Consider the following 57,671-nt stretch of genomic DNA (forward strand, 5'->3'; position numbering starts at 1 on the left):
ACAGTTATTCTTCAGAATGAAACAAATCAGGTTAAAACCTATCTTCTTAAAAATCTTCGTGGAAATATTGGGTCATCTCAGAGAGTGAGAGTGTGTATTGGAGATCAGTGCTATGATCCCAAAAAAGATCTAGCGAAGATTAAATTTACATTGGAACCTGGAGAAGTTCTTACTGATTTATATCTGGATTTTGATATGGGTATTGCTGAAACGCGAGGTTCTTTTGATTTATCATTTGTTAATGAGAGCAATTTAAGAGACCTTTTTGTCGTTGAAGCTAGTTACGAAGTGGATGATCCAATCAAAGTTGACGAATTTGACTATAAGGATCTCGTGCTTAGTGATGTTTATCCAAACCCAAGTGTCCGAATGGCTCAATTTGATTATAATTTTAAAAATAAAGCTGTAAAAGCTAAAATTACAATTAATAGCTTCATTGGAAATCCTATTGCGGACTATGAATTAGATCCTGAAAGAAGTACGTTGGCAATCAACGTGTCTGACTTTAACCCTGGGATATATTTCTACACTCTTTTCTTGGACAATAAGAATATTGTGACCAAGAAGCTCGTTGTCAAGAAGTAAGACTTTACTTTCGACTTAATCATCCATTTGAATCCGAATAATTATCCCGTATATTTGCGGTCTTGAAAATGAAAATGCGCCTACAATCCATTCTATTTCTGATTATTATAGTTGTTGCAAGTTCCTGTGGACAATTTAACAAGCTTGAAAAAAGCACGAATTGGGAGGAATTATACGCAGGGGCAAACAAATACTATCAGGAAGGTGAATACAACAAGGCTATCATTCTTTACGATAAAGTTCTGCCTGTAATCAGAGGAAGTGAGAAGGCCGAATTGGCTGATTATAATTATGCCAATTGTCACTTTAAGACTAAAAGGTATATAGAAGCTGCTGGATATTTCAGCAACTTTTATAGGACCTATAATAGGTCTCCCTTGGCAGAGGAAGCTTTATTTATGAATGCATATGCATTGTATCTAGATGCCCCTGATGCTAACCTAGACCAGCAGAGTTCTCAGGAAGCAGTCGCTGCTATTCAGCAATTTGTCACGAAATTCCCATCATCAGCAAGTTACGAGCGGGCTATGGATATGCTGGTTGACTTGCAGGGTAGATTTGAAGAGAAAGCATACATGGAATCATCTATGTATTATAGACTTAGAGACGGATTATATCCAGGTGATTACTATCGTGCCTGCATTATTAACTTTCAGAACTTTGCAAAAGATTATCCGGAAAGTAAGCATAATGAAGAACTTGCCTATAAACTAGTTGAGGTAAGCACAGGTTATGCAGAGAATAGCACCTTTTCCAAGAAAGAAGATAGATTAAAGGATGCTCTGGGATTTGCAAGTACATTTTATCGTAGGTATCCAAGCAGTCCGTTCACAGGAAAGGTGAAAGAATTTGAAGAAGAAGCAAAAGCAGAACTGGAGGCACATTCAGTTTTGAAAAAAGAATACGCAGATCGCTTGGCTGAGCAAAAAGCAAAAGCTTTAGAGAACAAGCCGCTGGAAAAAGTAGAAAATAATTAGAACTTTAATCAAATAAGAATATGGCAGTTAATCCATCCATCATTACAAGAGATCTTGATAAAATCGCTGACAAAACCGGTAATATCTATGAGTCTCTTCATGTAGTAGGGCAGAGAGCAAAACAAATCTCCAATACGTTGAAGGAAGAGTTGAATAATAAGCTTTCCGAGTTTGCTTCTACTGTAGACAACTTGGAAGAGGTATTTGAGAACAAAGAGCAAATTGAGATCTCTAAGTTTTATGAAAGAATGCCTAAGCCAAGCACCCTTGCTATGGAGGAATTCATTGAAGGTAAAGTTTACCATAGACTACCAGAAGAACCTACAGGCGAATAATCTTATGGGCCTTAAGGGTAAGAAAATCATTCTTGGAGTGACTGGTAGCATAGCTGCTTACAAATCTGCCTTTCTTACTCGTTTACTAATCAAAGCTGGAGCAGAAGTGCAAATCATCATGAGCGCTTCTGCTTTTGATTTTATTACTCCGCTCACCTTAGCTACGCTTTCCAAAAGACCTGTACTTAGTCAATTTCAAAATGATAATACAGGAGTCTGGACCAATCACGTAGAGCTTGGGCTTTGGGCCGATTTATTTTTAGTCGCACCGATAAGTGCGAATACCTTGTCCAAATTTGCCAATGGCATCTGCGACAATCTACTTTCAGCCACCTACCTTTCTGCTAGATGTCCTGTGATGATAGCTCCGGCGATGGACTTGGATATGTATCAACATCCCTCAGTTCAGTCAAATATTCAAAAATTGAAATCCTTTGGTAATATTCTGCTAGATGCAGAATCTGGCGAACTAGCCAGTGGCCTATCAGGCCAGGGAAGAATGATGGAGCCAGAGAATATTTTATCCAAGGTCGAAGACTTTTTCTCCAGCAGAGAGGATTTCTCTGGAAAGAAAGTTTTGATTACTATGGGGCCTACCCAGGAAGCACTTGATCCTGTAAGGTATATTAGTAATCATTCCAGCGGAAAGATGGGCTTAGCTCTAGCCAATGCCTTTCTTGCAAGAGGAGCAGAAGTATTTGTGGTTTCAGGACCAATTTACTTGACCGTCAATAAAGCAGGGGTTCATTGGAATGATGTGACATCAGCTAAAGAAATGTATGAAGCTGCATCAGAGATCCATAGCCAAGTAGATATTTGTGTTTTTGCTGCGGCAGTAGCTGATTATGCACCTTCTGAAGTCGCTCCTGAGAAAATAAAGAAAGACAATACTTCGCTTTCTATTTCTTTGGTGAAAAATGTTGACATCGCAGCAGAATTAGGTGCTAGAAAAAAGCAAGGTCAAATACATGTAGGTTTTGCATTAGAAACGGAAAATGAGGCTGAAAATGCGAAGATTAAGCTTTCAAAAAAGAACCTTGACTTAGTTGTTCTCAATTCTATGAAAGAGTCAGGAGCTGGTTTTCAAGTTGATACTAATAAAGTACATATTTTCCATTCATCTGGACTGTCCGTACAATCTGAGGTGGCGCCAAAAAATCAAATCGCAGATTTAATTCTTGATCAAATCAAAAATATCCCAGTTTGGGTTTAAGCTTCGTTATTTACTTAATTTTAAGTCAATGAAATTGAGTGTTTTTCCGTTAACTTATTATTAGGCTAAAATTTATCCGGTGATATTCTTCCAATTCGTTATCTGGATGTGCTTCTGAAGATTAATATAAGACATGAAAAAAGGAATAATCCTTCTTATTCTTTTTAGTTACTCACTAATTGGTTTTACGCAAGAGCTGAATTTTACTGTAATAATCAATAGTGACCGAGCTAGAATCCAAAATACTGATGTGTTTAATCAGATGAAAACCAGTTTTGAGCAGTTTCTCAATGGTAGATCCTGGACAACAGATGAGTTTCGTCCCGAAGAAAGAATAAAAGGGAATTTACTAATCACAATAAATGATGTTCCTCAGGTAGGGACGTATAATGCAACGGTTCAGATTCAGACAGTAAGACCTGTTTATGGTACTAATTACGAAAGTTTGGTTTTCAATTTTGCAGATAGAAACTGGAGTTTTGATTACATAGAATCTCAGCCGCTTGAATTCAATCGCTTTACCTACCTGAACAACATCAGTTCCCTACTGGCATTCTATGCACAGATCGCGTTGGGAATGGATTATGATTCTTTTGAAAGTAGGGGCGGAAGTGAATTTTTCGCTGCTGCTAATGATATCGTGAATAATGCACAACAATCAGGAAGGCCTGGTTGGACTCAGAGTACTTCTGATCGTAGAAATCGATATGCATTGAACAATGATATTTATACTTCATCAGTCTTTTCCGTAATCCGTGATGCTTATTATTTGTACCATCGTCAAGGAATGGATATTCTGCAGGTTCGGCCTGAAGAGGCTTATGAAAATATGCTTGAGGCAATGCGTATTGTAGCGAAAGCCAACAAGACTCAGCCGAATGGAATCTTTGTAATTTCATTCATGGATGCCAAAAGTGATGAGATCACTTCGATTATGAAAAATGCATCTCTTGAGATCCGGACAGAAATTGTCGAGTTACTTTTGGAAGTTGATCCTAATAATGCCAGAAAGTACAATGAGTTGCTGAAAAGCTAACTTCGATTTTTTAGTTTTGCCCAAACGTAAACTTAACTATGCTCAAATCTCTTAGCATTTCTAATTATGCTCTGATAGACCAGCTGCACATGCAGCCTAGTCCTGGACTTAGTATGATTACCGGTGAAACTGGCGCAGGTAAATCCATCATGCTGGGCGCCGTGGGACTTCTTTTGGGAAATAGATCTGATACAAAAGTTTTGCTACACGCTGATAAAAAATGCGTTATCGAAGGTGTTTTTGATGTGGGTAGTTACGGCTTAAAGGAGTTCTTCGACCAAGCAGAACTTGACTATGAGTCTACTTGCATCATTCGTAGAGAGATTAGCCCAGCGGGCAAATCACGGTCATTTGTAAATGATACACCTGTGCTGTTGGATGCACTGAAGACATTGGGAAGCTTTCTTATGGACGTCCATTCCCAGCATGATACTTTGCAGTTAGGAGAAGGTAGTTACCAATTAAAGTTGATTGATGCTTTTGCTCAGACTCAGGAAGAGATAAAGCAGTACAAATCTGATTATAGAGCTTTTCAAAAATCCCTGAAAGAATTTAACGAGTTAAGTAAAAAAGCCTTAGAACTTCAAAAGGAAGCTGATTTCAATCAGTTTCAATTGGAAGAGTTAAGCGTTTTAGGATTGAAACAAAACGAGCAGTCCGACCTGGAATCTACTCAGGAAATCCTTGAAAATGCAGAGGAGATTAAGCTGAAGATCAATGAAATGCTGAATCTTTTTCAAGATGAGCAATTTGGGATCAGCCAAGCTATGTCTCAGATCCAACATGGTATGCAATCTTTGGAAAGATTGGCACATGTATTTTCTTCTCTGAAGGAGCGTTTCCATGCGGTAAACATTGAATTAAAGGATATTGAAGAAACACTTGGCAGCGAGGAAAGTAAGGTGGAAGTTGATTTTGAGAGGCTGGATGAAATCAGGGAGAGGCTAAGTAAAATTTATCAGCTACAGAAAAAACATGGAGTTGATACCATAGAAGAATTGATAGAGCTGGAAAAAGAATTAGCTGATAAAGTATTTCAGGTCCAAAATCTGGACGAAAATCTCAACAAAGCTAAATTGGAAGTAGAGGAAAATAGAGAGAAGGCTTATAACTCTGGAAAGGCTCTCAGTAAAAAGAGACAGGATAGTTTTGCAAGTTTTCAGAGTTCACTGGAAAGTTTATTGGCTGGGTTAGGCATGGAGAATTCTAGGATTGTAATGGAGCATAAATCCATCGAGCCGATAGCGAATGGCATGGATGAAATTGACCTGCTTTTTTCTGCTAATAAAGGTTCATCACCACAACCATTGAAGAAAGTGGCTTCCGGTGGTGAATTTTCAAGATTGCTTTTTGCAATCAAATATTTGATGGCTGATAAAATGGCCATGCCTACTTTAATTTTTGACGAGATCGATACAGGGATATCCGGGGAAGTTGCCCTGAAGATGGTTGGGATGATGCAGGATATTTCAAAGAAGCACCAAGTGATTTGCATCACCCATTTGCCTCAGGTGGCTGGACAAGGAGATTTACATTATTACGTTTACAAGGACAATTCTTCTGAAAAAACAGTGAGTAAGATAAAGTTACTAGATCAGGAAGATCGCGTGTTGGAGCTTGCCAAAATGATTTCCGGAGCTTCTCCTTCAGCTTCTGCTATAGAAAGTGCCAAAGAGTTGTTGCGGCGTTGATGTGGGCAATCCATCAATGGCGGAGCTTGAATGATTATTTTTTCCTATTTTTGGGCAATATTTTTGAAAATAACCCCCTAGCTATATGCCAGAAAATTTGCTAAAAGGAAAACTGGGAATCATCACCGGTGCTCTTGACGAGAACTCAATTGCATGGAAAACAGCGCTTAAAGCGAAAGAGCAAGGCGCAAAATTCGTTTTGACTAATGCACCTATCGCCATGCGTATGGGTGCTATCAATGACCTTGCAAAAGAATGTGATACCATTGTGATCCCAGCAGACGCTACCAGTACTGAAGATATCGAGAAATTGTACACTGAGGCAAAAGAATACCTTGGAGGAAACTTTGATTTCCTACTACATTCAATCGGAATGTCACCAAACATCAGAAAAGGAAGATCCTATGGTGATTTGAACTACGATTGGGCTATGAAGTCTTACGATGTTTCTGCCATCTCATTTCATAAGATGATGCAGGTTGCTGAAAAGCAGGATGTGATGAATGAGTGGGGATCGATCGTCGGGCTTTCTTATATCGCAGCGCAGAAAGTTTTTCCTTTCTACACAGATATGGCTGATGCCAAAGCATTGCTTGAAAGTATCGCTCGTGGATACGGCTACAGATTCGGCAAGTTGAAGAAAGTTCGGGTGAATACTATTTCTCAGTCTCCTACCAAGACAACTGCAGGTACTGGAATCGGTGGATTTGATTCATTTTACAATTTTGCGGAAGCGCTTTCTCCACTTGGAAATGCTTCCGCTGAAGCTTGTGCAGAATACATTGTTACCATGTTTTCAGACTACACTAGATTAGTTACCATGCAAAACCTATTTCATGATGGTGGTTATTCCTTTACTGGGATTTCCGAAGATATCATGGAGAAGTTTAAGGATTTGTAATATTCATGCATTATTGCCTACAGAAAGCCCTTTGATTTACCCAGAGGGCTTTTTTTAACCTGCAGCTCGTAATTTTTTCATTTTATGTTGTGGCTTTTTGGTTTATCTTATGAGATTAAACCACCACTATATGAAAAAAAGATTTTTACTCCTAGCCATAGTTGGCTTCTTACTATCCCATTCTTCTTTCTCACAAATAGATCCAGCGCCAAACCGAAGTGAAGGGGATGGTCAATATGGTCGTTTGATTTTGAGAGGGGTAATCTTGATTGATGGCACTGGGGCACCGCCCGTAGGTCCAGTAGATATAGTGGTAGAGAAAAATAAAATCGCCCAAATACAAGTTGTTGGTTATCCTGGTTTGCCTATCAATGACAGTAGGAGACCAAAGGCTGGTCCTGACGACAAAGTTTATGAATTGGAAGGACATTATCTATTGCCAGGATTTGTGGATTCTCATGCTCACATAGGAGGTAGAGGTCAGGGTACTCCAGCGGAATATGTGTTTAAGCTGTGGCTGGCTCATGGTGTCACGACCGTTCGGGATCCTTCAGCAGGGAATGGACTAGACTGGGTATTGGATCAGAAAAAAAGATCATTAGCCAATGAAATTACCGCTCCCAGAATTTACGCTTACACTGCTTTTGGCCAAGGTGCTGAAACTGCAATAACAACTGATGAGCAGGCGAGAGCTTGGGTAAATGATAATGCAAAGAAAGGTGCCGACGGAATCAAGTTTTTCGGAGCAAATCCAGAAGTAATGGAAGCGGCAATTTCGGAAAACAAGAAAATAGGATTGCGATCGGCTATGCACCATCAGCAATTAGATGTTGCCCGTTGGAATGTGCTGAATTCTGCCAGAGCTGGACTGACTTCTATGGAACATTGGTATGGATTGCCTGAGGCACTATTTGAAGATAGAACAATTCAGGATTTCCGCTTGGACTACAACTACCAAAATGAACAACATCGTTTTGCTGAAGCAGGGAAACTTTGGAAGCAAGCTGCTAAACCCGGATCTGAACACTGGAATAAAGTTATGGATGAATTGCTTGAATTGGATTTTACACTTGATCCTACTTTTAATATTTATGAGGCAAATCGAGATCTGATGCGTGCTAGAACAGCTGAGTGGCACCAAGCATATACTTTACCATCTCTTTGGAGGTTTTATGCGCCGAGCCGTCAGTCACACGGCTCTTATTGGTTTGACTGGACTACCGAAGAAGAGGTACAATGGAAAGAAAATTATCGGCTTTGGATGACTTTTATTAATGAATATAAAAACCGAGGCGGTAGAGTAACGGCAGGATCAGATTCGGGTTTTATATATCAACTTTATGGATTTGCATATATCCGTGAGCTCGAACTGCTACGAGAAGCTGGATTCCACCCTTTGGAAGTTTTACGTTCTGCCACACTTGCTGGCGCAGAACTACTCGGTGCTGAGAAGGAGATAGGATCAGTAGAGGTAGGGAAATTGGCTGACTTTGTTATTTTGGAAGAAAATCCTCTACAAAACCTAAAGGTACTTTATGGTACAGGATCGATAAGAATCGATGAAAATAATAAACCAATACGGGTAGGGGGCGTAAAGTATACGGTGAAAGATGGAATTGTATACGATGCTAAGAAACTTTTGGAAGATGTAAAAGCTATAGTGGACAAGCAAAAGGAAGAAGAAGGTGTAAACATCACTCAGCCCGGATTAAATTGGTAAAAAGGAATCGAATTTTTAGCCAAGAAAGTTTGGATAGTACAATCAAAATAAACAGTTAAAATGTCCAAGATTAATGTTAACGGAGTTGATATTTTCTATACGGATCAAGGAAATGGAGAGGAGACAGTTGTCTTTTCGCATGGATTACTCTGGAGTCATAAAATGTTTGCTGATCAAATTGGATTTCTTCAATCACGTTTCCGGGTGATTGCCTATGATCATCGAGGACAGGGGCAAAGTGAAGTAACTGGACCTTTTGATATGGACACACTTGCAGAGGATGCAAAGGAATTTATCAAGAAATTATGTAATGGGCCAGTGCACTTTGCAGGTTTATCTATGGGAGGTTTTGTAGGAATGAGACTTGCCTCCAGATTTCCAGAGTTGATCAAAAGCTTAGTACTTATGGAAACTTCTGCAAACTCCGAACCTGTAGAGAACTTGCCTAAATACAAAACCTTAAATGGAATAGTGAAATGGTTAGGTATAATCCCACCAGTTTCCAGCAAGGTCATGAAAATTATGTTTGCTGAAAGTTGGCTTAGGGATCCAATGAATTCAGAGAAAATTGATTTTTGGAAGTCAGAATTAAAATCAAATAACCGAACTATTAGTGGAGCCGTAGAAGGGGTGATATATAGAAAGGGAATTGAAAATGAGCTTGGAGGAATCACGTGTCCCACTATGATAATTGTGGGTGATGAAGATGTCGCGACGACTCCTGTCAAGGCAAAGTTTATTCAGATGAGTATTCCTAAGTCCAAATTGCATACAATTCCTGGCGCCGGGCATTGCAGCAGCATTGAAAAGCCAAAGGAGATTAATCGGTTAATTGGCGATTGGCTGATTGAGAGGAGTTAAATCTTATTTGTATCTGTTGCTCTATTTATTCAAAAGACCTCATTTGAGGTCTTTTTTCGTTTTTTCTAAAAAAAGTTTTAATCAATTGAAACCTTTTTCTACATTTACATGTATATACATTAAATACAAAAACAAATGATATGGGAAGTCTTGAAGAAGCAATCAAACAAAAGGAGTTTAAGGACCCATACAATAAGTTAGTGGTTAATTTACTCTATACTCAAAGCTATTTGGTATCCGCTCAGAATGGGATTCTAAAGCCATTTGACCTTTCTCCTGAACAATATAATGTCTTAAGAATTCTAAGAGGTCAAAACGGTGTTCCTACTACAGTCTCTTCTATTCAGGATAGAATGCTAAATAAAATGTCTAATGCAAGCAGACTGGTGGATAAACTTAAATCCAAGCATTTAGTGGAAAGAAGAGAATGTCCAAGTGACAGACGCCAGGTCGATATTTTAATAACTGAAAAGGGACTGAAGATGCTGGATGATCTTCAAAAAAGTATGGAGGGTTTTAACAGTCAGGTGGTCAATCTTACGAAGGATGAGGCAATTTTGATGAATAACCTCCTCGATAAATTAAGAGGGTAAAAAATTTTACAAAAATACGTGTCTATACATTTAATATTAATACAAACAAATTTTAACTAAATAACAAAAATCATGAGTACTACAAAATGGATTATCGACCCTACACACTCTGAAGTTTCATTCAAAGTAAAACACTTGGTTATTTCTACAGTGACAGGTTATTTCAAAGATTTCGAAGGAACTGCGGAAAGCGATTCTGATGATTTCGACGGAGCAGCAGTATCATTTTCTGCTTCAATTGATAGCATCAATACAAACCAGTCGGATAGAGATAACCACTTGAAATCAGCTGATTTCTTTGATGCTGAAAATCACCCTAAATTGACTTTCGAAGGTAAGATTGTCAATGAAGGCGGAGATTACAAATTAGTTGGAGATCTGACTGTAAGAGGTAACACTAAACCACTTACGCTGGATGTAGAATTTGGCGGCATAGCTGGTGATCCTTATGGACAAACTAAAGCTGGATTTGAGATCGAAGGTAAAATCAGCCGTAAAGAATATGGTTTGACTTGGTCACCAGTTACTGAAGCTGGTAGCGTAGTTGTAAGTGATCAAGTTCGCTTGATCCTAAGTGTGCAGCTTGTAAAGCAGGCTTAAAGTATTAACTCTTCGAGTTTAACAAAGCTCGAAGAGTTTACTAATTAAATAAGCTAACAGAGTTAGAACTCTGAATAAACCTTTCTATTTAAACATTTTCCCTAACACCCATGAAACCATTAATCACTGGAATCCACCATATCACTGCGATAGCTGGAAACCCTCAAGCAAATATTGATTTCTACACTGGAATTCTTGGATTGAGACTGGTGAAAAAGACTATCAATTTCGATGCTCCTGGTGTCTATCATTTCTATTTTGGAGATGAGTTAGGAAGACCAGGAACTGTATTTACCACATTCCCTTTTACTGGAGCCCGAAAAGGAGCCAAAGGAGCTGGTGAAGTCACATACACCGCGTTTTCAGTAGCTGCAGACTCTTTGGAATATTGGATTGAGCGGCTTAAAAAATATGGAATTCCCGTCTCTGATGTGTTGACTCGATTTGGAGATCAGTTAATTCGATTTGAAGATCATGACAGTATGGGCATTGAATTGGTGGCGAATGATGAGGATGATAGAACAGGCTGGTCTTATGGGCAGGTGCCAATTGAGAATTCGATAAAAGGATTTTATGGAGCGACGTTAAATCTAAAGTCAAAGGACTTGACTGAAAAGTTGCTGACTGAGCACATGGATTACCACTTTATTGGAGAGGAAAACGGCAGATTCCGATATGGTACAGCTGGGAAGCCAGGAGATATTGTGGATATAGTGATTGATAAATCTGGAAGTCGTGGCATGCAAAGTGCCGGAACAGTTCATCACATTGCTTTCCGCACAGAAAATGCTGCTTCGCAACTTCAAGTTCAAGAGTTGCTGATGAGAAATGGCTATCAGGTGACAGAGGTGAAAGACAGAAATTACTTTACATCCATCTACTTCCGCGAACCAGGAGGAGTTTTATTCGAAGTTGCTACTGACGAACCAGGATTTGCAATTGATGAGGATGAAGCGCACTTGGGCGAGTTGATCAAACTGCCTGAATGGGCTGAACCAAATCGCAAAAAACTTGAAGAGAGTTTGATTCCAGTAAAATTAAATGTTGAGTCTTATGCCTAAGATAAAAACGGCCGGTATTCCCTTGGATCAAGCAAAAAAAGCTGCCATTCTAATTCACGGTAGAGGAGCAAATGCAGAGAGTATCCTTTCGCTTTCCAAATATTTGAATCTGAATGAATATGCGCTTTTGGTACCTGATGCGAAAGGGGGGACTTGGTATCCTTACAGTTTCATGGCTCCGGATGAGGCAAATGAGAAAGCGTTAAAAGAATCATTAGCCACTATTAAAGATGGTTGGGATCAAATTGCTGCTGCTGGTATTCCTTCGGAAAACGTCGTATTTATTGGCTTTTCCCAGGGAGCTTGTCTCAGCCTTGAGTTTGCTGCGCATAATGGCCAGAAGCTTGGGGGAGTCATTGCTTTCACGGGAGGTTTGATAGGTGAAAGTATTCAGGAGCAGAAATATTCAGGTAATTTTGATGGGACTCCCATCTTTATTGGAAGTAGTGAGCGAGACTTTCATGTGCCGCTTTCTCGCATAAATGAATCAGAAACCCTACTGAGCAGGATGGGGGCAAAAGTAAAATTGCTAATATTCAAGGACTCAGATCATACCATCCGTCAGGAGGAAATTGATTGGGTAAACAGAAATATATTGTAAATAGGTTTTCTTAATTCAAAAAAAACTCTGGCACATTGTCAGAGGTTTTTTTTGTGTCAAAAAGAATAACTCACTTGGGAGCCAAGCTCAGGATCGAGTTCTACGCTTGCAAAAACACCGATTTCCTGTTGTAGATCTTCCACGTGACTGATGATTCCTACGATCCTGTTTTCGTGGCGAAGTGATTTAAGGGTTTCAAAGACCACCCGAAGGGCATTTTTATCCAAGGCACCAAAACCCTCATCCATAAAGAAGAAACTCTGGTCAGCTTGGTTAAGGGCTTTTACTTTTTCTGCCAAAGCCAAAGCCAGGCAGAGCGAAGCTTGGAAAGTCTGACCTCCAGAGAGCGTTTTGAGTAGGCGTTTCTTGCCTCCATTCAAATAGTCAATTACCCAGAAAGTATTGTTATCGTCAATTTCCAGGCTAAGTCGATTTTTGCAGAGTTTCATAAAGCGCACATTCGCCGTATTGCAAAGCTCCTTCAGGTAAATAGAACTTACGAATTTTACGAAACCACTGCCTCGAAATAGATTGTCCAATTCTTTGAGATAGCTTTCTCTGATCTCAAGTTTGGCGAAGTCAGCCTGCAAACTTTTCTTTTCAGCTAATTTTAAGCTGGCTTCCTGGATTTCCTTATCAAGTAATAAGACTTGATTTTGGAAAGATTCAGCGTTGGTTTTAAAATTTTCGAAGGAAGTAGAAAGCTCCTGAAATGCTTGTTCCTGAAAATCGGCAACACCTTTTTCAGCTTCGAGTTCCTGAAGTCTATTTTCGGCGATGTCATGCTTACGATCAAAGTCCGCGATATCCCGAGCTACCTTCTCTGCATCCAGTGAACGCTGGAATAAGCTGATCAATCGCTCCTCTTCTTGGAATCCATGCTTGATTTTCAAACCTTCAAAATCTGCTGTTAGCTTTTCGAGCTTTGTCGAACTCTGATCGCGAAGCTGAATGAAATTTGATAAGTCGGCTAAGTTTTTATCCGCTACACTACGTTTTTCTCGCAAATGCTTTTGCTTTCCTTCCAGTGATTGCATTGCATCTTCTATGTCTTTTTCCACTTTATCTATCGCAAATCGGATTTGCTCAGATTCTTTGGTGAAAAACTGCTTACAGAAAGCCATATCTCGGATTTCTTCTTTTTTCGAGGAAATATTGGAAAGTACGGATTGCAGTTTCAGCTGTGCCTGCTGCAATTCCTTTTCAGATTGATCAATCGAAATGCGCTCTGCATCCCAGTTTTTGCGAAGGGATTTTACTTCTTGGATCAGCTTTTCCCGACTTTGAGAGCTGCTTTCTATTGCCTGAATTTTCGAAAGTAGCGCTTCGTGAGATTCTATTCCCTCTTTAGCTAAAGTAGCTTTTAAAGTGCTGAGGTTTTGATTCGTTTCTTGTAATTCCGCGATTTTTAAGGTACTATTTTTTTGATTGTTTTCTAAATGAAATGTCAACTCTCCGAAACTGGATTTAGAAGTTTGAATCTGATCTAAAAACACCTTTGCTTCCTGAATTTCACGATCTTTTTGGGCTAAGGTATTTTCATCATCGCCTTGAAGTGGACTTGGATGATCCAAAGATCCACAAAGTGGACAAGGCTCTCCGTTATGAAGCAAATGAACATGCGCAGCAAGTCCTTGCTTTTGCATCAGGATATCACGCTGTTTCTCCAGTTTTTGAATAGTTGATTTCTGGGTTGTTAACCAATCTTCGAAAGAGTCTTCTTTAGCAGGAATAGTGCTTTTCAGAGCTTCCAATTTTTCTTCGATTCGCCTTACTTCTTTTGCTAATTCATTCTCCTCGGATTGCAGTCTGCTCAATTGAACTTCGAGGGTTTTCCAGTCTTTGGCCGAGCTAATAAGGTTTGCCAATTGTGAGCTGTCTGTTGAACTTATCTTTTCCGCCTCAGTTTCTAGCTCAGCAATTTTTGTTTCTAATGCCTTTTGAGCCTCTTTTTTAGTCTTTATTGAGGGTTGCAAATTGAGCAGCGTGGCATTCGCAGCTTCTCGCTGAGTTTCTATGGATTGGATTTCTATGACTTTTTTCAAATCACGGATTTTTGCTTCCCTTATTGGTCGCTCCTGATTCTTTTTTTTGAGCTCTTCCTCCTCTTTTTCCAGATCTGCTACTTCTTTTGCAAACTCTATCTTAAAGCGCTCACAGTCAATCACGCTTACTTTATACTTTTCCAGGTCAGCTTTGGTGTCACGAATCAGATCCCAAACAGGGCGAAGATGGGTCTTGGCTTTGATGAATTCAGAATGTAGCTGTCGCTGTTTTTCAATTTCGGGACGTTGAAGATTCAAACTCTCTCTCTCAGTTCTGAACTTCAGCAATTGCTGGTTTTTAGCTCGCAGGTTTTCTTGAAGCCGAATTTCAGTTTCAGCACTTTTTAGCTTTTGCGAAGCTTCAGTTGCCTGGGTTTTTAGCACAGAAAAATGACCTTGCTTTTCTATAAGCACTTCTTCTGAATATTCTTCCAAGCCCTGCAATTGAGTTTCCAAACGGATTTTCTGCTCTTTAACTGCTTTTACAAGAATTCTTGTTTTTTCCTGAAGATCAAAACGCTCCAGACCAAAAAGCTCCTTCATCATCTTAGCCTGATCCAAAGGTTTTTGATCGATGAAATCTCGGAATTTGCCTTGCGGAATAATAACTGTCTGCTTGAAATGATTTTGTTTCATTCCAATGATATCCTCTGCGCTGGTATTGATAGGTACCCAATTGTTGTTTGATTTTATATAAAATGTGTGCCCATCAAATTTTACATCATCGTAGTTTTTCTTATTTCTTTTGAGTGAATATCTAGATAAATAGGTGTTTACATTATTTTTCCCTGCACTAAATTCGAAAGAGATAAGGAGTTGATCACTTTGGAGATTGACCATGCTATTCTTTTCCCCGCGATCTGAAAGGCGTTCTGTACTCCCATAAAGAGCTAAAAGAATCGCTTCCAGGATGGATGATTTTCCACTTCCCACTGCTCCGAAAATTCCAAATAATCCTGCCGTAGTCAGCTTATCAAATTCTATAATCTGCTTCTCTTTGTAGGAATACAATCCCTTAATTTCAAGTTTAATAGGGATCATGCTTCGTCGTTTTGGCTGATGACTTCCTTGAAAATTGTGAGCAACTCTTCATTTGGCTCCTGGCCTTTATCACTTTCGTAGAAAAGTTTGAAAAGGCTTTCCATATCTTTTCCTAGGTCTTCGACCTGAAGACTGGAGTTTTCCCGACCCAAAGGATTTTTGATCTGCGGAATCAAATTCACAATACCATCGTGGGCTTTCATGATCGCTTTTCGGGTAGCGGCTTCAATAGAGCTTTCGGTGATGTAAGTCAATTCTACAAAGCAGTAGGGGTTTTCTTCAAGCCATGCTAAGGTGTCAGGCAGATTATTAAAGGTTTTTCGATAAAGCGGTCTTCCTTCCTTTAAACCGACAGGCGTATACCTAACTGGCTTTCCAGGTTCAGCTTCGATGATAACCACTTGCTTTTGCTGGTCAGCTTCGCTGAAAGAATAGGCGAGAGGCGAACTGGAATAAACAACTGGACAATGATCATGTCCGACTGCATGGTAGCGATGTAAATGCCCCAAGGCCGCGTATTGGATTTGGGACGGAATATTTCTGGTGAAAAGAGCCTGTGTTCCGCCCACATGGAGAATAGGTCGTTCGGACTCAGGTTCTGGCTCAGGTTTTTCACCTTCTTTCATAAAGAAAAAGTGTCCTGCAAAGATATTTATACCTTGCTCATCGCAATATTGATCCGCTATTGTACTCCATTTTGCACCCATCAGATTGCGGAATTCCTCCTCACGGTCACCTTCGCCTAGGTAGGTTTTCATAGAAACCTCATTAGCATAAGGAGCTAAAATTATCCGGATTGGAAAATCAATTTCGGGTAGCTTCATCTCCACAAAACCTGTAGCGGATTGGCTGATTTCTATGCCATTATCAAGCTTACCCACAGGAATTACTGTGTCATATTTTCCATAAAAGAAAATCCCCATCTCTCGAGCCAGCGGATCCGGAGCCTCGACAAACTGTGTGCTGTCATGGTTTCCTGAGATGGCTATAATGGGTCTTTTACCTCCTTTTGAGAGCCTTCGTAGTGATTTATAAAGTAATTCTACGGCTTCATGACTTGGATTGAAGGTGTCAAAAATATCCCCTGCCAGCAAAACCATATCTACATTTTCCCGATCTGCTATCAGTTGAATTTCTTCAAGAACCAATTTTTGTTCCTCCAGTCTGGAGAATTCCTGAAGTCTTTTTCCTAGATGCCAATCTGCTGTATGGAGAATTTTAATCATGCTTTTCATCAAAAATGAATTTTAAAATATATCTGGTATCAGACTTGTGACACGTAAAGAGCGGCGCCAAAGATGATTGAAACTGCTATTCCCGCTACTTCGGTCACCTGCCTTTGGGCTTGGGTTCTACGAAATAAAGAAATGGCATCATTTAAGATAATTATATAAGTGTATAACTAAGTTACTTCAGTAGATTACTTGCTGCAAGCAATTTGATACAATTGACATTAATTGGCATCTTTATTGGAACGGCAAGCGATAATCCGGGTCATCCTATGTGGAATTGGTTTATTCTTTTAGTAGCTACAATCATGTCAGAGCCAACTCAGCCTGAGCTGGTTCCTGATGCCTTGCTTATTCAGGAAGGAACGGCGAGTTTTTACGGTAGAAGATTTCATTTAAAGAAGACCTCCAATGGTGAGATTTTTCATATGGATAGCCTCACTGCGGCTCACAAGACTTTGCCTTTTGATACAAGGGTCAAGGTAACACGGATCGATACGGGAGAATTTGTTTGGGTGAGAGTCAATGATAGACTTCCGAAAAACTCAAAGAGGACTATTGATCTTTCCAGAAAAGCAGGTACGGAGCTAGGCCTAATCAAAGACGGGATAGCTCCTGTGCGCATCGAAGTGGAAAGTCCGGAAGAAATCAATCGCCTTATTGATTACTTTGGGGAAAATGCACCTGCTACTATGCGCTTACGACCTGTAGTACATGCTATTAGTCCGCCTGTTGTAGAAATTGATAATTCTATAACATTTTTTTAGAATCGTTAACACTCCTTTGACAAAAAGCATTTCCTCATTGAAAAAGTAGTTAGTTTCTTAACCATTGAAATATATTACTTCAATGAAAAACTCTACTCTGTTCTTTTTTGGTTTTTTGATTGCCCTGATTTCTTCCTGTGGAGAGGAATCTGTTGAGGAAAGTAGAATACATGAAAAAGTCATTGATTTTGAAAAGTTATAAAAACTGATTCATTGATTTCACCCAGAGAGTTGTTTTCGGAGGCTGATTTTATCTTATTGAAAACTCCTGATTCATTAAAAATCACGATTGCAAGTAAGATTCGGGAAATAGGAGATAAGCTTTTTATTCTAGATCAGAAGAGGAGCGTTGTTTTTGCTTTCGACAAAGTCGGAAACTTCCTAGGCTTAGTTGGGAATCGAGGAGAAGGTCCTGAGGAGTTTGATGAGGTCACTGATTTCGATGTTTATGAAAATCAGATTTATATTTATTCAAGAGGGGATTTTTCTGTTTATGTTTTTAATGCTTCAACTTTCGAATTTGTCCGTACAGTTAAATTTGAAGACTGGGGAGCACAAATAAGTGTTTTGAATTCAGAGAATTTGGCTTTGTACTCTTATTTGATTGAAGGAGAAGATCAATTTAATATTAATATTTATAGCCCAGATGGAGTATTGCTAGACAAAAAAATGGCCTATGCCGAAGATGGAAACTATCAGGCTATGAATTACACAGGTTTTATTAATGGGAATTACTATACGTATCCTTTATCCTCTATAATTTATAAGATTGTAGAGGGATCCGAAGTTGATTCTGCTACATATGACATAAATTTCCCTGGCAGATTTTCGGAGTCTTCCACCTCTAATTATATGGCATTTAAGGAGAGTGAAAGAAATAAACGTAATCAGAATATACTGACCAAGTTCGAGCTCGGTGGGAAGGGTGAATTTATCTGTTATTATCACTTTAGGGAAGGATTATCAAATGGCTACACCTTGGGAGTAAGATTGTCAAGTGGTCAAAAGTTTGGGCATTTGAATATGAAACATGCCGCAAAAGGGAAATTTGATGATGTGTATCTTCAAATGTTTTTCAAAGGCCCTTATAATATGGCATCCTATTCACAGGAATCTGCGCGTTTTTTCATCGCTTCAAATATGGAAAGCGTAGGCATTTATCAAGATTACATAGTTGATTTTATCAAGTCTGGTTCTGTTTATGATGAGGAATTGCTTAACATATTAAAGCAGACAGATTTGGAAGAGACGATCGTGATGAGTTTTAAACTGAAAAATAGTTTGTAGAAGATTTTGATTTTTCTCATTTAAGGAAATCATCTTACCGAGATGGCTAATCAATCCAAAATCAATTCTTCGGTAGGTCAATCAAGCAGATTAATCGATTTTTTTCTTAATTCATTTACTTTTTTTAACACCCTTTCGGCAATAATCATTTTGACATTGAAGAATAAGTTAGTTTCTTATTAGCTGAAACTACTATTTCAATGAAAAACTCCACTCTCTTACTTTTCGGTTTTTTAATAGTTCTTTTTCCATCTTGCCAGGAAGAAAAGGAAAAAGTCGAAGAAGCTCCAACAGAATCCTTTAGAAACGAAGTCGCTGCCACAGAAGTGAATATCGCTACTGCTGAGCGCAAAAGCTTTGATTATCTCATTAATGCAACAGGGAAACTTGAGGCCGGTTCCGAGGTATTAGCAGTAATCGAGCAGGCCGGTTATCTCTTAGAAGTAAATGTTCAGGAAGGGCAGTACGTCAAAAAAGGGGATGTTATTGCAACACTGGATCTTACTGAAGCAGAGTTTAACTTGGAAAAGGCGAAGATTTCACTCAGGAATGCTAATGCTGAATATGAATCCATGAAGATGGGTTTCGCGACTTTGTTTGAATCTGACAATACAGACCAAAAGGCTGTAGTTGATGAGCAACTTAGGGCCAAATCGGGCGTTTTCCTATCAGAAGTAGAGCTCAAAGAAGCTCAGATGGCATTTGATAGAAGTGTAGTGAAAGCTCCTATTTCTGGTCAAGTGGCCGATCTGATGTACAAGGCTGGAAGTTTGGTCACAGCAAATACGGAGCTTTGTCAGATTCTTGGTACAAATGAGTTTATCCTTAAAGTAAAAGTACTGGAATCCGATATCAGTCTTATTTCCATCAACCAAAAAGTAGAAGTTTATCCTATATCCAATACCCAAACTGCTCTAAGCGGAAAGGTTACCGGCATCAATCCCAAAGTAGATGAATCTGGCCTGGTTCAGGTATCAGTAACCCTAGCTGCAAATAAAGCCTTGCTTCCAGGTATGAATGCAAGAGCCATTATTCGAGCTCCACAAAATAATTCCCTGGTAGTTCCAAAGGATGCTTTGGTCTATAGATCTGGACGAGCAGTAGTTTTTTCTATAGAAAACAAGGAGTCAAAGTGGAACTATGTAGAGGTGGGCAAGGACAATGGGGAAGAAGTGGAGATTCTCGATGGACTTGAGGAAAACAGCACAGTAATCACCTCCAATAATCTTCAACTAGCGCACCAAGCACCGGTTCAAATTATAAAAGAATAAGCGATGGTTAGATTTTTACTGTCCCGGCCGATTGCAGTTTTTATGACTTTTATGGCGCTGATGGTTTTTGCATTCATCGTCTTGCGAACGCTACCGATTTCTCTTTTGCCGCCTATCGATGTGCCACAGATCGTGGTGAAGGTTAATTATCCCAACGCATCTCCTGAAGCGATCGAGCAAAATGTCTTGAACCCTATCCGTGAAGGACTGATCACGCTGAATGGCTTAGAGGAAATGGATTCCAAAGCAGGTTCTGAAGTTGGCACCATCCGATTGACATTCGACTACGGTACCAAAATGGAGCTGGCATATATTGATGTCAATGAAAAAATAGATAGACTAACCAACGGCCTTCCGGAGGATCTAAGCCGACCGGAAGTCATCCGGATCAATACCTCAGATATCCCGGTAGCTCGTGTACAAGTCGTGCCAAATGAGGGTGTCGATGAAGTAGAAGTAAGTTTGCTTGCAGAGAATGTCCTGAAAAAAAGGATTGAGCAACTGCCTGGAGTTTCGCTGGTAGATATCAATGGGAAAAAGGAGCGGATCATAACGGTGAAGCCAAATGAGGAGGCTCTATCTGCACTGGGGATGACTCAGCAAAATGTGATCGCTGCGATTCAATCGGGTAATTCTGAGCTTCCCGGAATATCTGTGAAAGATGGACAATTCCGCTATTATTTGCGGCTGGCTACCAGAGTGGATACCCCTAAAGATATTGAGACATTACCTGTGGCCGCTTCTTCAGGAGTGATTATTCCTTTGGGAAAATTGGCAGAGGTAAGCTATGAAAATCAGGAGACGCTAGGTTACCATCTGTATGGAACTCAGGAAAGTCTTGTAATTACGGTTCATAAGCAGGCTTCCGCCAAAATGAATGAGCTTATTCCAGAGTTGAAAAAATCATTGGAATTGTTCAGGCAAGATTATCCACAAGTAGGATTTGAGCTGACGCAGGATCAGTCGAACCTTCTGAATGCTGCCATTTCCAATTTGGAGACTTCTTTGCTTTTCGGAGGTGTTTTCGCATTTGCAGTACTTTTCCTATTTATGAAAGACTATAGACTTCCCCTCATTATAGGCGTTAGTCTCCCGTCCTCCTTGCTGATTTCTTTCCTGATTTTTTACTTTTTCGATCTTTCTATCAATATCATTTCTCTATCTGGTTTGGCGCTTGGTATTGGGATGCTGATTGATAATGCAATCATCGTGTTGGATAATATTACCCGTAAGCGGGAAAGTGGGTTGCCGCTTTTTGAAGCATGTGTGGAAGGGGTCAATGAAGTCATGGGAGCACTGATCAGTTCGGTGCTTACTACCTTGGCGGTATTTGTCCCACTGGTTTTCCTTAGCGGGATTTCCGGAGCATTGTTCTTCGATCAGGCTGTGGCAGTGACTGCCATATTATCCGTATCACTTGCCGTGGCTTTTATCCTGCTGCCGATGCTTTATTTCCTGATGTTTTCGCGAAGCAAAAAGGCTTATGACGATGGGGAAGGTGCGTTTTTCAGTAGAATATTAGGACTGTATGAAATTGGCTATCGCAAAATCACGGGAAATAGGAAAGTGGCAATTCTGGTATTTCTGTTGTTGATCCCAATAGGTTTGGCTGTTGGTATTTTGCTAAAAACCACTGGTTTGCCGGAGATAGAAAAACTGGATGCAACGCTGGAAGTGGATTGGAGCGAGCCAATTTCTGCAAGAGAAAACAGAGACAGAGTTCTGGCTCTTTTACAAACCCTGGATGGCAAATATGAGCAAGCTGAAGCGGATGTGGGAGTCAAACAGTTTTTACTTTTTGATGGGGAGAATTCCATTCAGCAGTCCTTGCTCTATTTTCTATTTCCTACCGTAAAAGAAAAGGTATCTGCGATTCAGGTTTTGGAAGCTAATCTCAAAGAAAATTATCCGGAAGCAGCTTTTACACTCGGTGATGCACCAAATGCTTTTGATCAGCTATTCAGTTCCAATATGCCTTTTTACGAAGTGAGATGGAAAGATCTGACTGCCAAAGAACCTGTGTCTGAGGAAAAAATGGATCCTTGGCTTAGCCAATTTCCAACCCAAGAATGGGAGCGTGGACCTGGTCTGCAAAAAGAGGCTTCGGTGGTTTTTACGCTTCGGGCGGATAAAATGGCAACCTATCAGATCCCTGTAGATTTGATCCAAGAGCAGATCTCCAAGCTTTTTGGAAGCTATACCATCACAGATATCAGAAGATTTGGGGAGATTACTCCCATCCGTCTGAAGGAGCCGAATGCTCGCTTTGAAGACTTGCTGCGCAATACCCGAGTAATCGCTTCCGATACTACTTCTTACATTCTCGGTGAATTTGTAGAGTATCAGTATGAAGATCATTACAAATATGTAACTGCAGATAAGGGAGGGATCTTTCAATCGCTAAATGTCACTGCTGAGAATCCTGATGATCAGTTGAGTGAATACCTCCGCTGGGGTCAGGATAAAAATCTAGGTGTGAGTGTAGTGGGTCAGTACTTTAAAGACAAGGAAAACATCCGTCAGCTGATTGGTATATTATTGATTTCAGTCTTGCTTCTATACTTTATCTTGGCTGCGCAGTTCGAGAGCTTTATCCAGCCATTGATCGTTGTATTCACTTTGCCACTTGGTGTAGGTGGTGCGTTTTTAGTTCTTTTTATTTTTGGAGCTTCGCTCAATGTTATGTCTGCTATCGGGTTGGTGGTGATGCTTGGAATCATGGTGAATGATGCTATCCTGAAAATAGATACTATCAATAGACTTCGTGTAGATTTCGTAGAGTCAGATACTGTTTCTGCTGCTGAAGCGCTGGAAATGGCACTTCACAAAGCAGGTCAGATTCGTCTGAAACCAATTTTGATGACTTCGATTACTACGATTTTGGCATTGATTCCTATTGTATTCAGCAGTGGTTTGGGAGCAGATTTACAGCGTCCTTTAGTATTTGCAGTGATAGGTGGATTGACGATTGGTACGTTGACGGCTTTATATTTTGTCCCATTAGCTTATTGGTTTACTGTTTCCAAGAAATCTTTGAAAGCAACCTAGCATGACTCCATTCAGAATTCTGATAGTCTTTGTAGTCGTGTCAATTCTAGGATTGGCTGTGATTCCTATGCTTTCGGTGGATTTGAATCCCAAGGAGAAATCTCCGGTTTTGTCCATCTCTTATGGAATAAATAATGCCTCACCGGAAATAGTAGAGAAGCTTGCCACGTCGCCTTTGGAAGGTGCCTTTTCCAGGCTTTCTGAACTGAAGGAGATCAGATCCACTTCCAATTACAATGGGGGATTTATCTTATTGACTTTTGATAAGAAGTCGGATATGGAAATGAAGAAATTTGAAATCTCTTCCATGATTCGGCAGATTTACCCCCAGATGGATTCCCGGGTAGGATTTCCCATAGTTACCCAGTCATCTCAAGCTAGGTCAGAGGAGAAAACTCCGATTTTGACCTATAGCGTAAACGGACCCTTTGCGTCTTTTGAAATAAAAAAAATAGCTGAGGACGTGCTCAAACCTGCATTGACTCGCTTCGAAGAAGTGGAGGAAGTGAACGTTCGTGGAGCGAATGACCTGCAACTTTTTGTCACCTACGATATTCAAAAAATGCAGGCATTTGAGGTTACTCGTAGTCAGGTAGAAAATAGCATAAGAAGTGCTTTCGGCCTAAGTTTTCCGGGTGCTGTGATGAATAATCAAGGCAAGACGCTCTTTGTGCAGGTGGATCGCTCGCTTAAAGACAAGGCACAACTGGAAAAGCTTGTAGTAAGCGAATTGGATGGTATGGAAGTGCGGCTTAGGGATGTGGCAAACCTGACTTTGGAAGAAGCAGAGCCTAGTCAATATTTCCGGATTAACGGAAATAATTCGGTAACTCTCTCTGTATTCAATCGGGATGGAGTGAATAAAGTATTGCTGGCACAAAATCTAAAACTTGCCATCGAAGAAGCCGGGCAACTACTTCCTGCAGGTTTTGAAGTAAGATTGGAAAATGATGATACCGAGTTCCTAGAAAAGGAGCTCAACAAAATTTACAAAAGATCTGGCCTCTCAATTTTGATTTTGGTTGTATTTATCTTCCTGATCAATAGAAATATCAAATACCTCAGCATTCTGTTTCTCGGAATATTGGCCAATCTTAGCCTTTGTGCTATTGTTTTATATTTCCTGAAAGTGGACATACACATGTATTCCCTAGCAGGATTGACGATTAGTTTTGGTCTGATAGTGGACAATGCGATCATCATGATCGATCATTTGCATAAGCACAAAAACCGTAAGGTGTTTCTGGCACTACTGGCAGCATCTCTGACTACGATTGCTGCGTTGATGATTGTTTTTTTCCTGCCGGAAGAAGACCGAAGAAATCTGACCGAATTTTCCATCGTAGTATCCGTAATGTTGGGGATATCACTTTTGATCGCTCTTGTTTTTACTCCAGCCTTTTATCAGGTATTGTTCAAAGAGTCGGTGACAAAAGGAAGGAAACTTACCATTCCAAAGCTGCGTAATCGGGTCAAAGCTTTGCGAAGCTATGAAAATGGTATCGCGTGGACAGCTAAATACCGAAAAACATTTCTTACACTTCTGATATTACTTTTCGGACTGCCAATATTTTTCCTCCCAGCCAAATGGGAAGATCACGAATGGTATAACAAGACGGTGGGTAATACTTTCTATCAGGAAGAGATCAGACCCTATGTGGACAAAGTTTTGGGTGGATCCATGCGAATGTTTGTAAGGGGGGTGTATGAAAAAAGTGGCTATAGAGAGGCAGCAAAAACCAGATTGTATGTCAGCTGTCGATTGCCCTTTGGCAATACACTTGAGCAGATGGATTTTATTATGAGGGAATTTGAAACTTACCTGAAAGACGTAGAGGGCATAGATCAATTTGTCACTTCCGTATATTCAGGACAAAGTGCTTCGATAGAAATTACATTCAAGGAGGCCTATGAAAGAGGAGCGTTGCCCTATCAGTTGAAAGGAAAATTATCCGTGAAATCAACGGATTGGTCCGGTGCCCAGTGGACTGTGTACGGAGTAGGGCAAGGATTTTACACTGGTGGCTCCAGCGAGCAGATCCCTACCTATCGTGTAAAAATGAAAGGTTACAACTTCGATGAATTAGAACGACAGGCGAATGTGTTGGCAGAAAAGCTTTTGGCGCATAAACGGATTCAGGAAGTAAAAACTAATGAGAGGATGGGCTATGGAGAGCAGAAAACAGAAGAGTATGTGCTGCGACTTGATCAAAACAAAATTGCACTCGGTCAGACTAATCAATATGAAGTAATTACAGCCTTGCTGGATATGTCTAAGCCGCGAGGCCCTTCCACTACATTGACTTTAGAGGATACGAACTATGGGCTGGTTATTCGTGAGCGCAAGTCTGGAGATTTTAGCAAGTTTGATCTGGAACAAAAAGGGCTGATCGGAGGAGAAAACAGAGTTTTTAAGATTTCCGATTATGGGACATTGAATAAGGAAACTACCACCAATTCACTTCACAAAGAAGATAGACAATATATCCGGATTGTAGCTTTTGAGTACATGGGGTCTGCTAAATTTGGAAATGAATACCTGGAGGAAGTGCTTGATGAAATGAAGTTGTCGATGCCTATAGGCTATGAAGCCAAGAAGGAAAGTTATTCGTGGAATTACGAGCAACAAAAGCGGCAGTACTCCTTATTGGGTCTACTGATTATCGGGATATTTATGATTTGCTCAGTTTTGTTCGAGAACTTGAAACAGCCGGTTTATATCATCGTGATCATTCCTATAAGTTTCATAGGCCTTTTCCTTATCTTTTCACTATTCGACTTTTATTTCGATCAAGGTGGTTATGCAGCCTTTGTCATGTTGGGAGGATTGGCTGTGAATGCAGGAATCTTTATTGTGAATGATTTGAATAACAGAGTTCAAGGGATCTATAATAGAAATGTACTAAAGTCTGTAGCTGGTAAGGCTATCCCGATTTTGCTTACTATTATGTCCACTTGTTTTGGTTTGATTCCATTCATCATGGAAGGTCAAAATGAGATATTCTGGTTCTCACTCGCTATTGGGACGATCGGCGGATTGATATTTAGTATGATTGGCGTGTTCTGGGTACTTCCGGTATTATTATGGAAGAAAACTCAAATTGATATTCCATTGTCACCTGCTCCGGAAACCCATAAAAAGGAGTTTAAGAATAAGAGGAGGTGGTTTTTCACACGGAGAAATGGGAAATAGAATTTACGCATTAACACTCTTAGATAGAGCGTTTGGTAGCTATCCTCGTTTACTTCACCTTCCCGTTTAAAATTTAGTTAATTTGATTTTATGCCAGCACTTTTCGGGCTACATATTCGGCGCATCTGGCAGCCAACCTTGCCGTAGCATGATCGTGGTCAAAAGCAGGATTGAGTTCAACTACATCCATTGAAATCAGTTTTTTGCTAGATGCAAGCAACTCAAAAACCTTAAATGCAAACTCGGGTCTGAAGCCCATCGGAGATGGTGCTGATACGCCTGGAGCAAAAGCCGATGAAAAACCGTCCATATCCACGCTGAGATAGACTTTGTCCACAGAGTCCAAAAACCAGAGGATCTTTTCCTGAATTACTTCCCAGTTGTTCAATCTGAAATCTTCCATCACCATCCATTTTGCCCCAACATCTTCTGCAGTTTTGAAAAGGGATTTTGGATTGACAGATCGCTGCACACCTAGACATAAATACTTGAATGTATTTATATTTTCCTCAGCAAGTTGAAGAAAGGGGGAGCCAGAATGCGCCTTGCCATCGATGGTAGGTCGGAGGTCAAAATGCGCATCCATATTGATGATGCCCAGTTTCTGATTTTTGGAAGCTAAATGCTTGTAAATACCTCTGCCGTGAGCTAAAGCCAAATCATGTCCACCTCCTAAAAGGATCGGGAAATGTTTGGTTTCCAATAAATTCAAAACGGTTTTTGTAATCAGATCATGGCTGGACTCTAGATCGGAATTCTCTGTGTAAATGTCTCCATAATCGAAAATTCTACTCTTCTCAGGAAGATGAAAAGCTAGCATTCCTAGACTTTTGCGTATTGCATTTGGCCCTTCTGCGGTTCCCAGTCTGCCTTGATTTCTTTTCACTCCTTCTTCACCCGCATATCCTAAGATACCAACTTTTGGAGTCTCCTGACCTTCTTCCAGTTTGAGGTCTCTGACCGAAATAGCAGCTTGATGCCAGTATTCAATAGATTCCGATTTTCTGCCTGTCCAAAGGGATGGATTTGGGTTTTGATGAAGCATATAGTGTATTGTAATATTTTGTAATAACTAAAAGTTGCACTTTGTGCAGTAAATATCAGAAACAATGTATTCTGTTTTTAGGTAATATTCAAAAAGTTGAGATTCAGAAACCCACCCATCTTTAATCTTCTGGCAATTTTAATAATCAAATATCGCACTCCACTTAGTCTTGAAAGGCAAATCTTCTTTAATCGCTACCTCATTTGCTATCTTGATCAGATCCCCCGATTGAATCAGATCGATTGCAGCTTCCATGTCCTCGGTCATTACTCGGTCCTTGACAACAGGGGTGATTTTGGTTCGTACATGCTCATGAATTGCAGTCATTACTTTTCCGGATTTTAACGGGGCGTGAAAATCCATAGCCTGAGCCGCATAAAATAGCTCTATACCTATTATTTTCTCCACATTCTCAATTACCCTTAATGCTTTTCTGGCACCGATCGACCCCATACTGACATGGTCTTCTTGTCCCAAAGAAGTTGGAATGCTGTCTGCAGAGGCAGGAAAGCAAAGTCCTTTATTTTCTGAAGCCAAAGCTGCTGTGGTATATTGCGGAATCATCAAACCGGAATTCAAACCAGTTTCATTTAAAAGTAATTTCGGCACACCTGGAGTATCGCCTTCAAGGGATAGATAAATTCTTCGATCTGAAATATTGCCCAATTCAGAAGCCGCAAGACAGGCATAATCCAAAGGCAAAGCAATGGGTTGACCGTGAAAACTTCCTCCGGAAATTGTGTGATCTTCGCTGAAAACTACTGGATTGTCAGTCACCGAATTGATTTCAGTTTCGATGGCGTCCTTTAGTTGCAACCAAGCATTTCTCGATGCACCATGAACCTGCGGTATGCATCGCAACGAATATGGGTCTTGAACCCGGGCGCAATTCAGATGTGAACTGACGATTTCAGATTCATGAAGTAAGTTAAGAATTGTCTGAGCTACATGTAGATTTCCTGCAAATGGCCTAAGCTGATGCAATTCCGGAGAAAATGGTTTGACCGAACCCATCAATCCCTCTATCATCATCGCTCCGGTAATGTCTGCATGAACCAGCAAATTATGTAGGCGATCGACGATTTTCACTCCGTAAGCAGCCATGAATTGTGTTCCGTTGATCAATGCCAAACCTTCTTTTGGTCCAAGGGAAAGTGCCTCCATTCCTAGCTTTTCGAAAACTTGAGATGTCCGTTGGATTTCTCCATCAAAGTTAATCCTGCCAAGTCCAATCAATGGCAAAAACAAATGAGAAAGAGGTGCTAAATCACCGGACGCTCCAACTGACCCTTGGATGGGGACGACAGGAATCATTTCATTTTCCAGCATCCATATCATCCGATCCAATGTTTGCAGTCGAATTCCCGAATATCCCTGAGCTAAAGCCTGTAATTTTAATACCAGCATAAGCTTTGAAATTTCAATAGGAACAGGTTCTCCCAATCCTACTGCGTGACTTTTTAATAGGTTTTCCTGTAAAATCTGGGTGTCAGCGGCGGATATTTTGCTGGTGCAAAGAGGACCAAAACCTGTATTGATTCCGTAAACTGCCTTTTCTCCTTTTGCAATATTGGCAACTGCTTGTGAAGAAGCTTGAACTTTTTGCTGGGTTTCAGGACTGAGAATTCCTTTAATTTCTTTCCTCGCTAGCTTCAGGGCTATTCCGGCTTTCAGTTGGTCTAATCCGTATCTGAAAATTTCCATTAATAATTGGGTAAATATCCTAGGTTTTCAGCAAAGATACTTTTCGTTAATGATAAGCTTTGATATCAATTTTGTCAATATGTGATACCTTTGAGGTATCATGGAATTAAGACATCTCAATTATTTTAAAGCTGTTGCGGAAGAGTTGAATTTCCGGAAAGCAGCAGACCGGTTGTTTATTTCACAGCCAGGATTGAGCCGGCAGATCAAGCAATTGGAGGAGATTTTTGAAGTTCAATTATTCGAACGGGATCAGAAGCATGTGCAGTTGACGGTGGCTGGGCATTATCTAAAAGGAGAAGTTGATTTTGTACTTAATCATCTAGAGATGACAAGAAGTCAGCTGAAGTTGATCGCAGCAGGAAAAATTGGTGAACTAAGAGTTGGCTTTTTAGGATCGGCATCCAATCAGGTTTTACCGAAATTGCTTTCAAAATTGAATTCTCAACAGCCTTTGATCAGTACGAGTTTGGAGGAATTAAGTAATGCTGTTCAAGTGGAAATGATAGAGAAAGATAAGTTGGATCTCGGTTTTGTAAGATTAGCATCTGTGCCAAATGACTTGGAAATGAAGGTGGTTTTAAGAGATACCTTTTCAGTGGTAGTGCCAAAAGATCACCCAGTAAAAGTAGAGGAATTTCATTCTGTCAATCAATTTCGTGATGAATCCTTCGTTCTGTTTTCCTCGGACTACAGTAATCTATACTATGAGCAGATTATTGGGATTTGTAAGGATGCGGGGTTTTTCCCAAGGATCAGACATAAGTCGGTCCATGCCCTGACGATTTTCAAACTAGTAGAAAATGGAATGGGAGTGGCGATTGTGCCAACTTCGCTCAAGGAAGGTTATGAGTTAAACGTCCGATTTATGCAGATTCCGAATATTCCGCAATTCACGGAGCTTTCAGCAATTTGGAAAGCTAAAAACAGAAATCCTGCGCTAAAGCAAGTTTTGCCTTTGATCTAGAAATAAGGAAATTAATATTTTCCGAAAGAATAAAATTACCAAATTCGATTATGAAGTATACTGAAATCAAAGAGAATGGATGAATCACAAACCAGTTCTGACAAGCTGACAAAATTTTTATTTGTGATTTATTTGATCGTCGTGGGGTGGATCATTTTGTTGAAGCTCGGAGTTCAATTCTCTTACACGGAGGAAAGAAGGATCAATTTTATTCCTTTTGCCAATGGCTATTTTACCATGATGGAGACTATAATGAATGTGGTAATTTTCCTTCCGATGGGAATGTATGCCGGAGCATTATTCAGAAATAAACTTTTTGGTTTTAAGCTGTTCTTCTTTTTCCTGATTAGTTTGATACTCGAAGGTTTACAATATTTGTTCAAATTAGGGACATTTGATATCACAGATGTAATGACAAATACGACTGGCGGCATTATTGGCTATTTGCTGTATTTGGCATTTAGGGGATTTTTTAAAAGCCCTCTTAAAGCTCAAAAATCCTTCAACATTATCATTGCTGTAGGAACCATTTTAATTGTAGCCCTTCTAGTTTTACTCAAACTAAATATGCTTCCTATAAAGTATCAATAGTGCAGAGAGTATTCAATTCTCTTCGCTTTGAATTTTTTAAATTCTAACTAATCTTTAATTTGAGCCTCTAAACCCTAATGTCGGGCAAATGTCGGGTCAAAACCGAGCCTATTTCGCCTTAAGTCACAATCCAATCCGAGAAATTGCCATGGTTAATAAAAACATACATACTATGAAACAACCAGAATTAGGCAAGAAAATCTCTGAAATGAGAAAGGCAAAGGGATTGACTCAGGAGGAGTTGGTCGAAAAATGCAATTTAAATGTACGGACGATACAGCGTATCGAGGCAGGGGAAGTGACTCCGAGGAGTTATACGATCAAAGCTTTGTTTGAGGCTTTGGGCATGGATTTGGAAGAAAAAAACGACAAGAAGATTGAAACTCTTGAAAATGACTTCCCGCAAAACTTAAAGCATTTAATTTATTTTTCGTGCGGTGCAGGGGTCATTTATTTCTTGCTTTCGATGACAGAGTTTCGAATGGAAAGGGTTTTAATGAATCCTTATGAAATTCAAGATTTTGGAATGAATTTTTATTACGCAGTCAAAGTAGCCTCTGTTATCTGTTTTACATTTTTTATGATTGCATTCATCAAAGTTGCGGTCCATGCAAGCAATATTTCTTTAAAATTTGCCGGTTGGGTAATGATCATTAGCAATGTGATGGGAGCATGCGTAGAAACTTTTACGGTTCAGTCAGGTGAACCTTTGATTTCAACTTTTTCGATTTTATATGTAGGATATTTTGGGTTAGTTTATCTATTTCTCGGCTATAGTTTCATACAATTCGAATCCCCTTGGAAGTCTATTATTGGACCGTTAGGTGTTTTAGGTATGGTGACTGGTGTACTATTTATATCCGTGATAGGTGCAATATTTGGGATTTTGACTCAAGCTGTTTTTGATCTTGCATCGATTTATTTCTTAATGTGGTATGTTAAAAAATCCGGGAGAACTTCTTCTCCCGATTCTACTTTCAATTCACAAGTGACAGCTTAATTTTCTCCTTTACTGATTTCAAAATCTCAGCATTCTTCGGACTTGAGGTTTCGATTTCCAGAATTTTTGGATGAAGGGAGTCTTTATAAAAGTCCTGTAGCGATGCTTCCAATTCTTCCTGATTAACAACTTTGGAGTAGAAGAAGCCAAATTCCGTTGCCAGATGTTCCGCGGTTAATTTTTGTTTGGTTTCAAAGAATTCTTCCAATTCTGGCTGATTTGCAGGTCCATCGATTAATCTAAAAATCCCACCGGCATGATTGTTCAGCAAGATAATCCGAAGATTAGGTATGGTGTAATTATGCCAAAATGCATTGCGGTCGTAAAAAAATGCCATGTCTCCAGTGACAAGTGTTACGATTTCCTTTGTCGTAAATGTGCAGCCCACTGCTGTGGAATTAGATCCATCTATACCTGAAGTTCCTCTGTTGCAGATGATCTCCTGACTTCTTTTTCCCAGCAAATTCAAATAGCGAACAGCCATACTGTTGGCCACATGTATTTTAGAAGGGTAAGGTATTTTATCCATACAAATGCTCAAGGCTGAGTACTCTCCGAAAGGTTGTCCCCTGAGTACCATACTAAGGTCCTTAGAGACTGATTTCTCGAGAAAATGCCAAGCTTGATAGAAATGACTATCCTGCGCGGCAAGGTTTTGATTGAGCCAATTGAGGAAAAATAAAGGCGTAGCTGTAATATTTCTAGTAAGTCTTTGAAAGGTGTCCTTGGCCGCTCCATCTTCCTGTACATGCCAGTGAGATGCATGAGACTTGCGAAGAAAAAGCTTGAGTGACTTTGAAATGACAGATTTGCCAAAACTGATAATCAAATCTGGTTTTAGGTTTTCGGAAATCTCCAGATGTCCCAGCCAATGATCATGAAACGAAATCGTTTGATCAGACTGCAAATTGCTGATCGTGTCTGTGACTACTACAGCATTTGTATTGCTGCTGAGCTCATCTAGGATACTTTGAATTTGAGCATTAGGACGTTGCTGTCCAGGAACAATCAGTATTTTCTTCACTATTTCCAACCTGCTCTTAAGTTTGATCAGGGATTCCTCCGTAGGTTGGATTTTACTTTTCGAAAGGTTGAAAACCCGCGGTTTCTCAGGAAAAAGCAATTCTTCTCCTTTGTTCGGGTAGAATGGCTCACGAAGTGGAATATTGATATGAACTGGCCCAGCAGGAAATTGCTTGGCGAGATTGATGGCTTCATTTACTATGCGCGAGGATTGCCAGAGTTGATCTGGAAAAGTACTTGAATCCGGAAGTTCGAAGCTTCTTTTCACATGCTTTCCATACACATCTGGCTGGAAAATAGTCTGTCCGTCGTATTGGTCTATCCACTCAGCAGGTCTATCGGCAGTCAAAATTAATAAAGGAACCTGTTGGAAAAACGCTTCGGCTATTGCCGGATAATAATTCAACGCAGCAGATCCTGAGGTACAAATCAAGGCCACTGGTTCCTCCAATTGCTGTGCAACTCCTAAGGCTATAAAAGCGGCCGAGCGTTCGTCAGAGATTGTTCTGGTGTGTATTTGTGGGTGCCGGGCAAAAGCTATGGTCAGAGGAGCGCAGCGTGAGCCAGGAGAAAGAATTGCGTTTTGCACACCTTTTTTGGCACAAATCGCCACTAGATCGACTACAGATTGAAGTATCAAGCGCTTGGATTTTGGATGAATTTACCGATGATTTGACACTTGAGTTCTGTTTCTTCCCATTCTTTGTCAGGATCAGAATCTTCGGTCACACCTGCGCCAGCATATAAAGTCGTTTCATTGTCATGCAAACTAGCTGTCCTTAGATTCACATAAATAGAAGTACTCCCCTGAATATTTACTGGCCCGATAAATCCTGAGAAAAAGGATCGGTCAAAACCCTCAAATTCCTGAAGGAAATCATGCGCTTCTTGCCTAGGCATTCCGCAAACCGCTGAAGTAGGATGGAGAAGACCGAGCATGATGGATCCAAGTTCAGGAAATCCTGTTTCCCGCATATTTATTTTAAAGTCAGATCTTAAGTGTAGAAGATTGCCTGCCAACACGGTCTTTGGTCCATGCTCTTCGTATTCACGTAATCTGATTTTTTTGAAGCAAGAAACAATGTATCTGCTTACTAAGGCCTGCTCCTCAATTTCTTTTTGGGTCCAGGCAACTGATTTGAGAGGATTATCTCCAGTTGCTTTTTGTGTGCCAGCAAGAGACATGGTGCAGAATATTTCACCTTTGGTTTCTATCAAAGTCTCTGGAGAAGCCCCGATCCAGGTTCCGACATTTGGAAGATGGAAGAAGTTGATAAATGCATTTGGATAAGCATCCATCATACTCAAAAGAGTACAGCTTAAATTGAAATTGGAAGGAATAGAAATGGTCTTCGTGCGAGCAGGTACCACTTTCTCAAGTTTATTGTCTTGTATTGCCTTGATACCTTCCATTACCAACTGAGTGAAATGGTCTTTATCTTCACTTAGTTTGGAGGGTTGTACTTTACTGATTAATGTTTGCCTGATAAGTAATTCTCTGATTTCCTCTGTGGAAAGTCTTTCTTGCTTGCTCAATTGGATTTTAACCCATTCTGGAAGCTCGTCTGGCGCAAAAGGTTTGTCCAGTTCAAAAGAAAAATACTTGTTAGCTTTTATGAAAAAGGCTTTTTTGTCTGCCTGGTCGGCAAATGGATGGACAATAAAGCCTGGCTCGAGATTTTCAATAGTCAAATCTACTTTAACCGGCTCCGCCGTGTCATCTAAAACTATTTCAACAGTATTGGATTTTGGCTTTCGCCAGATAGCGAAAGAACCACCAGAAGTCAATCCCAACTGCAATAGTAATTGAATGATTTCTGATTTTGTATGATTGGTAGCTACGTTAGTATGCATTACTTTTTATCTAAAATCGCCATGGTGATTCGACTGATACAGCAGAGTTGGCCTTGCTCATTCGTGATTTTAATTTCCCAAACCTGTGTGGTTTTCCCGATGTGAATAGGAGTGGTGATTCCTGTGACTAAACCTGATTTAACGCCTTTTAGGTGATTTGCGTTTATTTCAAGACCGACACAGACTTGTTTTTTTAAATCAATAGTGAGTGAGGCTGCTACACTTCCGAGTGTTTCGGCGAGTACTACATTTGCTCCTCCATGCAACAAACCCATAGGCTGTTTTGTTCGCTCATCTACGGGCATCGTCGCTGAGAGATGATCATCACCAATCTCCGTAAATACAATTCCCAAATGGTCTGTCATCGTATTTTTTCCAGTTTCATTTATCAGATCCAGCGAAGGCTTATGGGAGAATACCATGAAAATTAAAGTAAATGAGTTTTCTTTGGGGTGTAGACAAAAATAGAGAATCTTGAATCGAAAAAAAATTTACCTCGTAAGACACGGACAAACTGATTACAATCTTAAAGGCGTTGTGCAAGGAAGTGGAATAGACGCTCCAATAAATCAGAACGGAAGAAACCAAGCGGAAGCATTTTTTCAGGCTTATAAAGATGTCCCATTTGATCAAGCCTATTACACCGGGCTTCAGCGTACTAAACAATCAATTCAATCCTTTTTGGACTTAGGAATTCCCGCGATTTCTACTACGGATCTAAATGAGATTTCATGGGGTGATTACGAAGGTTTACCTATGTCACCTGAGGAAAGTCAGTATTACACGCACATGTTGGAGCAGTGGCAGCAAGGGAACCTGGATTATTGTATAGCTGGCGGAGAAAGCCCAAATATCGTCGCTAAGAGAATGCAGCGTGGTATCGATGCAATTGTTGGAGGACCTGGAGAAACGATTTTAGTTTGTATGCACGGACGTGCGATGCGAATCTTTCTAAGCTTGATAATGAAGCAGGACCTTTGTCACATGGACATGTTTGAGCACAAAAACCTGTGCCTATATCTATTGGAAGAAAATGAGGATGGAAGTTTTGAGCTGTTAAAAAGAAACGATACTGAGCATCTTAAGGAGCTGGTGTAGGTCTTTTGTCGTTTTTCTTCTTTTGTTGACTTTCTTCGAAAGCAATCAAATAATTCTCCAGGGATTTTTTGTTGGCCGTCATATCAATGAGACGGAAAGCAATTTCCTGCAATTTAACTTCTTCACCTTCACCCAGTGAAACAAGAAACTGGCCTAGAAAACAAGCATCAAATTCGCACTCAGGAATATTGATGATCATCGCCAGTTCAGAATTTCCAGCGTAAGACCTGACTTTAAAAGCAGAAGAAAATTGGGATTGAATGTCTTTCAGAGAGGTGTTGAGAGACTTTAATTCCTTCGATTTGAATAATACCAAAAAAGTTTTCGATTCATTCTCATTTGCAGATGCAGAAAGTGAGAGAAATAAGATAATAACTAGAATACCAAGACTTTTCATAACTCTCAATATAGAGAATTTATTACTTGCCATGCAAAAAAAATGGGCAAAAAGAAACCCCAAACTTTAAGTCAGGGGTTTCTTGGCACTATGTATTTTATAAACCTTAATCAGCTTTTGAAGCTTTGGTAGTTCTTTTCTTTTTAGGTGCTACTTCTTCTACGATCTCATCTTCCACACCTGCGAGGATTCTTCCGCAATGCTCACATACGATCAATTTTTTCTTCTCACGAATATCTGCTTGTCTTTGTGGAGGTACTGTATTAAAGCATCCACCGCAAGCACCTCTTTTAACCATAACCACAGCAAGTCCGTTTTTGGCATTTGCTCTGATTTTAGTATAGGCTTTTAAAAGTCGTTCGTCAACTTTTTTAACTGCTTTTTCACGATCATTATTCAATTTCGCTTCATCAGATTCGCTTTCAGATACAATCGAAGTCAATTCACTGTTTTTCTGATCCAGATCTTTTTGGCGATCTTTTTTAACTGCACTTAGTTCTTCCAAGTCCACTTTTTTCTGATCAATTCTGAAACCAGCTTCTGAGATTTTCTTCTTTGCAACCTGAATTTCAAGATCCTGAAGTTCTAACTCCTTGGTTATAGCATCATACTCGCGGTTATTGCGAACATTCATCTGCTGCTCCTGGTACTTTTTGATCAGTTTTTCAGAATCTTTGATGCTTTCTTTAAGCGCCTTGATTTCGTTGTCAAAAGAATCAATTTCGCTTTGAAATTTCTCCAATCGAGTCTCGTAACCGGCGATTTCATCTTCTAAGTCTTGAACCTCTTCTGGAAGAGCTCCACGAACCTTGATGATGGCGTCTAGTTTTGAATCTAAAAGTTGAAGGTTGTGAATAGCTTCGAGTTTCTGTGCTACTGTACTTTCCATGTACTATCGGTAGGATGTGGGATTTGTAACTACTTTTGTCAAATAGAGTGCAATATTAGGAAAATTTTGTGACAAAAACTCCCTGAGTAATTCTTTTGTGAAAATTTCACTCTCATAATGTCCGATGTCACAGAGAATTAATGCTCCATCAGCATCAAAAAATTCGTGGTATTTCACGTCAGCTGTGACAAACACGTCTGCCCCAGCTTTTTTGGCATCTTCGAGAAGGAAAATACCAGCACCTCCGCAAACCGCGATTTTATTAATTTTCCGGGAAATAATTTCTGTGTGCTTTATCACCTGCAAATCCATTTTGGCTTTTAGATAATCCAGAAATTCCTCTCCTTCCATTTCTTGAGGTAAACTTCCCACCATTCCTGCCCCTACTTCCTGGTTTTCATTCTCTAATCCCTGTACATAATAAGCCACTTCTTCGTAAGGATGAGCTTCCCGCATGTTTTTCAGGACTCTGGGAAGAAGGTGATTTGAAACCAAAACTTCCACTCTGATTTCCTGCTCTTCTTGTGCATTTTCCCGATTACCGATAGTCGGATTGGCTTTGGCTGAAGGTGTAAAAGTACCGGTGCCTCTCATCTGAAATGAACAATCCGAATATTCACCGATTTTCCCTGCTCCGGCAGAATAGGTCGCCTGTAATACTTTATCTTTTTGAAGTTCCGGTACAAAGAAAACCAGTTTGCTAAGTAATTGCTTTTTAGGCCGTAAGATTTTTGTGTTTAGGAGATTCAACCGATCAGAAATCCTCTTATTGACTCCATGTGCAACATGATCAAGATTAGTATGAATGGCGTAAATGGCGATATTGTTTTTGATCGCTTTGATGATCGTTCTTTCGACATAATTTCGCCCAGTCAAGCTTTTCAAGCCTTTGAAAACTATCGGATGGTGAGCTACAATCATATTGGCACCTAGTTCTATTGCTTCATCAACGGTGGATTCAGTGCAGTCAAGAGAACAGACTATGCCAGTAACTTCGGCTTTGCTATCTCCTGTGATCAAAGTGGCATTATCGTATGATTCCTGATAGGCTGGAGGTGCTATTTGCTCCAGGTAGGAAATCACTTCTCTAATCTTGTATCCCATAATTTTTCCGTTTATTTGATCAAAATTAGTAATTCTGGAATGCGCTGGTACGCTTTTTTGCTTTATCCCTTTACTTTGCTTTATGATTTGGTCACAAGACTTCGGAATTGGTTTTTCGATTTGGGATGGTTGAAAAGTACCCCTTCACCTATACCAAGTATAGTGGTTGGAAATCTGAGTGTAGGTGGCACGGGGAAAACTCCAATGGTAGAATACCTGATTCGGATGATGAAGAAGGAGAAGAAATTGGCGACGTTGAGCAGAGGCTACGGGCGGAAAAGAAAAGGTTTTCTCCAGGCAAGTTCACAAACTTCTCCTGATGAAATAGGGGATGAGCCATTTCAGATTTACCAAAAATATGGAAATGAAATCTCTGTATTTGTGGGAGAAGATCGAGCGAAAGCACTAAATGAAATCGCTTCAATGTCGGACTCTCCTGAGGTAGTTATTCTGGATGATGCATTTCAGCATCGCTATGTAAAGGGAGACTTGAAAATTTTATTGACAACCTTTCAAAGGCCTTTTTTCTCAGATTTTATTTTGCCCATGGGCAGACTTAGGGAAAGTAGAGTTGGGGCAAAAAGGGCCGATGTGATCATTGTTTCAAAGTGTCCAGAGATATTGAATGCTAAAGTGAAGGGTGATTATAAGAGTCGGGTTTTGGATTATTGTAGGCCAGAGACTCCAGTTCTTTTCTCGTCTATTGTATATGGAGAGCCAGTGCCTTTGGTGGAAAAAATGAGGTTTTCATCCAAAATAATTCTGCTTACGGGTTTGGCAAATAATCAACCCTTAGTAGAGTATGTAGGAAGAAAATATGAATTGTTAAAGGTGCTGAGCTATCCAGACCATCATGACTATTCCGAAGTTGATTTGGATAAAGTTAGATCTTTCTGGAAGCAACATGTTTCTCAAAATGCCGTTGTGCTAACGACCGAAAAGGACGCTGTGAAAGTTAAATCTAAAGCCCCGAAAGGTTTTCTGGAAGAAATTCCGATTTTTGTGCTTCCCATTGAAGTTCGGTTTTCATCATCGGGTGAGCAGGCTTTAGTAAAACTAATCCAACAAAAGGTCTTTAAAAAGAACGAAATCTAAGTGAATAAACGGTTACTCTGCTTCCTATTTTTCTTAAGCCTAGTGGGGTCCCACTTCGCTTATTCACAGGTAACTGTCCCAAGAACTGGCCAAAATCCTAGCCAGCGAGTCAATCCGGAGGAAGAAGAGGAGGAGGGAGCAATAAGGAAATCGCTGCTGGACGATAGTACGCGGATGGTGTACGGTCCTAAGACAAGTTTGTATTTTTTTGAAAAAGACATCAAACGGAATAATCTGATACTTTACCCTCAGGATACGTCTCTGAATAATTTCCACAACTATGCGCCTGTTTCCAAAAGCAATTGGAAATACCAGGATTTGGGAAATATAGGAAGTGCCACTAAGCCAATTTTTTATGCGGTACCTGATGTGATCGGAGCTACTTCAGGTTTTGGTGCTTATGATCTCTATTTTCATGCACCGGAAAAGAATAAGTATTTCGATACCAAGTCTCCATTTACAGAAATGTCAGCTTATTTTGGTGGAGGACAGCGGAATATGCTGGACATAGCCTTTGCCAGAAACGTGAATCCTCGATGGAATATTGGGTTTGATTTTCATACCATTCGTGCTCGGAAAACGCTTAACCCAGTTGCCAGAGATGATAATATGACTGTTCAAAATTCATATTCTTTGCATACCAATTATCGATCTGAAAATGGGAAGTATTGGTTTTTGGGAAATTTTTCAAGAATGCTACACAGGGTCAACGAAATCGGTGGAATCATTCCTCCTGATGTAGATAGCACCTCGGTCTATTTTACCTATGAAGATGCTAAGGTATGGCTCAGCAATACTCAGGCCAGTGATCTGAGACAGGAATACAGGTTTTATCATGAATATAGCATCCAAGATGAGCTGCAGATCTATCATATCTTTGATCAAAAGAATAAGGATTTTACATTATCTGCAGCTTTAACCAGCAGTGATTCACTGTTCTATCCGAGCGATAGGTTGAACGGCCAATTAGATACCACCAGAAATTACAGTGACTTTAAAGAATGGGGAAATGAAGTAGGTTTCAAAGGAAGCTTTAAGGGGTTTTACTACAACGCCCATGCTAAATTCAGAGCAGGCAGGATGAAAAGTACTTTTTACCCTCAGAAAAATAATTTCAATGAAGTCTATTTAGGAGGTGAGTTGATCGGAAAAATCTCTGAGAATTGGTCAATCAGTGCAGATGGAGAATATCTGATTCCCGGCGCATACAAACTGCACGGATTATTTGTTTCTCCTTGGCTTGAGGTAGATTATACAAAGGCAGTATACAAACCTACTATGATGCAGCAGATGTATTATGGAAATCACTACCGCTGGGAAAATGATTTTGATAATATAGGAGTAGATCAGATTCGAGGTGTTTTTAAAGTAGATTTTAGAAATATAAAAATCAGACCTTCTCTGACGATCAACAGGATAAATAACTATGTCTACTTTAACGAAAAGCGCATAGCGGAGCAAGCCGGTGGTGAAGCATTTATGCTCGTCCCTGGATTAAAAGCTAATGTGAGAATCGGACAGAAATTCCAGTGGGACACTGAGGTCATATATACTCAAATCTCGGGAGATGCTGGTGACAAATTTAGAATTCCGAAGTTTTACGGAAATACCAAATTCTATTATGACAGTCCGATGTTTAATGATAATGTCTATGTACAGCTTGGCCTGGATATTAGATATCATTCAGATTATTATGCGGAAGCTTATTTTCCTGGAACCCAGCAATTTTACCTTCAGAATAACTTTAATGTATATGCTTATCCAGTTGCAGATGTGTTCCTGGATTTCAGAATTAACCGTACACGGGTATTGCTGAAATACAATCACTTGAATAGCGGCCTGATGAACAATGAAGGTTATTTTGTTACTCCTGATTACACGGGGTATAAATCATTTATAGATCTAGGCATTACCTGGTATTTATTTGATTAATATGAGTTGGGAAGAGAGCACCAGACAAAAAATGTTGCATTTGAAGCTGTCAACCGATCCGCGATGGGTGGGAATAGCGGAGATGCAGCTAGAGGATATATTGACAGATCATGCTTATTGCGAGCAAAAGGCAGCATCTTCCTGCATTAGCCTCATTTTAAGATTTAATGATTTGGATGAATTAGTAGATACACTTACTCCAATCGTGGCGGAAGAATGGGGGCATTTTGAGCGAGTACTTGAGCAGATTCGCAAACGGGGTTTGAAATTTGGATATCCTAGAAGAGACGAATATGTGATTCAGCTGACTGATTTTGTTAAAAAAGGTGGAAGCAGAACACAACAACTCACGGAGCAATTACTTTTAAATGCCCTAATTGAGGCCAGAAGCTGTGAGCGTTTCAAGTTGCTTTCCACACATCTTGAGGATCCAGAATTAAAGAGATTTTACTATGAATTGATGGTTTCTGAGGCTGGCCATTACGTTACTTTTATCGAGCTAGCCAGAAAATACCAAAATGAAGAAACGGTAAATCAACGGTGGCAAGAGTGGTTGCTTTTTGAAGAGGAGGTAATGAGAAAGCTTGACGTCAGAGGCGACCGTATTCACTGATACTTTCTTAAATTTTCTTGCTTAATAGTCATTTTCACCTTAATTATTTATAATTGACTTACCTAGGTGCATTTATCCTGGAAAGACGTTCTAATATGAACACACTATGAATTTGATCGAAAATGTACGGGAAGCAACACGTTCCGTCAAAGTAAACTTATTGCGAACAATTCTAACAGGCGCGATCATAGCAATCGGTATATCGTCGCTGGTAGGTATGCTGACCGCTATTGATGGAATCAAAACCCAAATTGCTGAAAGCTTTTCAGGTTTGGGCGCTAATTCTTTTGATATCAGAAATAAAGGTTTCAGTGGTGGACGCGCTATTCAGGACGGAAAGACTGAAAAGACCTATCCTAAACTCACTTTTCGCGAGGTCATGAATTTCAAAGAGAAATATAATAGTGTAGGTATTTCTACAGTATTCGTTTCTGTGACTGGATCTGCCGAGATCAAAAGAGGATCAAAAACAACCAACCCGAATGTTCGTGTGAGAGGGGGAGATGAAAACTATCTTAGCATTAAAGCGATGAAGCTTGAGTTCGGGCGAAACTTCACAAGTATGGAAGTGCAAAATGGATATAATGTGTGCATTATAGGTAAGGAACTGGGCACGACACTTTTTGAGTCCAATGAAGATCCATTAAACCAAAAAATCATTGTTTTAGGACGTCCTTATACGATAGTGGGCGTTTTGGAAGAGCAGGGTGGAGTAGGGCAAGATTCCGGAGCTGATAGACAGATTTTGCTTCCTATAGAAAATGCTAGCCGCCTGGATCAGATGGGCAATTTTAATTATAACGTTACTGGTGTGGCATCAGGACCAGAGCGGATAGATTATGAAATGGGGCAGGCTATTGGAATGATGAGAGAAATTCGCCAAGATAGAGTTGCTCAGGAAGATTCGTTTGATTTGACAAAAAGTGAGTCCGTAGCAGAAAGCTTGGAAGAAGTAGCTGGTTATCTTAGAATGGGAGGATTTGGTATAGGTTTTATCACCCTTTTGGGAGCCTCTATAGGTCTTATGAACATAATGCTCGTTTCAGTGACGGAACGAACCCGTGAAATCGGAATCAGAAAAGCATTGGGAGCAACACCACTTAGAATCAGACAGCAATTTTTGATGGAGGCAATCATGATCTGCGTATTAGGTGGAGTTATGGGAGTGATTTTAGGTATCACCATAGGGAATATAATAGCTTTGGTGATTGGAGTAGGAGGATTTTTGATTCCGTGGATGTGGATGTTCCTTGCATTTTTGATCTGTATTGTTGTAGGATTATTGTCAGGATATTTCCCAGCATTCAAAGCATCGAAATTGGATCCAATAGAATCTTTGAGGTACGAGTAGTCGCCTAAATATAGAAATGAAAAAGCCTTTGATAGTTTCCATCAAAGGCTTTTTCAGTTTTAATCATTCATTCCTTTTCCATCAAGGATTTTCGGTAGGAATTTTTCTATTCTATTATACCAAGTATTGGATTGCTTGGGTGCCGAGAAATAAATAATGTAACCCCGTTGTCTACCGGGAGTCAAGTTTTCAAAAGCTATCTTGAAATTTGGATTTTCTTCCAGTTTTTGTTGAAGCTCTTCAGGGATTGGTTCTGGCTTTTTCTCAAATTCTACTTTAAGTCCAGCCTTTTCCACTTCGATTGCTTCAAAAATATAAGCTTTCAGGATTGGTTTCATTTCTTTTACCTCCGCTGTGTTGGTAAACTTGATGAGCCTGGCAGCTTGGGTGTTTTCGCCTGGTTTGCTTAGGATTTTTTGAGAGTCATTTAACAAAGCTCCCTTGAAAAAGCTTACTGAAGCATAATCTTTGAATGCAGAGAGGACAAGAATATTATGGTTTTGGTAAGTGTAGCATGGTACGCCCCATTTCGATTCTTCAATTAAGCCACATTCAAGGATAATTTTCCGGAGAATCTCTAGCTCCTGTTTCCAGTTGTTGACTTTACAGTCTAGAGTGCCACCAAGTGGACAGCGGCCACATCCTTCTTTGAAATATGCATCAGCAGAAGTATTCATCCGTTAAATATGATTTCAATAATTAAAAAATTTCCTTTCAATTAATTATCCATATCTAAATCTCTTCCAGAACTAATACTGTCCGGTTTGGCACGTATAATTTTATACTCTGATGTTCGTCAGTAGGATAGATTACCTCTTCATCTAATCTCTCAAATCCGCTAAATATCTTTTCGTCAGAATTAAGTAAGATCTTATATTCCCCAACTTTTTTGACATGAATCGGTAGTCCGAAGTATGATTCTGTAGGGTGGAAAGAAAATACGAAAATCAGTCCTGACCTCTCATAAGCCAGTATTTTTTTATCAGGATCCAAATAGAGCTGTTGAGCAGGTGCTGAAGCTAAGAGTTGGTATTCATCTGCAAGTTTGATGATGGCTTTGTCCCAGGCGTCCATTTGACCATATCTTAATAGAGGATCATCGACCAACGACCATTGGCGGCGTGCATGCATGTAGCTCCAATTATTTCCCTCCCTTGGAAAGTCTACCCAGTCTGGATGGCCAAATTCATTGCCCATAAAATTCAGATATCCTTCTCCGCCCAATGTAAGGGTGATCAACCGGATAAGCTTATGGAGTGCTATCCCACGATCTACGATAAGGTTTTGCTGAAGAAGTGACATAGAAAAATACATCTCCTTGTCCATCAATCTGAAAGCCAGGGTTTGGTCTCCTACTAAGGCTTGATCATGACTTTCTGCATAGCCGATGGATCGTTCTGCCCCGGGTCTGTTAGTGAGTTGATGCCAAAGCTCAAACATGTCCCATTCCTCATCTTGTTTATGTTTGAGTGTTTTGATCCAAAAATCAGGTACTCCCATCGCCATTCGGAAATCGAATCCAATACCACCATCTTCAATCGGCCGTGCTAGTCCAGGCATTCCACTCATGTCCTCGGCAATTGAAATACTCTCGGGTCTTAATGCATGAATTAGAGTATTGGCCAGTTGCAGGTAAAGCACAGCATCTTCGTCTACATTCTGGTCAAAATACAGGTCTGCCGAATGAAAATCCATAAACAGACCGTGGTGGTGATACATAATCGACGTGACTCCATCGAATCGAAAACCATCAAAGTGAAATTCTTCTAGCCAATATCTGATATTGGAAAGTAAGAACTGCTGTACTTCCCGCTTGGAGTAATCGAAGACTTTTGAATCCCAAGCTTCATGATTGCCTCGGTCCCCAGGATGGAAATACTGGTGGTCGCTTCCGTCAAACTCATTTAATCCTTCATTTACATTTTTGATTGCATGTGAGTGGACGATATCCATGACCACTGCTATGCCCATTTCATGTGCCTTATTAACCAGTGACTTTAATTCTTCCGGAGATCCAAACCTGGAGGTTGGTGCAAAAAAATTGGAAACATGATACCCGAATGAACCATAGTAGGGATGTTCCATTACAGCCATCATCTGAATAGTATTGTAGCCGGCAGCCTTTATCCTCGGAAGTGTCAATTCTTCAAATTCAAGATAGGTGCCTACACCAAGTTTCTCTTGGGACATGCCAATGTGACATTCGTATATAAGCGGCTGTGCGACACTTTTCTCGGTGGTGAAAGACTCATCTGTCCATTTGAAATCCTCGGCAAACCAAAGTTGACCTGCAACATCATGCGTGTTCTCATCCTGTATTACACGTCTGATGTAAGCGGGAATTCGATCCAATGCGCCATTCTCAGCTATTATGTGAACCTTTACTCTACTTCCGTGAATGAAATTGTCTTTGTATTGCTCATACGGTAAAAAAATCTCCCAGTCACCACGAGGACTTTTCTTCATGGGATGTGAACCCCTATTCCAATTATTGAAGTCGCCAAAAAAGCTAAGTTGATTGGCTGCGGGAGCCCATTCCCGATATACCCAACCTTTTCTCCACGGATCGAAATGTATCCCATAATAAGTATGGGCTGAAGCGTACTCAAGAATATTTCCACTGAAATTATTGATTTCGTGAATTGCCTCCTGATATCGATCAAATCTTCGCTGGATTTGTGGTTCGTATTGAGAAAGCCAAGGTTCTTGTCGAACTAATGCGATTTTATTTGAATCTTCCACTTATAGTTTTTTTTCTGATTTGAATTTAGAAAAATGTAGGTGGAAAATCGCATTACTTTCACTTTACTGATATTTTCTCTTTGACAAAAAGAAAAGCGGTAGAAAAATTACTCTTTCTACAGATTTCATTTTTTTGGCGAATATGTCTAATGGGATTTAAATGACATCAGTTTTTCTTGGATCGGGTCCATACTCATTTTCACCATCTTGGCCTTTTTTGGCAGCAAGCCATATAAAACCGATAAAGTTGAGTGGAGGTGGAATCAATAAATATAAAGAGTATTTCCAATCGAGGCCTATGTCATGTAGTCTTTTGATCGCTTGAACCAACAATATGCAGATGGATGCTACAAGAACTACTAAGGCTGCATAGAATACTGCCCATGATTGACTGTGGAAACTATCCCATATGATCATCAGGCAGAGGATATTAATGAAATAAAAGATGATAAACATCACCAAATACATCCTTCTGGTGATTCTTCCTTCGGGTTTGAATATAGAGGTCATACTTTAACAACAAGCTTATGATTAAGTTGTTTAACCCTCCCTTGATAAAATCGAATTTTGCTTAGTGCTTTTCGTAAACCATTTCAGGTTCCAGCACTTCGACATTTCCTTTATCATTAATTTGATCAAGCGTCACGAGCTTCAGTTCATTGATCAGCATTGGATCGTATTTGGCAGCCACACGAATGTAATTTTCTGTGAAGCCATGAATCTTACCGTCCTCAATGTCTTCTTCGAAAAGAACAGTGAATGTCTCTCCTAAATTTTCAGTGTAGAATTTCCTTCTCTTTTTCTCAGATAAAATTCGGAGCATTTTCGAGCGTTCGTTTCTCTTTTTCATCGGAACCACCTCATCCATTTCTGCAGCGCGCGTATTTGCCCGCTCAGAGTAGGTGAATACGTGCAGATAGGAAATGTCCAGTTCATTGAGGAAATTGTATGTTTCAATAAAAAGCTCATCTGTCTCACCCGGAAAACCTACAATCACATCTACCCCGATGCAGGCATGTGGCATCAATGTTTTGATTTTGTTCACTCGATCAATATAGAGTTCACGAAGGTATCTTCTACCCATTTTCCTCAAAATGGTATTGGAACCTGATTGTAAAGGGACATGGAAATGTGGAACAAAACGCTTTGATTGCGCTGCAAAGCTGATGATCTCGTTGGTAAGCAAGTTTGGCTCAATGGATGAAATTCTTAGCCTATTGATTCCTTCCACTTCATCAAGTGCATAGACCAAATCTGCAAATCGCTCGTTTCTTTTGCCGTCTACGATTCCGAAGTCACCAATATTCACTCCAGTCAACACAATTTCTTTTACACCAGTTGCAGCAATTTCTCTAGCAGACTGGAGCACGCTTTCTATTGTATTACTTCTACTCTTGCCGCGGGCAAGTGGGATAGTGCAAAATGCACAGCCATAGTTGCAACCATCTTGGACTTTAAGGAAAGTTCTCGTGCGATCATTGATCGAAAATGCATTATTAAAGACAGTTGCTTCCTGAATCTCTGAAGCCAGGACTTTGGTTTCCTGGACTGCAGCAAAATCGTCCAAAAGCTCAATTAGACGGAATTTCTCAGCTGCTCCAAGTACTGCATCAACTCCCTCAATTTCCGAAATTTCTTTTGGCTTCAGTTGAGCATAGCAGCCGATAATAGTAACGTAGGAATTAGGCGAAATCTTTTTAGCCTCCTTTACTATTTTTTTACACTTCTTATCAGCATTCTCTGTTACCGAGCAGGTGTTGATGATGAAAATGTCGGGATTTTCATGAAAATCAACTTTTAGATAGCCTTTTTCTTCAAATTGGCGACTAATAGTAGAGGTTTCGGAGAAATTTAGCTTACATCCTAGTGTATAATAGGCTACTTTTTTCACAATTACGCTTCTGACAATGAGAATGCAAAGGTAATTAATCTTCTCTTGTTTTCAATTCTCCAATTTTATTCAATATATCTTAGTTTTTCTCTGAAAACGGTGCCTTTTTACGATGAATTATTGAAAAAAGTGTAATTTTTTTGAAAATTAAGGTCAAAAATCTGTCAAAAGCATTTTCGCATACATATTTTTCTATTTTTGTGAGTATAATTTTAAACCACAAATTGTAGAAATGGCAACACTCAGACAACAAGCCTTAGCAATGGTGCAGACCAGACAGCGAGTAACTGTAAAGGCACCGTCCCCTAAAATCTCAGACTTTTTTGGTACCAATACCTTTGGAGCTTCTCAAATGAAAGTTTCTTTGGCTCCTTCAGCATATAAAAGAGTAATGGAGGCAATTGACAAAGGAACCAAGATAGATGCGTCTACTGCCGAAGAAGTAGCATCAGCAGTTAAAACTTGGGCACTGTCCAAAGGTGTGACGCATTATACACACTGGTTTCAGCCATTGACAGGATCTACTGCGGAGAAGCATGATTCGTTTTTTGATGCGCTAGGTGGTCTTGAGAAATTCAAGGGATCTGCGTTAGTTCAGCAAGAGCCAGATGCATCTTCTTTTCCTAACGGTGGTATCCGTTCTACTTTTGAAGCTAGAGGATATACTGCTTGGGACCCAACCTCTCCGATTTTTATCTTTGAGAACACCCTTTGTATCCCTACTATCTTTGTGTCTTACACAGGTGAAGCACTGGATTACAAAACCCCGCTTTTGAAGTCAATCGAAGCAATCAATGAGGCCGCGGTTACCATCTGTCAATTGTTTGACAGAAACGTTAGAAAAGTGCAGCCTTCTTTAGGTGTAGAGCAAGAATATTTTGTAATTGATAAGGCTCTTTTCGCAGCAAGACCTGACTTGGTAATGGCTGGTAGAACTGTTTTCGGACATAGCCCAGCTAGAGGTCAGCAATTGGATGATCACTATTTCGGTTCCATCCCAACTAGAGTTAAAGACTTCATGGTAGACTTCGAAAATGAAGCACTGAAGTTGGGAATTCCTGTTATGACAAGACACAATGAGGTAGCTCCAGGTCAGTTTGAAGTTGCTCCTTTGTTCGAAGAAATCAACAAAGCTACCGATCACAACCAACTGTTGATGGATGTGATGGAAAAAGTGGCTGAAAGACATGAATTGAAAGTACTTCTTCACGAGAAACCATTTGCTGGAGTAAACGGAAGCGGAAAGCATAATAACTGGTCTTTGATTACTGACACGGGAGTTAACCTTTTCCAGCCAAGTAATTCTGCAAGAGAAAATCTTCAGTTCCTTACTTTCTTGGTTGCAACTATTAAAGCGGTTTACGATCACTCTGACTTATTGAGAGCTAGTATAGCTTCTGCAGGTAATGATCACCGTCTTGGTGCCAATGAAGCTCCTCCTGCAATTATCTCTACTTTCTTGGGCGCTACTCTTACCGAAGTTTTGAATGAGCTTGAGAAAAACGGAAATATCAAAATTGAAAAGGGTGATAATATGTATATGAAATTAGGTATCTCCAAGATTCCTGAAATCATCCTTGACAACACAGATAGAAATAGAACTTCTCCATTTGCTTTCACTGGTAACAAATTTGAATTCCGTGCAGTAGGATCTCAGGCTAACGTGGCTGGACCAATGACTGTGCTGAACGTAATTGTCGCTGACGTGCTGACTGAGATGGCAAAAGACATCGAGAAGGAAATGAGCGCTGGTAAGGAAAAGAAAATTGCAATCGTCAATGTATTGAGAAAGTACATCAAGGATAGCAAGAAAGTGAGATTCGAAGGTGACGGTTATTCTGAGGAATGGGCTAACGAGGCTGAAAAAAGAGGCTTGTCCAACTTGAAGTCAACTCCTTTGGCATTGGACGTGTATGCTACAAAAGCAACGAAAGAACTTTTCGAAAGACATAATGTAATGAATGGTATCGAGGTTCACGCCCGCCATGAAATAATGTTGGAAAACTTCATTAAGAAAGTTCAGATAGAAGGAAGAGTAATGGGTGATTTGGCCTTGAATCATATTATTCCTACAGCTATTCTTTATCAAAACAAGATTATCCAGAATGCAAATGGCCTAAAAGGTCTTGGTTTGGATCATACAGCAGCTGTTGAAACGATCAAAGAAGTAGCTACACATATTGAGTCTTTGAAAGCAAATATCACGGCGATGATAGAAGCACGTAAGAAGTTGAACAAAGAGGAGGATATCGTGAAAATGGCTAAAGGTTATCAAACTGAAGTGAAGGAAGCTTACTTTGATAAAATTAGATATGCAGTAGATAAATTGGAACTTCTGGTAGATGATGAATCTTGGCCATTAGTGAAGTACCGCGAAATGCTTTTTCTTAGATAAGCTATTACAAGTATATAGTAAAAAGCCATTCTGAAAAGGATGGCTTTTTTTTTCGAATTCTTTTATTTAAGCAAACTCTCATAAAGAGAAATAAAATTTTTAAACAATTAATATGTTAGTCTACCCTTATTTTAACAACTAATTAACTTAAAGATTAAGAGAATATACTAAAAAGCTATTTACTGATCCATTATTTCAAATCATTAAAGTATTGATCTGCAAAATTTATCCTCATAGTAGTGTTTGTTAAAAGATGTGGCAAGCATTCAAATGAGAATTACGTAGTGATTTTAACACTGGATAGTGTTATTAAATAGTATTCTTTGAAATGAACTAAATATACATTCTCATTCAATTTTTTAGTTAATAATGATTCTTGGACTGGAAAAGCTTTTTGTGTTCATTATGAAATGTTTATATACTATTATTATACTTTATCAAGAACAAATAGAAACAGGGAGGGATTTTAGGTAAATATTTTTTCAAATCATTTTGTTCAAGCGATTATCTTCTTGAAAAAAATTATAGAATGGCCTATGTTTTTTTATAAAAAATTACAGAATTGTTTTTGAATAGTTTATGAAATTTTTAGCTTTACTCCACTAGAATTAATACTTAGATAATACAGGTTACCAAATAATATTATTCCCTATTCGCTTAGATTGACCATTATATATTTCGTGAATACTTCCCCACTTTTAAAGCCCTAAGTGTTTAAGGCACAAAATAACCTAGTAAAAAAAATACCCAATTAAATTAGTTCAAACTATAAATTACCAGCTATGAGAAAAGTTTTATCAATTGCTTTTGCTCTGGGGTTTATGCTATGCGCAGTGCAATTAGCACAAGGTCAGAGTAGAGTCTTGAAAGGAGTAGTAACGGCAGACACAGATGGGTTACCCATGCCTGGAGTTACTATTTTAGACAAGAGTAACCAGACAGGTACCACCACGAATATCGATGGTGAGTACTCGATTTCTGTAAGTTCAAGTTCAGTCTTGGTCTTTTCGTTTATCGGATTTGCTTCTCAGGAGATTCCGGTAGGCAATAGAACTGAATTGAATGTCGTACTGAGCGAAGACGCCAGTGAATTATCTGAAGTAGTTGTTACTGCTTTGGGTATAAGTAAAGACAAGGAAACGTTGGGCTATTCAGTAACCCAAGTAGGGAGCGAATCCTTAACAACAGCCCGAGAAACTAACGTGGCGAACTCTCTCGCAGGACGTGTGGCAGGTTTGGTAGTAAAGGGTACGAACAGTGGTCCGGGCGGAACTTCCAAAATTACTCTAAGAGGTCTTCCAAGTATCAGTGGTACTGGCTCTCCTTTGTATGTAATCAATGGTATCCCGATGGATAACAGCCAAAGAGGAGCTGCCGGTGAATGGGGTGGCGGTGATAGTGGTGATGGTATAGGGAATTTAAGTCCTGACGATATCGAAACTATGACTGTTTTGAAAGGTCAGGCTGCATCTGCACTTTACGGATCCAGAGCATCAAACGGTGTAATCTTGATCACTACTAAGAAAGGTGCAAAAGGTGGTGATTGGTCTTTAAATTATACAATGAACTATATGGCTGAAAATCCTGTGGATTTCACAGATTTTCAGGAAGTATACGGCCAAGGTACTGGAGGTGTAAAACCTACAACTGCAGTGGATGCACAATCTACAGGTAGATTGTCTTGGGGTGCGGTAATGGACGGTAGTTCAGTGATAGGATTTGACGGTAATCAATATCCTTATTCTCCTTCAAATGACCGTTACATTGATTTTTACAGAACGGGATCAAATTTCACCAATACGGTTTCAATTGCTAAAGGATTAGGAACTGATGGATCTTTCCGAATGTCGGTTTCCAATCTTGACTCTAAATCTATTGTTCCCAACAGTGGCGTAGATCGATTGACTGTAAATTTAAATGTGGAGCAAAATATTACGGATAAATTGAATGTAACTGCTATGGTCAATTATATTGATCAGAAGTCTTCAAATGTTCCATTCTTAAGTGATGGACCAAAAAATCCTAATAACTTCTTACTTCTAGCACCTAATATCAGTCAAAGCATTTTTGCTCCTGGATATAATCCAGATACAGGTGCAGAAACAGTATTCAGTGATGATATTTATGTGACTAACCCTTATTTTGTGGTAAATCAAGGCATCAATGATCTTGGTAGAAAGCGTACTATTTCAGCAATATCTACCAAATATAGCTTCACCAAAGATATATTCGCGATGATCAGATTGGGTAATGATGCTTCTAATGATGATTTCTTCAGCGTAGATCCTTATGGACTTGCTTATTCAGCAGACTTGAAAGGTAACCTTAATGGACGTGGTCAATCTCAGAGATCAGAGACAAATATTGATGGAATTTTAGGTGGTAAGTTTGATCTAACTGAGAAACTTAATCTGGATATCCTTGCAGGTGCAAACATGCGAAATAACAAATATGAATCTGTAGGAGTAGGGGGAAGTCGTTTTGTTTTACCTTACTTGTACTCACCGTTTAACGTGGAGACATTCTCCAGATCATATGATTTTAATGAGCGTGAAGTGCACTCTGGATACTACTCTGTTGGTATAGGGTATAACAACATCCTGACATTGACCACTACTGGTAGATATGATGTGTATAGTACATTACCTACAGATAATAACAGCATCTTCTCACCTTCAGTTGCAGCTGCATTTGTATTCGATCAATTGATAGATATGCCTGCTCTTGATTTTGGTAAAGTAAGAGCATCGTACGCGGTAACTAGTGGAGAGCCTTTTAATGCTTATCAAAGCACCTTCTATTACAGTTCAGCAAACTCTTACAATGGTGTACCGGCAGGTTCTTCTCCAACTTCTCTTCCTAACTTGAACCTCAAGCCGTTTACTACCAGTGAAATGGAATTCGGTGTTGACCTTAGCTTTTTCAATAATCGCTTAGGGTTTGATATCGCTTATTACGAGAAAGAGACGCACAATGAAATTATGAATGCTAATTTAAGTATTACTTCAGGTTTCAATAGTTCTGTCGTGGCAACTGGATCCACCAGCAACAAAGGTTTGGAAGTATTGGTAACAGGAACACCTGTACAAACCACAAACTTTACTTGGAAGACTTCATTCAACTTATCTAAAGTGAAAAATGAGATACTAAGCACGGATCCAAATAATAATCCTATTAACCTAGGTCAGAACAGAGCTACACTTGGTAACGCAGTGACTGCATACGTAGTGGGTGAATCTGGTCCTCAAATCAGAGCTTACGATTACGCTTACAATACCGATGGAAGCATTCAAGTGGATGAGGCAGGATTACCTGTACGTGGTGAATTGATCAGCATGGGAACAGTATTGCCTACTCTATATGGTGGCTGGAATAACGAGTTTAACTATAAAGGCATTAGCTTCTCCTTCTTGATTGATTACAACTATGGCAATAAGGTTCTTTCTGCCACAGAATTCTATTCGACCTTCAGAGGACTTAATAAAATTACACTTGAAGGTAGAGAAGATGGAGTGACAAATGGTGGAGTGACAGCAACTGCAGAAAACTACTATAGAGCTTTAGCTCAAAATGTGACAAGCACTAGTGTGGTTGATGGTGATTTTATCAAGTTAAGACAGTTGACTCTTGGATATTCCTTGCCATCTAAGTGGTTTGGAAATACACCAGTTTTGAAAGGCCTGAGTGTTTCACTTGTGGGAAGAAACCTAGCATTCTTAATGCGTAAAGCGAAGAATATCGATCCTGAGGCTAGTTTTGGTTCAAATATTAACTACACAGGTATTGAAGGTGGTAACCTTCCTAGCACTAGATCTTTTGGGTTTAACCTTAATTTCAAATTGAATTAATATGAAAAAATATATTAGCATATTTCTTACGGGAATTTTATTGGCAGCATCGAGCTGCGATGGAGATTTTGCAGATATCAATACAGATCCTAACCGTGCGGACGGAGGTGTATTCGATCCAAACCTAATTCTTCCCACAGTTTCCTACAATTATGGAAACATGATGACCGGATACACCGGAGCAATACTTTTCCAAAGTATGTGGGTGCAAGTGATGGCTTCCACTTCTACGGGGGGTGCAAACTATTACTCTAATGCAGATAAGTATGTGGCATCAGGAAGTACGAATAGTTATATCCAAAGTGTTTGGAATGATGGCTATTCTACCGCTTCCAGAGTTTATCAAATGCAGGCCCTGGCTGAGGAAAAAGGCCTTACTAATTTGGTAGCTGTAGGTAGTATCTGGAAAGTACTTACTCTTTCTTTTGTATCCGATATTTATGGAGATCTACCTTACTCGGAAGCTTTGCAGGCTGAGGACGGTATCACGCAGCCAAAGTATGATTCACAGTCAGATGCCTATATGGCAATGCTTTCTGAACTTGAAACTGCTCTTTCTTCTATTAACGAATCAGGTGATCAAATCAAAAATGATGTGCTGTATGGCGGTGACCTGACTAAATGGAGAAAGCTAGGCTATTCTATCATGTTGCGTATGGCAATGAGATTAGTTGAAGTGGATCCTTCCACAGCACAATCCTATGTACAAAAAGCCGTGGCCGGTGGAGTCTTTACTTCTACAGATGATGAGGCAGTATTGGTGTCAGATCAAGCGAATGGATATGCTAACTCCAGCGCAAATGCGCTAAATGTAACTGATGATATCTATGAAGTTCGTTGGTCTGATAAATTGATTGATTTCCTTAAATCAGACAATGATCCCCGTCTTTCAGTTATCGCAGAAATACCTTTGGCTGGTTTAGCTGCAAATAGAGGTACTGCTGTTGGCAATAATGATCCAAGTGCCCAGATAGGAATGCCAAATGGCTATGACCTAAGAGGTGGATCGACTGATATTACCAATGCTCCAGGCTATCCTGGTGCTACAGGTACTGGTGGAGATATATCACCGATAGGCAAATATTCAAGACCTACTGCCATCTACAGAGATAGAGATGCGCCAGTTTTCATTTTGACGTATGCTGAGATTCAGTTTTTGTTAGCTGATGCTGCTGCAAGAGGATATTCTGTTTCAGGATCTGCTTCCTCTTATTATTCTGCAGGTTTGCAGGGAGCCCTAGTGTCTATCGGTAAATTCGGAGGATCAAGTATTTCTCCGGCTGCTGCTGCTACATTTGCCACAGCAAATCCTTTGGATGTAAGTAGCTCTGAAGCTTCCCTTAAGATGATTAATGAGCAAATCTGGGCTACTACTGGTGTTTTCGCAAATTTCGTAGAATCTTGGAACAACTGGAAAAGATCAGGTTATCCTGAATTGACTTCTGTGAATTATTCAGGTAATTTCTCCTCAGGCCAGATTCCAAGAAGACAATTGTATCCAGCTTCAGAAAGTACAACTAATCCACAAGGATTGGCAAATGCTATTTCTAACATGGGTGGAGATACATGGATAAACAATGTTTGGTGGGATGCTTCCAATTAATTGATAGTAGTGAGATTGAATAATTAGTAGTATATAAGAAGAGGTTTTGATTAAGTTCAAAACCTCTTTTTTGTTATTTCTTCATTACATAGGTGATGATTATTGCCTTTTTTCGAATATTGGAATTTTATATAACATGTATATTTCTGCTGTTGACTCTGAGAATTGATTAGTAAGTTTGGGGCCGAGATAAAAAATTTGTTTAATGAGACCTATTATTGCCACTGTTGCACTTTTGCTGTGCATACAATTCGGGCTTTTTGCCCAAAAAATCACTGCTACGGAATCTAGAGAATTAGTTGACTTTGCCCTGCCTATTGTTGGCACTGATTCCAGACCTGAGTTTTCCAACGGGAATACTTATCCAGCAATTGCTTTGCCTTGGGGGATGAATTTTTGGTCCCCTCAAACAGGAAAGATGGGAGATGGTTGGATGTACAAATATGGGGATGAAAAAATCCGTGGATTCAAACAGACGCATCAGCCGTCACCTTGGATGAATGACTACGGCCAGTTTTCCATTATGCCTATGACTGGAAAGCCGGTGTTTGATCAAGACGAAAGAGCCTCTTGGTATTCTCATAAGGCCGAAACGGTAGAACCAAATTACTATCAAGTTTTCTTAGCCGATTATAATGTCAATGTAGAACTTACACCTACAGAAAGAGCAGCACTTTTTAGGATTACTTATCCGGGGAATATGGAAGCTTCATTTGTTTTGGACGCTTTTGACAACGGATCTGAGGTTACCATTGATAAAGCCAATAATCGAATTTTCGGTTATTCTACCAAAAACTCAGGTGGGGTTCCTGACAATTTTAAAAATTACTTCGTGCTGGAATTCGATAAGGACTTTTCATTAGCTCAGACATTCGCAGATTCTGTCTCCAGTGAAAATTTAACAGCAAATGCCAACCACGTTGGAGCTCTAATTGGTTTTGGAAAGAATTCAGAATCCTTCCAGGTGAACATCAAAATAGCATCCTCATTTATCAGTCCTGAGCAGGCAGTTCTAAATTTAAAAGAATTGGGAAATGCGGATTTTGAGGAGCTAAGAAGTAAGGGACGAACTGCATGGAATGAGCAATTAGGCAAAATTGAAGTTAGTGGTGGGTCTGTGGCTCAGATGGAGATGTTTTATACAAGTTTGTATCGCTCATTGCTTTTTCCAAGGAAATTTTATGAAATAGATGCATCGGGAGATGTGGTGCATTACAGTCCATATAATGGCAAAGTGGAAAAGGGATATATGTATACTGACACTGGCTTTTGGGATACGTTCAGAGCACTTTTTCCTTTGCTTAATTTGGTTTATTCTGAAATCAATGCTGAGATCCAAATGGGTCTGGCAAATGCATACAAAGAAGGAGGTTGGCTGCCCGAGTGGGGAAGCCCAGGTTTAAGAAACGTCATGGTAGGAAATAATTCTGCTTCTGTGGTGGCTGATGCCTATTTGAAAATAGGAGAGGATTATGACTACGATATTGAAACATTGTATCAAGCACTAAAGCATGGAGCAAACCATTCCGGACCTTTGACAGCAGTGGGTCGGGCAGGAGCGGAATATTACAATAAACTGGGTTACGTGCCTTACGATGTAGAAATCAATGAAAATGCGGCACGCACACTGGAGTATTCTTATGATGACTTTACTATTTATCAATTGGCCAAAAAGCTCAATAAACCCAAAGCTGAAATTGATCTTTACAAGGAGAGAGCGATGAATTATAAAAAGCTATACGATCCTACTGTAGGCTGGATGCGTGGGAAAAATGAAGATGGAAGTTTCCAGTCTCCTTTCAATCCTGTGAAATGGGGTGATGCTTTTACAGAGGGAAATTCTATGCATTATACTTGGTCGGTATTTCAGGACATTGAAGGACTGGTTAATTTGATGGGTGGGGAAAAAGCCTTTGCTGATAAGTTAGATACAGTATTTTCTAGCCCTCCCACTTTTGAAGACAGCTACTATGGCTTCGTTATCCATGAGATAAGAGAAATGCAAGTTGCCCAAATGGGTCAATATGCTCATGGTAACCAGCCGATACAGCACATGATATATTTGTATAATCATGCTTTGCAGCCGTGGAAATCCCAATACTGGGTAAGGAAAACGTTGAACAGAATGTATCAGCCTACGCCGGATGGTTATTGTGGAGACGAGGATAATGGGCAGACCTCGGCATGGTACGTTTTTTCCGCTTTGGGTTTTTATCCAGTGACTCCAGCGTCAGATGAATATGTGATAGGAGCTCCACTCTTTCAAAATGCTAAGATTCATCTATCCAATGGCAATGATATAGAAATCTCTGCTCCTTCAAATTCTGCTGAAAATAGATATATCAATTCGGTGACATGGAACGGTAGCAACTATGATAAAAACTTTTTAAAGTATCAGGAACTGCGCAAAGGAGCCAAGTTAACCTTTGACATGGTAGGCGAGCCGAATAAGACTAGAGGAGTATCGGAAAGTT

Annotated in this window: 44 protein-coding genes (2 of these 44 only partly in view); 30 read left to right on the plus strand and 14 right to left on the minus strand. The window is 39.8% G+C overall.

The genetic code is table 11. The annotated features are described in order from the left end of the window. The 13 genes from AACZ73_RS09320 to AACZ73_RS09380 form a co-directional block, all read left to right on the plus strand. Positions 1-585: the 3' portion of a T9SS type A sorting domain-containing protein gene (locus AACZ73_RS09320; protein ID WP_339877286.1), read on the plus strand. 129 nt of this gene lie to the left of the window's left edge; 585 of the gene's 714 nt are visible here — the last part of the coding sequence; its start codon lies off the left edge, out of view; the stop codon is at positions 583-585. A 74-nt stretch (positions 586-659) separates the two neighbouring features. Beyond that, complete coding sequence (gene bamD, locus AACZ73_RS09325; RefSeq protein WP_339877287.1) at positions 660-1,562, plus strand: outer membrane protein assembly factor BamD; 903 nt, start codon at positions 660-662, stop codon at positions 1,560-1,562. Between the two features lie 20 nt (positions 1,563-1,582). Continuing rightward, a complete protein-coding gene (locus tag AACZ73_RS09330) occupies positions 1,583-1,897 on the plus strand; it encodes a DNA-directed RNA polymerase subunit omega (RefSeq protein WP_339877288.1) in 315 nt (104 codons plus the stop codon). A 4-nt stretch (positions 1,898-1,901) separates the two neighbouring features. After that, positions 1,902-3,110, plus strand: coding sequence for a bifunctional phosphopantothenoylcysteine decarboxylase/phosphopantothenate--cysteine ligase CoaBC (coaBC, locus tag AACZ73_RS09335; RefSeq protein WP_339877289.1), 1,209 nt, complete (start codon positions 1,902-1,904; stop codon positions 3,108-3,110). Between the two features lie 133 nt (positions 3,111-3,243). Continuing rightward, complete coding sequence (locus AACZ73_RS09340; RefSeq protein WP_339877290.1) at positions 3,244-4,146, plus strand: DUF4835 family protein; 903 nt, start codon at positions 3,244-3,246, stop codon at positions 4,144-4,146. Between the two features lie 38 nt (positions 4,147-4,184). Next, complete coding sequence (recN, locus tag AACZ73_RS09345) at positions 4,185-5,837, plus strand: DNA repair protein RecN (RefSeq protein ID WP_339877291.1); 1,653 nt, start codon at positions 4,185-4,187, stop codon at positions 5,835-5,837. Positions 5,838-5,922: 85 nt separating this feature from the next. Further along, on the plus strand, positions 5,923-6,738 hold the full coding sequence (locus tag AACZ73_RS09350; RefSeq protein WP_339877292.1) for an SDR family oxidoreductase: 816 nt from the start codon (positions 5,923-5,925) through the stop codon (positions 6,736-6,738). Between the two features lie 130 nt (positions 6,739-6,868). After that, positions 6,869-8,458 carry an amidohydrolase family protein gene (locus AACZ73_RS09355; protein WP_339877293.1) on the plus strand — a complete coding sequence of 530 codons (1,590 nt, stop codon included), beginning with the start codon at positions 6,869-6,871 and terminating at the stop codon, positions 8,456-8,458. Between the two features lie 60 nt (positions 8,459-8,518). Then, complete coding sequence (locus AACZ73_RS09360; protein WP_339877294.1) at positions 8,519-9,319, plus strand: alpha/beta hydrolase; 801 nt, start codon at positions 8,519-8,521, stop codon at positions 9,317-9,319. A 140-nt stretch (positions 9,320-9,459) separates the two neighbouring features. Then, complete coding sequence (locus AACZ73_RS09365) at positions 9,460-9,912, plus strand: MarR family transcriptional regulator (protein WP_339877295.1); 453 nt, start codon at positions 9,460-9,462, stop codon at positions 9,910-9,912. A 72-nt stretch (positions 9,913-9,984) separates the two neighbouring features. Further along, complete coding sequence (locus AACZ73_RS09370) at positions 9,985-10,512, plus strand: YceI family protein (protein ID WP_339877296.1); 528 nt, start codon at positions 9,985-9,987, stop codon at positions 10,510-10,512. A 110-nt stretch (positions 10,513-10,622) separates the two neighbouring features. Continuing rightward, entirely contained in the window at positions 10,623-11,573 is a 951-nt protein-coding gene (locus AACZ73_RS09375; protein ID WP_339877297.1) for a ring-cleaving dioxygenase, read from the plus strand. After that, a complete protein-coding gene (locus AACZ73_RS09380; protein ID WP_339877298.1) occupies positions 11,566-12,174 on the plus strand; it encodes a dienelactone hydrolase family protein in 609 nt (202 codons plus the stop codon). Before AACZ73_RS09375 ends, AACZ73_RS09380 begins: the two co-directional genes overlap by 8 nt. Positions 12,175-12,230: 56 nt before the next feature. On the opposite strand, the gene AACZ73_RS09385 is transcribed toward AACZ73_RS09380, so the two are convergent. Then, positions 12,231-15,260: an SMC family ATPase gene (locus tag AACZ73_RS09385; protein ID WP_339877299.1), complete on the minus strand. Its 3,030-nt coding sequence runs from the start codon at positions 15,258-15,260 to the stop codon at positions 12,231-12,233. Continuing rightward, positions 15,257-16,486, minus strand: coding sequence for an exonuclease SbcCD subunit D (locus AACZ73_RS09390; protein WP_339877459.1), 1,230 nt, complete (start codon positions 16,484-16,486; stop codon positions 15,257-15,259). Before AACZ73_RS09390 ends, AACZ73_RS09385 begins: the two co-directional genes overlap by 4 nt. Before the next feature lie 311 nt (positions 16,487-16,797). Between AACZ73_RS09390 and AACZ73_RS09395 the strand changes: the two genes are divergently transcribed. The 5 genes from AACZ73_RS09395 to AACZ73_RS09415 all read left to right on the plus strand — a co-directional run bounded on the left by AACZ73_RS09395 (position 16,798) and on the right by AACZ73_RS09415 (position 26,055). Then, positions 16,798-17,256: a septal ring lytic transglycosylase RlpA family protein gene (locus AACZ73_RS09395; RefSeq protein ID WP_339877300.1), complete on the plus strand. Its 459-nt coding sequence runs from the start codon at positions 16,798-16,800 to the stop codon at positions 17,254-17,256. A 213-nt stretch (positions 17,257-17,469) separates the two neighbouring features. Then, positions 17,470-18,543, plus strand: a complete 1,074-nt coding sequence (locus tag AACZ73_RS09400) for a 6-bladed beta-propeller (protein ID WP_339877301.1) — start codon at positions 17,470-17,472, stop codon at positions 18,541-18,543. A 200-nt stretch (positions 18,544-18,743) separates the two neighbouring features. Continuing rightward, positions 18,744-19,814: an efflux RND transporter periplasmic adaptor subunit gene (locus tag AACZ73_RS09405; protein ID WP_339877302.1), complete on the plus strand. Its 1,071-nt coding sequence runs from the start codon at positions 18,744-18,746 to the stop codon at positions 19,812-19,814. Between the two features lie 3 nt (positions 19,815-19,817). After that, positions 19,818-22,862, plus strand: coding sequence for an efflux RND transporter permease subunit (locus AACZ73_RS09410; protein WP_339877303.1), 3,045 nt, complete (start codon positions 19,818-19,820; stop codon positions 22,860-22,862). 1 nt (position 22,863) lies between these two features. Beyond that, a complete protein-coding gene (locus tag AACZ73_RS09415; protein ID WP_339877304.1) occupies positions 22,864-26,055 on the plus strand; it encodes an efflux RND transporter permease subunit in 3,192 nt (1,063 codons plus the stop codon). An 88-nt stretch (positions 26,056-26,143) separates the two neighbouring features. Here the strand turns inward: AACZ73_RS09415 and hutG are convergent, their stop codons facing one another. Further along, positions 26,144-27,100 carry a formimidoylglutamase gene (hutG, locus tag AACZ73_RS09420; RefSeq protein WP_339877305.1) on the minus strand — a complete coding sequence of 319 codons (957 nt, stop codon included), beginning with the start codon at positions 27,098-27,100 and terminating at the stop codon, positions 26,144-26,146. A gap of 138 nt (positions 27,101-27,238) precedes the next feature. Further along, complete coding sequence (gene hutH, locus AACZ73_RS09425; RefSeq protein WP_339877306.1) at positions 27,239-28,804, minus strand: histidine ammonia-lyase; 1,566 nt, start codon at positions 28,802-28,804, stop codon at positions 27,239-27,241. 100 nt (positions 28,805-28,904) lie between these two features. Here hutH and AACZ73_RS09430 point away from each other — a divergent pair, with 100 nt between their 5' ends. The 3 genes from AACZ73_RS09430 to AACZ73_RS09440 all read left to right on the plus strand — a co-directional run bounded on the left by AACZ73_RS09430 (position 28,905) and on the right by AACZ73_RS09440 (position 31,362). Beyond that, complete coding sequence (locus tag AACZ73_RS09430) at positions 28,905-29,771, plus strand: LysR family transcriptional regulator (protein WP_339877307.1); 867 nt, start codon at positions 28,905-28,907, stop codon at positions 29,769-29,771. Between the two features lie 75 nt (positions 29,772-29,846). Further along, positions 29,847-30,362, plus strand: a complete 516-nt coding sequence (locus AACZ73_RS09435) for a VanZ family protein (protein WP_339877308.1) — start codon at positions 29,847-29,849, stop codon at positions 30,360-30,362. Positions 30,363-30,534: 172 nt separating this feature from the next. Next, positions 30,535-31,362 carry a helix-turn-helix transcriptional regulator gene (locus AACZ73_RS09440; RefSeq protein WP_339877309.1) on the plus strand — a complete coding sequence of 276 codons (828 nt, stop codon included), beginning with the start codon at positions 30,535-30,537 and terminating at the stop codon, positions 31,360-31,362. Here the strand turns inward: AACZ73_RS09440 and menD are convergent. Genes menD through AACZ73_RS09455 form a run of 3 tightly spaced genes read right to left on the minus strand, consistent with a single transcriptional unit; the run spans position 31,340 to position 34,661 of the window. Next, on the minus strand, positions 31,340-33,025 hold the full coding sequence (gene menD, locus AACZ73_RS09445) for a 2-succinyl-5-enolpyruvyl-6-hydroxy-3-cyclohexene-1-carboxylic-acid synthase (protein ID WP_339877310.1): 1,686 nt from the start codon (positions 33,023-33,025) through the stop codon (positions 31,340-31,342). The genes AACZ73_RS09440 and menD overlap by 23 nt on opposite strands. After that, positions 33,022-34,239: a chorismate-binding protein gene (locus tag AACZ73_RS09450; protein ID WP_339877311.1), complete on the minus strand. Its 1,218-nt coding sequence runs from the start codon at positions 34,237-34,239 to the stop codon at positions 33,022-33,024. Before AACZ73_RS09450 ends, menD begins: the two co-directional genes overlap by 4 nt. Next, entirely contained in the window at positions 34,239-34,661 is a 423-nt protein-coding gene (locus tag AACZ73_RS09455) for a hotdog fold thioesterase (protein ID WP_339877312.1), read from the minus strand. Before AACZ73_RS09455 ends, AACZ73_RS09450 begins: the two co-directional genes overlap by 1 nt. Before the next feature lie 52 nt (positions 34,662-34,713). On the opposite strand from AACZ73_RS09455, the gene AACZ73_RS09460 reads away from it, so the two are divergent. Beyond that, a complete protein-coding gene (locus tag AACZ73_RS09460; protein ID WP_339877313.1) occupies positions 34,714-35,337 on the plus strand; it encodes a histidine phosphatase family protein in 624 nt (207 codons plus the stop codon). On the opposite strand, the gene AACZ73_RS09465 is transcribed toward AACZ73_RS09460, so the two are convergent. The 3 genes from AACZ73_RS09465 to AACZ73_RS09475 all read right to left on the minus strand — a co-directional run bounded on the left by AACZ73_RS09465 (position 35,321) and on the right by AACZ73_RS09475 (position 37,727). Further along, entirely contained in the window at positions 35,321-35,767 is a 447-nt protein-coding gene (locus AACZ73_RS09465; protein ID WP_339877314.1) for a hypothetical protein, read from the minus strand. The genes AACZ73_RS09460 and AACZ73_RS09465 overlap by 17 nt on opposite strands. Before the next feature lie 73 nt (positions 35,768-35,840). Further along, on the minus strand, positions 35,841-36,623 hold the full coding sequence (locus AACZ73_RS09470) for a C4-type zinc ribbon domain-containing protein (protein ID WP_339877315.1): 783 nt from the start codon (positions 36,621-36,623) through the stop codon (positions 35,841-35,843). A gap of 3 nt (positions 36,624-36,626) precedes the next feature. Continuing rightward, positions 36,627-37,727: a Nif3-like dinuclear metal center hexameric protein gene (locus AACZ73_RS09475; protein WP_339877316.1), complete on the minus strand. Its 1,101-nt coding sequence runs from the start codon at positions 37,725-37,727 to the stop codon at positions 36,627-36,629. A gap of 39 nt (positions 37,728-37,766) precedes the next feature. On the opposite strand from AACZ73_RS09475, the gene lpxK reads away from it, so the two are divergent. From lpxK to AACZ73_RS09495, 4 genes are all read left to right on the plus strand, one after another. Then, complete coding sequence (gene lpxK, locus AACZ73_RS09480) at positions 37,767-38,822, plus strand: tetraacyldisaccharide 4'-kinase (RefSeq protein WP_339877317.1); 1,056 nt, start codon at positions 37,767-37,769, stop codon at positions 38,820-38,822. Beyond that, on the plus strand, positions 38,823-40,754 hold the full coding sequence (locus AACZ73_RS09485; RefSeq protein ID WP_339877318.1) for a putative porin: 1,932 nt from the start codon (positions 38,823-38,825) through the stop codon (positions 40,752-40,754). Between the two features lies 1 nt (position 40,755). Beyond that, a complete protein-coding gene (locus AACZ73_RS09490) occupies positions 40,756-41,367 on the plus strand; it encodes a tRNA-(ms[2]io[6]A)-hydroxylase (RefSeq protein WP_339877319.1) in 612 nt (203 codons plus the stop codon). A 106-nt stretch (positions 41,368-41,473) separates the two neighbouring features. Next, on the plus strand, positions 41,474-42,718 hold the full coding sequence (locus AACZ73_RS09495) for an ABC transporter permease (RefSeq protein ID WP_339877320.1): 1,245 nt from the start codon (positions 41,474-41,476) through the stop codon (positions 42,716-42,718). A gap of 59 nt (positions 42,719-42,777) precedes the next feature. Here the strand turns inward: AACZ73_RS09495 and AACZ73_RS09500 are convergent, their stop codons facing one another. The 4 genes from AACZ73_RS09500 to mtaB all read right to left on the minus strand — a co-directional run bounded on the left by AACZ73_RS09500 (position 42,778) and on the right by mtaB (position 47,351). Continuing rightward, positions 42,778-43,395: a DUF1801 domain-containing protein gene (locus tag AACZ73_RS09500; RefSeq protein WP_339877321.1), complete on the minus strand. Its 618-nt coding sequence runs from the start codon at positions 43,393-43,395 to the stop codon at positions 42,778-42,780. A 55-nt stretch (positions 43,396-43,450) separates the two neighbouring features. Continuing rightward, positions 43,451-45,460: an alpha-amylase family glycosyl hydrolase gene (locus tag AACZ73_RS09505; RefSeq protein WP_339877322.1), complete on the minus strand. Its 2,010-nt coding sequence runs from the start codon at positions 45,458-45,460 to the stop codon at positions 43,451-43,453. 156 nt (positions 45,461-45,616) lie between these two features. After that, positions 45,617-45,970 carry a DUF805 domain-containing protein gene (locus AACZ73_RS09510; protein ID WP_339877323.1) on the minus strand — a complete coding sequence of 118 codons (354 nt, stop codon included), beginning with the start codon at positions 45,968-45,970 and terminating at the stop codon, positions 45,617-45,619. Positions 45,971-46,031: 61 nt separating this feature from the next. Beyond that, positions 46,032-47,351, minus strand: a complete 1,320-nt coding sequence (gene mtaB, locus AACZ73_RS09515; protein WP_339877324.1) for a tRNA (N(6)-L-threonylcarbamoyladenosine(37)-C(2))-methylthiotransferase MtaB — start codon at positions 47,349-47,351, stop codon at positions 46,032-46,034. 232 nt (positions 47,352-47,583) lie between these two features. Between mtaB and AACZ73_RS09520 the strand changes: the two genes are divergently transcribed. The 4 genes from AACZ73_RS09520 to AACZ73_RS09535 form a co-directional block, all read left to right on the plus strand. Then, the gene (locus AACZ73_RS09520) at positions 47,584-49,746 is read left to right on the plus strand and encodes a glutamine synthetase III (protein ID WP_339877325.1); all 2,163 of its coding nucleotides are present in this window, start codon (positions 47,584-47,586) and stop codon (positions 49,744-49,746) included. A 782-nt stretch (positions 49,747-50,528) separates the two neighbouring features. After that, positions 50,529-53,594, plus strand: a complete 3,066-nt coding sequence (locus AACZ73_RS09525; protein WP_339877326.1) for a SusC/RagA family TonB-linked outer membrane protein — start codon at positions 50,529-50,531, stop codon at positions 53,592-53,594. Position 53,595: 1 nt separating this feature from the next. Further along, entirely contained in the window at positions 53,596-55,197 is a 1,602-nt protein-coding gene (locus AACZ73_RS09530; protein ID WP_339877327.1) for a SusD/RagB family nutrient-binding outer membrane lipoprotein, read from the plus strand. 205 nt (positions 55,198-55,402) lie between these two features. Continuing rightward, positions 55,403-57,671, plus strand: the 5' portion of a protein-coding gene (locus tag AACZ73_RS09535) for a GH92 family glycosyl hydrolase (protein ID WP_339877328.1). It continues 32 nt past the right edge of the window; the window shows 2,269 of its 2,301 coding nt (coding positions 1-2,269); the start codon lies at positions 55,403-55,405; its stop codon lies off the right edge, out of view.

It is taken from the genome of uncultured Algoriphagus sp. (assembly GCF_963974835.1).
Taxonomy (GTDB): domain Bacteria; phylum Bacteroidota; class Bacteroidia; order Cytophagales; family Cyclobacteriaceae; genus Algoriphagus.

Bases quoted from the DNA above. Each gene is read 5' to 3' on its own strand.
- AACZ73_RS09340 (WP_339877290.1), top strand. From the start codon at position 3,244: ATGAAAAAAGGAATAATCCTTCTTATTCTTTTTAGTTACTCACTAATT.
- AACZ73_RS09500 (WP_339877321.1), bottom strand. From the start codon at position 43,395: ATGAATACTTCTGCTGATGCATATTTCAAAGAAGGATGTGGCCGCTGT.
- hutG (WP_339877305.1), bottom strand. From the start codon at position 27,100: ATGCTTCATCAAAACCCAAATCCATCCCTTTGGACAGGCAGAAAATCG.
- AACZ73_RS09455 (WP_339877312.1), bottom strand. From the start codon at position 34,661: ATGGTATTCTCCCATAAGCCTTCGCTGGATCTGATAAATGAAACTGGA.
- AACZ73_RS09375 (WP_339877297.1), top strand. From the start codon at position 10,623: ATGAAACCATTAATCACTGGAATCCACCATATCACTGCGATAGCTGGA.
- AACZ73_RS09415 (WP_339877304.1), top strand. From the start codon at position 22,864: ATGACTCCATTCAGAATTCTGATAGTCTTTGTAGTCGTGTCAATTCTA.
- AACZ73_RS09495 (WP_339877320.1), top strand. From the start codon at position 41,474: ATGAATTTGATCGAAAATGTACGGGAAGCAACACGTTCCGTCAAAGTA.
- AACZ73_RS09390 (WP_339877459.1), bottom strand. From the start codon at position 16,486: ATGATTAAAATTCTCCATACAGCAGATTGGCATCTAGGAAAAAGACTT.
- AACZ73_RS09435 (WP_339877308.1), top strand. From the start codon at position 29,847: ATGGATGAATCACAAACCAGTTCTGACAAGCTGACAAAATTTTTATTT.
- AACZ73_RS09405 (WP_339877302.1), top strand. From the start codon at position 18,744: ATGAAAAACTCCACTCTCTTACTTTTCGGTTTTTTAATAGTTCTTTTT.
- AACZ73_RS09470 (WP_339877315.1), bottom strand. From the start codon at position 36,623: ATGGAAAGTACAGTAGCACAGAAACTCGAAGCTATTCACAACCTTCAA.
- AACZ73_RS09510 (WP_339877323.1), bottom strand. From the start codon at position 45,970: ATGACCTCTATATTCAAACCCGAAGGAAGAATCACCAGAAGGATGTAT.
- AACZ73_RS09365 (WP_339877295.1), top strand. From the start codon at position 9,460: ATGGGAAGTCTTGAAGAAGCAATCAAACAAAAGGAGTTTAAGGACCCA.
- hutH (WP_339877306.1), bottom strand. From the start codon at position 28,804: ATGGAAATTTTCAGATACGGATTAGACCAACTGAAAGCCGGAATAGCC.
- AACZ73_RS09520 (WP_339877325.1), top strand. From the start codon at position 47,584: ATGGCAACACTCAGACAACAAGCCTTAGCAATGGTGCAGACCAGACAG.
- lpxK (WP_339877317.1), top strand. From the start codon at position 37,767: ATGCGCTGGTACGCTTTTTTGCTTTATCCCTTTACTTTGCTTTATGAT.
- bamD (WP_339877287.1), top strand. From the start codon at position 660: ATGCGCCTACAATCCATTCTATTTCTGATTATTATAGTTGTTGCAAGT.
- AACZ73_RS09490 (WP_339877319.1), top strand. From the start codon at position 40,756: ATGAGTTGGGAAGAGAGCACCAGACAAAAAATGTTGCATTTGAAGCTG.
- AACZ73_RS09395 (WP_339877300.1), top strand. From the start codon at position 16,798: ATGTCAGAGCCAACTCAGCCTGAGCTGGTTCCTGATGCCTTGCTTATT.
- AACZ73_RS09410 (WP_339877303.1), top strand. From the start codon at position 19,818: ATGGTTAGATTTTTACTGTCCCGGCCGATTGCAGTTTTTATGACTTTT.
- AACZ73_RS09440 (WP_339877309.1), top strand. From the start codon at position 30,535: ATGAAACAACCAGAATTAGGCAAGAAAATCTCTGAAATGAGAAAGGCA.
- AACZ73_RS09385 (WP_339877299.1), bottom strand. From the start codon at position 15,260: ATGATCCCTATTAAACTTGAAATTAAGGGATTGTATTCCTACAAAGAG.
- AACZ73_RS09370 (WP_339877296.1), top strand. From the start codon at position 9,985: ATGAGTACTACAAAATGGATTATCGACCCTACACACTCTGAAGTTTCA.
- AACZ73_RS09465 (WP_339877314.1), bottom strand. From the start codon at position 35,767: ATGGCAAGTAATAAATTCTCTATATTGAGAGTTATGAAAAGTCTTGGT.
- AACZ73_RS09430 (WP_339877307.1), top strand. From the start codon at position 28,905: ATGGAATTAAGACATCTCAATTATTTTAAAGCTGTTGCGGAAGAGTTG.
- AACZ73_RS09450 (WP_339877311.1), bottom strand. From the start codon at position 34,239: ATGCATACTAACGTAGCTACCAATCATACAAAATCAGAAATCATTCAA.
- AACZ73_RS09530 (WP_339877327.1), top strand. From the start codon at position 53,596: ATGAAAAAATATATTAGCATATTTCTTACGGGAATTTTATTGGCAGCA.
- AACZ73_RS09380 (WP_339877298.1), top strand. From the start codon at position 11,566: ATGCCTAAGATAAAAACGGCCGGTATTCCCTTGGATCAAGCAAAAAAA.
- AACZ73_RS09360 (WP_339877294.1), top strand. From the start codon at position 8,519: ATGTCCAAGATTAATGTTAACGGAGTTGATATTTTCTATACGGATCAA.
- AACZ73_RS09525 (WP_339877326.1), top strand. From the start codon at position 50,529: ATGAGAAAAGTTTTATCAATTGCTTTTGCTCTGGGGTTTATGCTATGC.
- recN (WP_339877291.1), top strand. From the start codon at position 4,185: ATGCTCAAATCTCTTAGCATTTCTAATTATGCTCTGATAGACCAGCTG.
- AACZ73_RS09330 (WP_339877288.1), top strand. From the start codon at position 1,583: ATGGCAGTTAATCCATCCATCATTACAAGAGATCTTGATAAAATCGCT.
- AACZ73_RS09355 (WP_339877293.1), top strand. From the start codon at position 6,869: ATGAAAAAAAGATTTTTACTCCTAGCCATAGTTGGCTTCTTACTATCC.
- AACZ73_RS09475 (WP_339877316.1), bottom strand. From the start codon at position 37,727: ATGGGATACAAGATTAGAGAAGTGATTTCCTACCTGGAGCAAATAGCA.
- AACZ73_RS09350 (WP_339877292.1), top strand. From the start codon at position 5,923: ATGCCAGAAAATTTGCTAAAAGGAAAACTGGGAATCATCACCGGTGCT.
- coaBC (WP_339877289.1), top strand. From the start codon at position 1,902: ATGGGCCTTAAGGGTAAGAAAATCATTCTTGGAGTGACTGGTAGCATA.